Annotated in this window: 44 protein-coding genes and 1 pseudogene (1 of these 45 running past the window's edge); 25 read left to right on the top strand and 20 right to left on the bottom strand. The window is 43.2% G+C overall.

The annotated features are described in order from the left end of the window. On the bottom strand, positions 1 to 46 hold the 5' portion of the coding sequence (locus RMZ42_RS17270; RefSeq protein WP_322672534.1) for a HEAT repeat domain-containing protein. 2411 nt of this gene lie to the left of the window's left edge; 46 of the gene's 2457 nt are visible here — the first part of the coding sequence; the start codon lies at positions 44 to 46; the stop codon falls past the left edge of the window. Positions 47 to 516: 470 nt separating this feature from the next. Here RMZ42_RS17270 and RMZ42_RS17265 point away from each other — a divergent pair, with 470 nt between their 5' ends. Further along, on the top strand, positions 517 to 1287 hold the full coding sequence (locus RMZ42_RS17265; protein ID WP_322672533.1) for a biotin/lipoate A/B protein ligase family protein: 771 nt from the start codon (positions 517 to 519) through the stop codon (positions 1285 to 1287). A 335-nt stretch (positions 1288 to 1622) separates the two neighbouring features. On the opposite strand, the gene RMZ42_RS17260 is transcribed toward RMZ42_RS17265, so the two are convergent. After that, positions 1623 to 3125, bottom strand: a complete 1503-nt coding sequence (locus tag RMZ42_RS17260) for an acyl--CoA ligase (protein WP_322672532.1) — start codon at positions 3123 to 3125, stop codon at positions 1623 to 1625. Positions 3126 to 3465: 340 nt separating this feature from the next. On the opposite strand from RMZ42_RS17260, the gene RMZ42_RS17255 reads away from it, so the two are divergent. The 5 genes from RMZ42_RS17255 (at position 3466) to RMZ42_RS17235 (ending at position 10007) form a co-directional block, all read left to right on the top strand. Beyond that, positions 3466 to 4536 carry a glycosyltransferase family 4 protein gene (locus RMZ42_RS17255; protein ID WP_322672531.1) on the top strand — a complete coding sequence of 357 codons (1071 nt, stop codon included), beginning with the start codon at positions 3466 to 3468 and terminating at the stop codon, positions 4534 to 4536. A gap of 219 nt (positions 4537 to 4755) precedes the next feature. Continuing rightward, positions 4756 to 5526, top strand: coding sequence for a WecB/TagA/CpsF family glycosyltransferase (locus RMZ42_RS17250; RefSeq protein ID WP_322672530.1), 771 nt, complete (start codon positions 4756 to 4758; stop codon positions 5524 to 5526). A 123-nt stretch (positions 5527 to 5649) separates the two neighbouring features. Continuing rightward, positions 5650 to 7494, top strand: coding sequence for a tetratricopeptide repeat protein (locus tag RMZ42_RS17245; protein ID WP_322672529.1), 1845 nt, complete (start codon positions 5650 to 5652; stop codon positions 7492 to 7494). 479 nt (positions 7495 to 7973) lie between these two features. Further along, positions 7974 to 8753 carry a class II aldolase/adducin family protein gene (locus tag RMZ42_RS17240; protein WP_322672528.1) on the top strand — a complete coding sequence of 260 codons (780 nt, stop codon included), beginning with the start codon at positions 7974 to 7976 and terminating at the stop codon, positions 8751 to 8753. Between the two features lie 153 nt (positions 8754 to 8906). Beyond that, positions 8907 to 10007, top strand: coding sequence for an LLM class flavin-dependent oxidoreductase (locus RMZ42_RS17235; RefSeq protein ID WP_322672527.1), 1101 nt, complete (start codon positions 8907 to 8909; stop codon positions 10005 to 10007). 104 nt (positions 10008 to 10111) lie between these two features. Here RMZ42_RS17235 and RMZ42_RS17230 read toward each other — a convergent pair whose 3' ends face one another. Further along, positions 10112 to 11464: an N-acetylmuramoyl-L-alanine amidase gene (locus RMZ42_RS17230; protein WP_322672526.1), complete on the bottom strand. Its 1353-nt coding sequence runs from the start codon at positions 11462 to 11464 to the stop codon at positions 10112 to 10114. A gap of 193 nt (positions 11465 to 11657) precedes the next feature. Between RMZ42_RS17230 and dnaG the strand changes: the two genes are divergently transcribed. After that, entirely contained in the window at positions 11658 to 13613 is a 1956-nt protein-coding gene (dnaG, locus tag RMZ42_RS17225) for a DNA primase (RefSeq protein ID WP_322672525.1), read from the top strand. Between the two features lie 65 nt (positions 13614 to 13678). Here the strand turns inward: dnaG and RMZ42_RS17220 are convergent, their stop codons facing one another. Continuing rightward, positions 13679 to 14410: an MBL fold metallo-hydrolase gene (locus RMZ42_RS17220; RefSeq protein WP_322672524.1), complete on the bottom strand. Its 732-nt coding sequence runs from the start codon at positions 14408 to 14410 to the stop codon at positions 13679 to 13681. Between the two features lie 194 nt (positions 14411 to 14604). Here RMZ42_RS17220 and RMZ42_RS17215 point away from each other — a divergent pair, with 194 nt between their 5' ends. Then, on the top strand, positions 14605 to 16128 hold the full coding sequence (locus RMZ42_RS17215; protein ID WP_322672593.1) for a site-2 protease family protein: 1524 nt from the start codon (positions 14605 to 14607) through the stop codon (positions 16126 to 16128). A 34-nt stretch (positions 16129 to 16162) separates the two neighbouring features. Here RMZ42_RS17215 and RMZ42_RS17210 read toward each other — a convergent pair whose 3' ends face one another. The 3 genes from RMZ42_RS17210 to RMZ42_RS17200 all read right to left on the bottom strand — a co-directional run bounded on the left by RMZ42_RS17210 (position 16163) and on the right by RMZ42_RS17200 (position 19011). Next, positions 16163 to 17419, bottom strand: a complete 1257-nt coding sequence (locus RMZ42_RS17210) for an FAD-dependent hydroxylase (protein ID WP_322672523.1) — start codon at positions 17417 to 17419, stop codon at positions 16163 to 16165. A 354-nt stretch (positions 17420 to 17773) separates the two neighbouring features. Then, on the bottom strand, positions 17774 to 18652 hold the full coding sequence (locus tag RMZ42_RS17205; protein ID WP_322672522.1) for a peptidoglycan recognition family protein: 879 nt from the start codon (positions 18650 to 18652) through the stop codon (positions 17774 to 17776). Between the two features lie 224 nt (positions 18653 to 18876). Further along, positions 18877 to 19011: a hypothetical protein gene (locus tag RMZ42_RS17200; RefSeq protein WP_322672521.1), complete on the bottom strand. Its 135-nt coding sequence runs from the start codon at positions 19009 to 19011 to the stop codon at positions 18877 to 18879. A gap of 210 nt (positions 19012 to 19221) precedes the next feature. On the opposite strand from RMZ42_RS17200, the pseudogene RMZ42_RS34735 reads away from it, so the two are divergent. Continuing rightward, a pseudogene (locus tag RMZ42_RS34735) lies at positions 19222 to 19467 on the top strand (hypothetical protein); the annotation flags it as partial. A gap of 247 nt (positions 19468 to 19714) precedes the next feature. On the opposite strand, the gene RMZ42_RS17195 reads toward RMZ42_RS34735, so the two are convergent. Further along, a complete protein-coding gene (locus tag RMZ42_RS17195; RefSeq protein WP_322672520.1) occupies positions 19715 to 20344 on the bottom strand; it encodes a DUF4126 domain-containing protein in 630 nt (209 codons plus the stop codon). A 604-nt stretch (positions 20345 to 20948) separates the two neighbouring features. On the opposite strand from RMZ42_RS17195, the gene metH reads away from it, so the two are divergent. The 5 genes from metH to RMZ42_RS17170 all read left to right on the top strand — a co-directional run bounded on the left by metH (position 20949) and on the right by RMZ42_RS17170 (position 32521). Beyond that, positions 20949 to 24476 carry a methionine synthase gene (gene metH, locus RMZ42_RS17190; RefSeq protein WP_322672519.1) on the top strand — a complete coding sequence of 1176 codons (3528 nt, stop codon included), beginning with the start codon at positions 20949 to 20951 and terminating at the stop codon, positions 24474 to 24476. Between the two features lie 418 nt (positions 24477 to 24894). Further along, positions 24895 to 25536, top strand: a complete 642-nt coding sequence (locus tag RMZ42_RS17185) for a class I SAM-dependent methyltransferase (RefSeq protein ID WP_322663304.1) — start codon at positions 24895 to 24897, stop codon at positions 25534 to 25536. A gap of 222 nt (positions 25537 to 25758) precedes the next feature. Next, on the top strand, positions 25759 to 27744 hold the full coding sequence (htpG, locus tag RMZ42_RS17180; protein WP_322672518.1) for a molecular chaperone HtpG: 1986 nt from the start codon (positions 25759 to 25761) through the stop codon (positions 27742 to 27744). A 252-nt stretch (positions 27745 to 27996) separates the two neighbouring features. Next, positions 27997 to 28233 carry a 50S ribosomal protein L28 gene (rpmB, locus tag RMZ42_RS17175; protein WP_322672517.1) on the top strand — a complete coding sequence of 79 codons (237 nt, stop codon included), beginning with the start codon at positions 27997 to 27999 and terminating at the stop codon, positions 28231 to 28233. Between the two features lie 1117 nt (positions 28234 to 29350). Continuing rightward, positions 29351 to 32521, top strand: a complete 3171-nt coding sequence (locus tag RMZ42_RS17170; protein ID WP_322672516.1) for a GAF domain-containing protein — start codon at positions 29351 to 29353, stop codon at positions 32519 to 32521. A 195-nt stretch (positions 32522 to 32716) separates the two neighbouring features. Here RMZ42_RS17170 and RMZ42_RS17165 read toward each other — a convergent pair whose 3' ends face one another. Then, positions 32717 to 33397 carry a DsbA family protein gene (locus RMZ42_RS17165; RefSeq protein ID WP_322672515.1) on the bottom strand — a complete coding sequence of 227 codons (681 nt, stop codon included), beginning with the start codon at positions 33395 to 33397 and terminating at the stop codon, positions 32717 to 32719. A gap of 226 nt (positions 33398 to 33623) precedes the next feature. Between RMZ42_RS17165 and ffh the strand changes: the two genes are divergently transcribed. The 5 genes from ffh (at position 33624) to RMZ42_RS17140 (ending at position 38134) form a co-directional block, all read left to right on the top strand. Further along, the gene (gene ffh, locus RMZ42_RS17160) at positions 33624 to 35090 is read left to right on the top strand and encodes a signal recognition particle protein (protein ID WP_322672592.1); all 1467 of its coding nucleotides are present in this window, start codon (positions 33624 to 33626) and stop codon (positions 35088 to 35090) included. 404 nt (positions 35091 to 35494) lie between these two features. Beyond that, positions 35495 to 35755 carry a 30S ribosomal protein S16 gene (gene rpsP, locus RMZ42_RS17155; RefSeq protein ID WP_322672514.1) on the top strand — a complete coding sequence of 87 codons (261 nt, stop codon included), beginning with the start codon at positions 35495 to 35497 and terminating at the stop codon, positions 35753 to 35755. Then, positions 35718 to 36149, top strand: a complete 432-nt coding sequence (locus RMZ42_RS17150; RefSeq protein WP_322672513.1) for a KH domain-containing protein — start codon at positions 35718 to 35720, stop codon at positions 36147 to 36149. Before rpsP ends, RMZ42_RS17150 begins: the two co-directional genes overlap by 38 nt. Before the next feature lie 349 nt (positions 36150 to 36498). After that, positions 36499 to 37452 (top strand): PhoH family protein, encoded by a 954-nt coding sequence (locus RMZ42_RS17145; protein ID WP_322672512.1) that lies wholly within the window; start codon positions 36499 to 36501, stop codon positions 37450 to 37452. 277 nt (positions 37453 to 37729) lie between these two features. After that, complete coding sequence (locus RMZ42_RS17140; RefSeq protein WP_322672511.1) at positions 37730 to 38134, top strand: ChuX/HutX family heme-like substrate-binding protein; 405 nt, start codon at positions 37730 to 37732, stop codon at positions 38132 to 38134. A 5-nt stretch (positions 38135 to 38139) separates the two neighbouring features. Here RMZ42_RS17140 and RMZ42_RS17135 read toward each other — a convergent pair whose 3' ends face one another. After that, positions 38140 to 38478 (bottom strand): carbon dioxide-concentrating mechanism protein CcmK, encoded by a 339-nt coding sequence (locus tag RMZ42_RS17135; RefSeq protein WP_322672510.1) that lies wholly within the window; start codon positions 38476 to 38478, stop codon positions 38140 to 38142. Between the two features lie 116 nt (positions 38479 to 38594). On the opposite strand from RMZ42_RS17135, the gene RMZ42_RS17130 reads away from it, so the two are divergent. Together RMZ42_RS17130 and RMZ42_RS17125 are read left to right on the top strand one after the other, a co-directional pair. Continuing rightward, positions 38595 to 39395 (top strand): DUF6816 family protein, encoded by an 801-nt coding sequence (locus tag RMZ42_RS17130; protein WP_322672509.1) that lies wholly within the window; start codon positions 38595 to 38597, stop codon positions 39393 to 39395. An 88-nt stretch (positions 39396 to 39483) separates the two neighbouring features. Further along, positions 39484 to 41304, top strand: coding sequence for an ABC transporter ATP-binding protein (locus tag RMZ42_RS17125; RefSeq protein WP_322672508.1), 1821 nt, complete (start codon positions 39484 to 39486; stop codon positions 41302 to 41304). Between the two features lie 322 nt (positions 41305 to 41626). Here the strand turns inward: RMZ42_RS17125 and RMZ42_RS17120 are convergent, their stop codons facing one another. Next, on the bottom strand, positions 41627 to 42583 hold the full coding sequence (locus RMZ42_RS17120; RefSeq protein ID WP_322672507.1) for a hypothetical protein: 957 nt from the start codon (positions 42581 to 42583) through the stop codon (positions 41627 to 41629). A 306-nt stretch (positions 42584 to 42889) separates the two neighbouring features. Continuing rightward, entirely contained in the window at positions 42890 to 43564 is a 675-nt protein-coding gene (locus RMZ42_RS17115) for a Uma2 family endonuclease (protein WP_322672506.1), read from the bottom strand. A 500-nt stretch (positions 43565 to 44064) separates the two neighbouring features. Here RMZ42_RS17115 and RMZ42_RS17110 point away from each other — a divergent pair, with 500 nt between their 5' ends. After that, positions 44065 to 46170 carry a M3 family metallopeptidase gene (locus tag RMZ42_RS17110; RefSeq protein ID WP_322672505.1) on the top strand — a complete coding sequence of 702 codons (2106 nt, stop codon included), beginning with the start codon at positions 44065 to 44067 and terminating at the stop codon, positions 46168 to 46170. Between the two features lie 303 nt (positions 46171 to 46473). Here the strand turns inward: RMZ42_RS17110 and RMZ42_RS17105 are convergent, their stop codons facing one another. The 3 genes from RMZ42_RS17105 to RMZ42_RS17095 form a co-directional block, all read right to left on the bottom strand. Next, positions 46474 to 47277 carry a DUF928 domain-containing protein gene (locus tag RMZ42_RS17105; RefSeq protein ID WP_322672504.1) on the bottom strand — a complete coding sequence of 268 codons (804 nt, stop codon included), beginning with the start codon at positions 47275 to 47277 and terminating at the stop codon, positions 46474 to 46476. Between the two features lie 158 nt (positions 47278 to 47435). Continuing rightward, on the bottom strand, positions 47436 to 49778 hold the full coding sequence (locus RMZ42_RS17100; protein WP_322672503.1) for a CHASE2 domain-containing protein: 2343 nt from the start codon (positions 49776 to 49778) through the stop codon (positions 47436 to 47438). A gap of 183 nt (positions 49779 to 49961) precedes the next feature. Further along, positions 49962 to 50930: a DUF1822 family protein gene (locus RMZ42_RS17095; RefSeq protein ID WP_322672502.1), complete on the bottom strand. Its 969-nt coding sequence runs from the start codon at positions 50928 to 50930 to the stop codon at positions 49962 to 49964. A gap of 179 nt (positions 50931 to 51109) precedes the next feature. Here RMZ42_RS17095 and RMZ42_RS17090 point away from each other — a divergent pair, with 179 nt between their 5' ends. Next, complete coding sequence (locus tag RMZ42_RS17090; RefSeq protein WP_322672501.1) at positions 51110 to 51514, top strand: four helix bundle protein; 405 nt, start codon at positions 51110 to 51112, stop codon at positions 51512 to 51514. A gap of 176 nt (positions 51515 to 51690) precedes the next feature. Here the strand turns inward: RMZ42_RS17090 and RMZ42_RS17085 are convergent, their stop codons facing one another. The 3 genes from RMZ42_RS17085 to RMZ42_RS17075 all read right to left on the bottom strand — a co-directional run bounded on the left by RMZ42_RS17085 (position 51691) and on the right by RMZ42_RS17075 (position 55150). Beyond that, positions 51691 to 54414: a CHAT domain-containing protein gene (locus RMZ42_RS17085; protein ID WP_416211819.1), complete on the bottom strand. Its 2724-nt coding sequence runs from the start codon at positions 54412 to 54414 to the stop codon at positions 51691 to 51693. 398 nt (positions 54415 to 54812) lie between these two features. Further along, positions 54813 to 54971, bottom strand: a complete 159-nt coding sequence (locus tag RMZ42_RS17080; RefSeq protein ID WP_322672499.1) for a hypothetical protein — start codon at positions 54969 to 54971, stop codon at positions 54813 to 54815. After that, the gene (locus tag RMZ42_RS17075) at positions 54968 to 55150 is read right to left on the bottom strand and encodes an addiction module protein (protein WP_322672591.1); all 183 of its coding nucleotides are present in this window, start codon (positions 55148 to 55150) and stop codon (positions 54968 to 54970) included. The genes RMZ42_RS17080 and RMZ42_RS17075 overlap by 4 nt, the downstream gene beginning before the upstream one ends. Before the next feature lie 307 nt (positions 55151 to 55457). Between RMZ42_RS17075 and RMZ42_RS17070 the strand changes: the two genes are divergently transcribed. After that, on the top strand, positions 55458 to 55931 hold the full coding sequence (locus RMZ42_RS17070; RefSeq protein WP_322672498.1) for a TspO/MBR family protein: 474 nt from the start codon (positions 55458 to 55460) through the stop codon (positions 55929 to 55931). Positions 55932 to 56021: 90 nt separating this feature from the next. Beyond that, positions 56022 to 56495, top strand: a complete 474-nt coding sequence (locus RMZ42_RS17065) for a TspO/MBR family protein (RefSeq protein WP_322672497.1) — start codon at positions 56022 to 56024, stop codon at positions 56493 to 56495. A 205-nt stretch (positions 56496 to 56700) separates the two neighbouring features. Here RMZ42_RS17065 and RMZ42_RS17060 read toward each other — a convergent pair whose 3' ends face one another. Further along, positions 56701 to 57408 (bottom strand): M15 family metallopeptidase, encoded by a 708-nt coding sequence (locus RMZ42_RS17060; protein ID WP_322672496.1) that lies wholly within the window; start codon positions 57406 to 57408, stop codon positions 56701 to 56703. Then, positions 57409 to 57671: hypothetical protein (locus tag RMZ42_RS17055; RefSeq protein ID WP_322672495.1), on the bottom strand; the 263-nt coding region annotated here is incomplete at its 5' end.

The following is a 57671-nucleotide window of genomic DNA, read 5'->3' as shown; positions in this document are numbered from 1 at the left end:
CCACCTTGAGCGCACTAAGTAATACTTGTCTGGTATGCTTTGTCATTGAATCGGATTGAATCACCCGATGAACAACTCCAGTCAGAGAAACTATACCTAAGATTGTAATCTAACTGTCAATGTGGGTTAGCGATGTCTACGACGGGCTATGACGCTCGCAGACTCGCTATCGGCGTCGCACTGGTTTACCCCCGCTTTCAACCTTTGGCTTCAACGAAAAGTCAGCACGGGAGATTATAAAGCCTTACCAAATCAACCACTCTTGTAATGGTCACAAAATTACTGACTGGGAAAAATTTGAAAAATTTGTCGAGGTTAATGGGGATAAAACTCAAGTAGAGATGGCTATTGTTTGCATAAATCCTGGAAGATTAAAAATCTAAAATTGAATACAGTTTTGCCTTTAATAAACATTTTGATGAAATTCATAAACAGATTTTTCCTGATAATCTGAAACAAAAGTATTATTAAATACTGGTATTAGGATGTCAATATCTTTACCAAAGTCCGAAACCTATGAGAGAATTAGCAACCGAGCCACCATCTACCTGGCGTTTTATCCCAATGCTTCAGACATCAGGAGGAGTACAAATGGCGATCGATGCTTGGTTGTTCAACCAATGTGAAAAGGGACAGCACCCGCCTACCTTGCGTTTTTATACCTGGCATCCCCACGCCCTCTCCTTGGGACATCTGCAAAAACAATGGCCTGCCCAATGGCATAATCTGATTTATCAGGGACAGCCACTCGATCTAGTTCGTCGTCCAACAGGAGGTAGAGCTGTTCTCCACCAAGGAAACTTGACCTACTCTGTGATTACCTCAGCTAGTACTGGAAAAAGCTGGGGTACTTATGAAAAAATCTGTAACTTTTTAATCCAAGGCTGGCAAACCTTGGGTATTGAGTTAAGTTATGGTTCTGCTGGACGGGGTTACATTCATAATCCCAGTTGTTTCAACACAGCAACAGCAGCTGACTTAGTTACTGCCGATGGAAGTAAATTTATTGGTAGTGCCCAACGCAAGGGGAAAAATACCATTCTTCAACACGGCTCGATGATTTTATCTACAGACAAAGGTTTATTTCAGCAAATCTTTGAACAATCGGCTCCGTGGAATACTTCACTTTGCAATACACAGGACGAGGATAACTGGATTGCAAAGATTGTGGAGACATTGACAGAGACGGCAAGACAATACTTTGGTATAGAACTAGTTACCCAACCATTTACCGATCTCGAATGGGAAGATATCCTCAAATTGCGATCGCTGTATGAAGTGCGTTAGCGTAGCTCACCGTAAGTATCGCCTGTTGCAAAACTTGAGATTATGTAATAAATACGTATAATACCAAAGTTTTTTGGAAGTAAAATCGCTGTACAGTGTAGTTTTGCAGTGTAAATAAAAAGTTGACATTTCAATTTACATCATTTGCTGTAAAAGCGATCGTTTCATTCGTTGCCACACCAGAACAGCGTAACTTCAGTATCACTCAGAAGGATCTGACTGTTCAATCTCTGTTTTTGTAGATTGCATAGACGTTTGTGATTTTGACGATCGGTCTATTGAGAGCGTGTTCGCTGTGGGTGTGCCAGATCGTTTAGTAAACTACCGTTATCTCCCTATTCCCCTATATTCAGCAATTTCGCCATCGCTAACCGTTGCAGTTTACCGGTAGCACCACGAGGTAGTTGCTCTAAAATGTGAATTTGCCTGGGAACTTTGAAGTCTGCCAGCATAGTTGCACAGTGAGCTAAAAGTTCTTTTTCGCTAGCTTCTGCTTTTAGAACAACAGCTGCGTGGATATCTTCTCCTAAAGATTTGTGGGGGACGGCAAAGGCTAAGGCTTCGGCGACGGCGGAATGGCGTAGCAAGACATCATCCACTTCTAAAGGAGAAATTTTTTCCCCACCCCGGTTAATCAATTCTTTAATCCGTCCAGTCAAGCGGAGGTAGCCATCTGCATCAACTGTACCTTGATCCCCTGTACGGAACCAACCGTTTACAAAAGCAGTGGCGTTAGCTTCTGGATTGTTTTCGTAGCCATCTATAACGTTGGGTGCTTTTACCACCACCTCGCCCAAGCTTCCCTGAGATAACAGGTTGCCTTCAGAATCCATAATGCCGACTTCTACGCCAAAGCCATAACCTACAGTACCTAGTTTTCTGACTTTTGGCGGTAGGGGATTGGTGGTCATTAAGTGAGATGCTTCAGTCATGCTGTAAGATTCCACCACAGGAGCATTCAGAGTTGCCTCTAACTGTTCAATGATAATCGGCGGCAAAGAAGCGCTACTAGAGCGAATGAAACGAAAACGGTTAGCTTTGACAATTTCTGTATTACGGCTAGCGCGCACCAAAATTGTCTGGTGCATGGTTGGCGCTGCGGAGTACCAGGTGGGTTTGTAAGTATCTACCAGTTTCCAAAACTCCAAGGCATTAAAACCATTGGGACAAACTAATGTACCGCCCGAAGCCAGAGTTGCCAGCAAACAGCCCACCAATCCGTGAACATGGAACAAGGGCATTAGGCAAAGTGTAGTATCAGCTGCTGTGAGTGAGTAAGCACTAATCAGATTGCCGGCTGAAGCAATTAAGTTGCGATGACGAATCGGCACACGCTTGGGACGACTGGTAGTGCCGCTAGTGTGGAGAATCATCGCTATATCATCAGCGTTGGGGGCTGTGGGATTCGCGGATTCTGCTGGTTCTGAACCTGTTTTGACTGATTCAAAGCTTAATGTGCCGTCAGTATTTATCTTGGCATTAATCACCATCATATCAGGTGTGACACTAGCAATGGCTGCTTCTGACCCTTCAGACAACGTAATCAGTGCTTTTGCTTGGGTATCTTGGTAGTAAAAGGCAAATTCTTCTTGTTTGTATTTGGGATTTAAGGGTGCAGCAGTGCCACATAAGGCAGCAGCCAAAAAGGTAATTGCCATTGGTGAACCGTTAGTCATGGCAATGGCAATGCGTTCTCCCCGTTTCAATCCAAAGCTGTTGAGTTGAGATACCAGTGCAATAACATTCTCGCGCAATTGCTTATAGGTTAGCGATCGCCCATCAGGTGTAACTAGGGCTGGATGATTGTCTTCTCCTACTAAAAGCTCAAATAAATTCATTGGTTTTTCCAACCTGTAAATATATGATTTAGCTTAAACAAAAAATTGTTACTTAGCTTTGAGTTATGAGAGAGTGCTAGAATGCTGTTATTAACAACAATGTTTTAAACATCCTCATAACAATTTCTCTGACAGATTTTTGTTATGGAGATCATCCTGTAAAATCATAAAAGTATACATTGAATAAATTTGTGGCTCTGCGCTCAAACAGATAGAGTTATTAGGATTAATTCTCAAAATGCTTTGGGAGTACGCCCTTGGATATAAACTAGAATAAATTCATTCAATAGTTTATATAAATATCTGTGTACTCAATTTTCAAAATATATTAATAGCAATTATGAGTCCCATAAAAATTACTATGTTGGGCGAAAGCTTGGAGCGCCAAGGTGGAATAGTTTCTGTGGAAAAGCTCATTCTTGAAGAAACTACTTCTGATATTCAAATTAAACACATTACAACTTTACCAAATGGTTCTACTGTCTATAAAGTGTTAGTGTTTTTGCAAGCAATAGGTGAGTTATTTTGGAACTTATTAAACCAAAGAGCTGACCTAATTCACATCCATGTTTCAGATAGAGGTAGCGCTTTTCGTCATTCAATCACTACTCTGATTGGTTGGCTATTTCAAAAGCCAGTAATTATTCATACTCATAGTGCTGATTTTCATTTGTTTTACTCAAAACTACCCCAATGGCTTAAGCAGTGGCTAAGTTGGTCGTTTTGTAAATGTACGCGTTTCATCGTTTTATCAGATAGCTGGAAAAAATTCTACATTGAGAATCTTGGCTTGAAATCAGAACAAGTTATTGTTCTGCCTAACCCGGTAAAAATTCCCGCACAAATACCACAGCGAAGAGATTCCAAACAAATATTTTTCTTATTTTTAGGGCGCATTGGTGAGCGCAAAGGCACTTTTGATTTAATTAAAGCATTTGCTTCTATGCCTGTTGCTCAACAAAGCCAAGCTAAGTTAGTTATAGCCGGGGATGGAGATGTAGAACAAGCTCGTAGTTTGCTCCCAACTCTAAATCTTACTGACTACATCACTATTCTTGATTGGGTAGATCGAGAAAAACGCGACGATCTTTTCACTAAAGCTGATGTCTTTGTGTTACCTTCCTACAACGAAGGTTTGCCTATGGCACTATTAGAAGCAATGAGTTGGGGTTTGGCAGTTATCACTACCGCAGTAGGAGGAATACCCGAAATAGTTACTCAAAATCAGAATGGTTTATTAGTTAATCCGGGGGATATTCAACAATTGTCAGAAGCAATGCAATCTTTAATTGCAGACGAAAATCTGAGAATATCTTTGGGAAATAATGCACGAGCCAGAGTTAAACACTTGGACATCAACAAATATCTTACATCTTTAAGAGGTATTTATACAGCACTTATCAATCGATAAGCATCTTAATGAAAGTAGGTTTAACTTACTTACCCTATGTATGAAACACAAAATTCAAAAACGACGTAATTTATTCTGTATGCAAGGATAATAGGTGTTACCAAGATAGGATTTTATTTAAAAGTAGGAAAATTTAAGGCAGCGATAAAGGTATTATTATTTTGTGGTTTTGAGTCTTCTAAACTTGGTATACTGGCTAATAAGTGAAGGAGCGCAGAAATGAAAACTTTTCCGGAAGTTAAATTGTTTGATACAAGATTTCATAAAGTTCAAGTACAAGAATTAGTTGATTATTTAATAGAAGTAGCCAAAAATAAAAAAAAGACAGTTGTAGGACATGTGAATATCAGAGCCATGAATTTTGCTTATGAAAAGTCTTGGTATCGAGATTTTTTGAATAAGGCTGATTTAGTATTTTGTGACGGATTTGGTGTAATGGTAGGAGCTAGATTCAATGGTTATTCAATGCAATCTGCACATCGAATGACAGCACCAGATTACATAGAAGATTTAGTATTAAAGTGCGAGCGAGAAAACCTTTCTTTATTTTTGTTAGCTGGAAAACCTGGCGTAGTAGATAAGGCAATTACTAAGTTAGGATCAATTGCGCCTAATTTACGCGTACAAGGACATCATGGTTATTTTGATAAATCAGGAAAAGAGAATGATTTGGTAATAGAAAAAATTAATAAATTCCAAGCAGATATTTTATATATTGGTTTTGGTATGCCATTACAGGAACGCTGGATTTTAGATAACTTCAATAAAATTGAAACTACTGTATTTTTACCTTTAGGTGCTTGTCTAGATTTTTATACTGACTCTATATATCGCGGCCCGCGTTGGCTGACTGATAATGGTCTGGAGTGGTTAACACGCTTAATTACTGAACCTACTCGTTTAGCAGACCGTTATATTGTAGGCATTCCATTATTTTTTTATCGCGTAGTTAAAAAGCGAATCACTCAAGGAATGATAACAAATCGCTAAATAAATTTTTCTAAATTTTGCATTTGTTATAACCATGACTGCCCAAAAGTGGCTAATTCTTTCCCCTAGCTGTGCAGCCAAGACTAGAATTAGAATTGACGTGACATTCTCCTAGTAGCCAAAGTGCCAGACTCTCTGCCATTAAGCGATCGCTATCTTGCCTTAATCGATGAAATTGTCGAAACCACCCTCAAGGGCAAAATTAGCTCTGTAGAACAGGTGTATCAAATGCTGCTTAAAGGAATCTCTTCCGGTACAGGGGAAGTCTTTGAGCTAGCTTTGAGCGATCGCCTGAATTCCCTCCAAAGTCAAGTAGATAACGAAAAAGACGAACTCAAGAAAGCTAAAGCGACTCGCTCTTTGAGAGCCATTAAGACGATTCAAAGTCAATGGCAACGCTGGCAAGAGCAAAACAAAGCAACAGAAGCGATCGCCTCCGCAGTTACAGAAATCACCACAACCCCTGCTGCCGAGCGTCTAGCGACATTTATCCGAGTTACTGACCCGAATCAGAAGTATCCGCTAAATTTACAACAGTTACAGCAGTTGTCCAAGGCATTGCTGCAATTTGCCCAGGCAGATGCTGATTTACAACAATTTTCCGAAGGGATTACCCGTGGTTTAGCTTCTTGGCAGCGATTGCAAGACAACTTGCTCAGTTGGATGTACGAGCAAAAAGAATCTCTGGGGTTTGGCGGTGTACCGGGAGAACGCGGCCCTTGGGCAAGTTGGGCCAAACAACTCAATAGTGAGTTACCCCAAGCACTGCTTCGCACTTTAGCTAGAGAAGAATCCGCAATTGAGTTTGCCGAACGACAGCGTGGTATTACCCTCAGAGATTGGGTGGAAATGGCATTAATTTTACAGTTCTTGCAACGGGGACTAATTAGCTGGTTTGACCAACAAGCTTACGATATTAAGGCTGGGCCAAAGTTGTCTATTTCCACTTTTTTGACCTTTGCGGTGATTTGGAGTCAATTAGCAAGTGGTTTTAGGAGCATTGGGACAATATACAGCGATGCCTGTTCTCAAATCATGCTCCAGATTTTACGAACCTTTGCCCAGCGTCCGTATTTTCCTTTTTACGGCGGGATTTTTGCCTCTTTTACTGGCACTTATTTACGAGATGCCCTAGATTATTTAGATGAACCACTGCGACGAGGCGAGGGAACCCAGGAAAAAGCGCGGATTTTGACACTTTTAGGCTATTCTCAGCGTGCTTTGGGACAATACCAGCGCTCCATTGATTTTCATCAGCAAGCGCTAGAGATAGCCAGAAATGCAGGCGATCGCACCTGTGAAATTGCCAATCTCAACCACCTCAGCCGCACCTACGTACAACAGCAAAATTATGCTGAAGCAATTAATTACAGTCAACGAGCATTAATACTGAGTCGGCAAGCAGGCGATCGCACAGGAGAAGCAAACGCGCTGGTAAATTTGGGTTACAGCGAAGTCATGCAAGCTCAGGAATTGGAAAACTTAGAACCCGAAACCTATGAAGCCGCAATTAATTATTTGGAACAAGGTTTAAAATTATCAGAAAAATTAGGCGATCTGCAAAGTAAAGCCTTATGTGTCAGCAGCTTAGGAATTGCCTATTTAGTAATCGGAGAACACCAAACTGCAATTAAATATCTGGAAGATGGTTTTAAAACAGCGCAAGTTTCCGGTGATTTGTATCTCCAAGGGCGGAACTTAGCTTATTTAGCAGAAGCTTATTATCATCTGCAAAATTCTGAAAAAACTGTTTATACAGGTTGCTTGGGAATGTATCTTTTAGAGCAAATTGCTTCTAATGAGTGGCGTCAAGCAGCAGGATTACTGACAATTTTACAAGGACAAATCGGGGCAGAAGCTTTCCAAAAGTTCTTACAACAACATCGCCCGAAAATTATTGCGGTTATCGGTGTAGATGGTTACGATCACATTCCGCAATTGTTAGAAGAATATAAAGGAGATATGTGAGAACCGAAAAAACCAGGCGATCGCTCCACAGCTTAACAAATCACAACAGTCTCCTCAAGTATATTTTCTAGTAGAACTCTATATCTAGCTTGCTTATTTAAATGAACTGTGGTAATTTCGTTGTAGTTTAAACTACTGTAATTCGATTGAGTTACAGTAGTTTGCTACACTACTCTAGTTAATAAATTTGTTGTCAATAGGTAGTCGAAAAGTTGATATCAGTAAATTAGTAACGTATTTACGGTTATTAGCCAAAAGTTATTTGTAGCATTGTCCACTAGACATGATTGAACAATACGTCTTTGCAGCGATAAAAACTGCGTAGTTTACCGCCGTAGGCATCGCCCACCGAGCCATAATTCTTTGTTGTTATCGCTAGTTTAATGGTGAAGCGATCTCTATCGACAAACCTTGACGCTTTCAGCAGCAGTGAGGCAACGCTGTAGGTCTACCCAATCCATACGTAGGAGTTGAAAATTATGGTGCAAACTTCTCTCGTCCGCCCCAGCAATCCCTTTCAGCCACCGACCTTCGTTTCCATTGAATCAGAGCGTCGCCATCGCCAAGAACGCTTGGCAGCAGCTTTTCGGGTATTTGCGCGTTTGGGTTTTGCTCAAGGATTGGCAGGACATATCACTGCCCGCGATCCCGAACTTACCGATCATTTTTGGGTAAATCCCTTTGGGATACACTTCAGTCGCATTCGCGTATCAGACCTGATATTGGTGAATAGTGAAGGTCAGGTAGTCCAAGGTGAAGGCAAAGTTAGTCAAGCAGCATTTGCCATTCACTCTCAAATCCACGAAGCCCGCCCTGATGTCATCGCAGCGGCTCATGCTCATTCTTTCTATGGCAAAACTTGGTCATCTTTGGGTCGGTTGCTCGATCCGATTACCCAAGATTCCTGTGCTTTTTACCAAGATCATGCTCTATTTGATGATTTTACAGGCATTGTCTTAGAAACAAGCGAAGGAAAACGCATTGCCCAGGCACTAGGAACGAGCAAAGCGGCGATTTTACGCAACCACGGAATATTGACCGTGGGACACAGTGTGGATGAAGCCGCTTGGTGGTACATCAGGTTAGAGGATACCGCTAAGGCGCAATTGCTAGCAGAAGCTGTAGGAAAACCCATCCTGATTGACCACGACATCGCCTTAAAGATCCAACAACGCGGTGGTACTCACCAAGCAGGCTGGGGTGGATTCCAGTATTTATGGGATGAAATTACCCACGACCAACCAGACTTATTGGATTAGGTATTAGGGAATAGGGATTGGGCATTGGGAAAGACAAGGCAGGAGGCAGAAGTTCTACAATGTTTGAATTTTGAATTTTGAATTTTGAATTTTGAATTTTGAATTTTGAATTGATTTCTCCCCTGCTCCCCAACATTTTTAGGAGAATTAATTATGCCAATTGAATTTATTGGATTGATTCGCACAAAACCGACTTCGGAATTAAATAGTGCATCAGGTGGTCTGGGCGATGACATCATCGATCCAGCTTATGTTCGTGAATTTGCCAAAGCCCATGAAGAAGGAGGCTTTGACAAAGTATTGATTGGCTATAGTTCTAGTAGCCCGGATGGTTTGACTGTTGCTAGTTTCGCAGCTTCAGCAACCGAGCGATTGGGCTTTTTAATTGCTCATCGTCCGGGTTTTGTGGCACCAACTCTGGCAGCTCGCAAGGCAGCTACCCTTGACCATTTTACCAACGGTCGGATCGCAATCCATATTATTACCGGTGGCAGTGATGCCGATCAGCAGAAAGATGGCGATTGGCTAGATCATGACAGCCGTTACCGTCGCACCGATGAATATTTAGAAATTGTTCGTCGTGTCTGGACAAGCGACACTCCCTTTGATTACGAAGGTGAATTCTACCGCATCAAGGATGCTTTCTCTGCGATCAAGCCGCTGCAAAAGCCCTACATCCCGCTTTACTTTGGTGGTGCATCTGGGCCAGCCGTACAGGTAGGAGCCAAACACAGTAATGTCTATGCCTTGTGGGGTGAGCCAATTGCCGCAGTTAAAGAACGAATTGCAGAGGTGCGTGCTGCCTTACCACTCGATCGCTCCATTCGCTTCAGTGTCTCTCTGCGACCGATTCTTGGTGCTACAGAACAACAGGCTTGGGAAAAAGCACATAGTATTTTAGCGCGAATTCAAGAGTTACGAGGAGGCGCAAAATTAGCTACCCCAGCTAGACCACAGGCGGTAGGATCGCAACGTCTGCTAGATTTTGCCGCCAAAAATGAGATTTATGATAAGCGTCTATGGACACCGATCGCCGCAGCTACTGGTGCGGCAGGTAACACTACTGCTCTAGTAGGTACACCAGAACAAGTAGCAGAGGCTTTGGTTGATTATTACGATGCAGGTGTGACTACTTTATTGATTCGGGGCTTCGATCCTTTAGAGGATGCGATCGCTTATGGGCGTGATGTTATACCTTTAGTACGTGCAGAAGTCGCACGACGAGAACGGCAAACAGTTGGAGTCAGCAGTTAATACCCCGGTAAACAAAGATAAACTAGGCTAAAGCCCTCTTGCTTCTTGCTTTATTCCAACTACAAATTTTGACGCAGACCTACTTGGAATAATTTACTCAATACTCAAAGAAGTCCTGCTGATTCATATAATCGTTTAAGCATTGCTGAAATTTTTGTACCATAATCTAAATCTGCTGACCATCGCCCTGATAGCTGATCGATTAATGGCGCAATCCCGCGTGTGACAAAACGAAATCTGGGATCTACTACTTCCTGTACCAAAGGTTCTAAACTAGCGTAAGCTTTCAAATGTTGAACGTGCGCCCTAACTCCAATTCTCGCACTTGGGAAAGACGCAGCCTCCGAACCGCCACCGATCGCACCTAAGCCTGCAAAGTTATTTTGCTCAGGTTTAATATCACCACCAAACCGTAAAAATCCCGTTTCTACACACATTTGGCAAAAGGCAATATCATAGTTCACTCCCTCTATACCTGCTTCTTCCCGATAAAGTTTGGGGATGTCAGGAAACTTTGTTATAGCATTTTCATTATTATTTCTTAAAAATAATTGTAACTGTACTTCGGAAGTATTACCGTTCGACATTACCCGCGAAAATTGACCGGGGCAAACTACTAAATTCGAGCGCAAGCTAACAGTACGCGTCGCCGCATCCCAATTAACTGCAACATTAAAATCTCGCAGCTCGATTGCTTTGACATAAACTACTTTGTGATAGGTAATGCGATTGACATTAGCCGCTTTTGAAAGGTCAATTCGGAGAAGGTCTACTAAATCAATGGGGATGTAAGCATTCCCATTAACTAAAATTCCTTGCTCGGTGTAACTTTGTCCATTAATATTAATATTAATAGGTGGATAATTTACTTCGGCTGGAGTTCCGGGAGTGGGGTCAATTACACGACTCCAAGTTACCAATCCATCGACAATTCCCAAAGCAAAATCGCGGCGACGAGTTTGTAGCAAAGCCCGATCCTCTGGATTGCTGAGAAACCCCACTTGTATTACCAAAGCTGGCAGCGTTGTCTGACGACAGAATGCTAAACTACCCAATCCACTATCTGTATCTGGCTTGACTCCCCGATTCGGTAATTGGGGTACGCGGCGCAACAATCCTACTAGTAACTGTTCAGCATTGCTCTTGCGATCGCTATTATTAGTGATGTAGAAAACGCTAGCCCCACGCACAGAAGGGCTGTTAGCCGCATTAGCTGCAATTTCAAGGGCGACATCACCCCGGCGGCTGCGGGAATTGATCCAAGAGATAGTTTGGGCGGCGCTTAAGTCATCAGGAACCGCTAAAATTTCCAAACTCCGCGCTCTCAGTTCCGTGACAATCAAATCTCGCAGCAAAATCATTTCTTTTGCTTCACTTGTACCACCTGCGATCGCACCTTGGTCTATTCCTCCTGCTTCTTTGCCTCCATGAGCTGCTGATATAAAAATACGCCCCATTTTCAGTATTTCCTCTGATAAAATTAAGTTTAAGCAATTGTATACATCATTCTTGGTCTAGCAACAAGAATATAATAGCGATCAGAAGTCATTTGTCCTTTGTCCTTTGTCCTTTTTTCAAAGTTAATGCCCAATGACCAATGACCAATGACCAATGACCAATGACCAATGACTAATGACTAATGACTAATATATGCAAATCCCCCGCTTGCACCCAGACACAATTGAGGAAGTTAAACTACGGGCTGATATTGTAGATGTCGTCTCGGAATACGTAGTTTTACGCAAACGAGGAAAGGATTTTGTCGGTTTGTGCCCCTTCCATGATGAGAAATCTCCCAGTTTCACCGTTAGTCAAACCAAGCAAATGTATTATTGCTTTGGCTGTCAAGCTGGGGGAAATGCGATTAAGTTTGTCATGGAGTTGGGAAAGCGTTCTTTTGCTGATGTGGTGCTGGATTTAGCACGGCGTTACCAAGTACCTATACAAACTCTCGAACCCGAACAACGCCAAGAATTACAGCGCCAACTATCTTTGCGCGAGCAGTTATATGAAGTTCTGGCTTCCTCAGCACAGTTTTATCAACACGCCTTGAGACAATCCCAAGGACAAAAAGCACTTCAATATTTGCAATCTAACCGCCAACTCAAAGAAGAAACTATACAGCAATTTGGTTTAGGTTATGCTCCCGCAGGATGGGAAACTCTTTATCGTTATTTAGTGGATGATAAACATTACCCAGTGCAAATACTGGAAAAAGCGGGATTGATTAAGCCACGCCGGGAAGGTGGTGGGTATTATGATGTATTTCGCGATCGCTTGATGATTCCCATCCGTGATGTTCAAGGGCGCGTCATTGCCTTTGGTGGGAGAACTTTGACTGATGAACAGCCTAAATATTTGAATTCACCCGAAACCGAACTTTTTAGTAAAGGTAAAACCTTATTTGCCCTCGATCGAGCCAAAGATGGTATTTCTAAACTCGATCGAGCCGTGGTGGTGGAAGGATATTTTGATGCGATCGCTCTCCACGCCGCTGGTATTAATAACGCTGTTGCCTCACTCGGTACAGCTTTAAGCTTAGAACAAGTCCGGTTAATATTACGCTACACCGAATCAAAACAATTAATACTCAACTTTGATGCTGATAAAGCTGGAATCAATGCCGCAGAACGGGCGATTGGTGAAATTGCCGAACTCGCATACAAGGGCGAAGTTCAGCTAAAAATTCTCAATTTACCCGATGGCAAAGATGCTGATGAATACTTGCATAGTCACACTCCAGAAGATTATGGAGAACTGCTAAAAAATGCGCCACTTTGGCTAGACTGGCAGATTCAGCAAATTATTCAAGACCGAGACTTAAAACAGGCTACTGATTTTCAGCAAGTAACTCAGCAAATAGTCAAATTACTTAAAAATATTGCTAACAGCGATACACGCAACTATTACGTTTCTTACTGTGCAGAAATACTCAGTTTAGGAGATACCAGACTTATACCCTTAAGAGTCGAAAATCTGTTAACTCAAATTGCTCCGGCTGCGGCTACATATTCTAGGCCTGTGTCAGCGAAGAAAGCATGGGGAGGTGGCAAATCCTCACTGTCCATTCCCAACTCCTCACTCCCTACAGAACGCAGCCTTTTAGAACACGCAGAGGCATTATTATTGCGAATTTACTTGCATTGTCCCGAACAGCGTCAAATGATTGTTGACGAACTAGAGGAGCGAGATTTGCAATTTAGTCTTTCCCACCACCGATTTTTATGGCAACAGATTTTAGAAATTTCATCCGGTGATGGAGAGACAAAAAACTTTGCGTCTCTACCAAATTTAATTTCCCGCCTCCAAGATCGGTTTTTAGAATTTGACAGCGAAATTGGGTTAATTTCCCATTTATTTCATGTGGATGAAAAAAACCAGAAAGAAATACTGCGGACTGGGCAAGTAGTTCAAGCTGCGATCGCTTGTATGGATTTAGTGATGCTTGAAAAACGCTATCGTCACTTTTTGGAACTATGGCAACAAACCGATCCAGAAGCGGAACCAGAGCGCTATGAATACTATTATCAGGCTTTCTACACTGAAAAAATCAAGCTTCAACAAATAGACCGACAACGCTTGTTTTCCATCACCGAGCTGTTATAGTCTTGCACTCACGCTCAACCTAAATATTGATTAGTAGGGGTGCAAGGCCTTGCGCCCCCCTACTTCTAAAATGGTTGTATCCCCAGCAAAGTTAGTAAATCCAGAGAGGCGAGGTGTTGATAAGCTCGATCTATAACTCGCTTACCTCTAAGAAATCCTGTATTAGCTCCAGGACAAATATACTGGAGAGTTTCTGGTGTAAAACGTTCTAACAATAATCGAAGACTCTGAATTTGCCTTGGCCAGTGAAAGGTTTTAGCTGTCCGTAATGGTACTGCTTGACCGTGCTGGTTAGGGAGTAAATGGCGACCAGAAAATAATATACCCCCAAGTTCGCTGTAGTAGAGACAAGATGAGCCGGGAGAATGCCCTGGTGTCCAAATCACTTGCATAGCTGCATCAAGAGTAAATTCTTGTCTAAAGGTAGTTACGGTTAAGCCTGGTAATAAATACGCTTCTTGCTCTTGAATCAGCACCTCGCAGCCAAAAGCTTGCTGAAATTCAGCAGTCTTGCCAATAGCACCGCGATGGGTGACAAATAACCAACGCACGCCTCCATGCGCTGCTAAAAAATCTTGATTTGTTTTTTCTAGTGCAGGGCAATCTATGAGGATATTGCCTTCATTTCTTACAATAAAATAAGAGGTTCCCCCTAATGTGTCCCGATTGGGTGGAAAGGCAAAAATGCTCTCTTGTGCGAAGTCCGATTGCAGAGAACCTCCGCTGAGAACTTCGTCAGGGAAGACAGCCCGTGGTGGCTTAGTTGTATGACTTGGCTGTTGAGGTAAAGGGCACATAATCAAAGAACCGAAACTGAGGAGTTGTGGACAATTTGATGACAGTGTGGAAATTCTCAAGAATTGCAACTTGAGCGTTAACCAGCACTGTTAACCGTTGTGAAAAAAAATTGGGATTTGAGGTCTGCCTTGTAGTTAATGCTATGGTGCTGAAGCTACTGGTGGGGCGTTTTGTCAAAATTACTGAAGAGAACATGGCATTTTGGTTTCTGTTTATCCTCCTGCTGGGGCTTGCTACTTATCTAATGGTGCAGCGCAGCGTTGCTCGCATCACCCGCACACCAGTATGGTTGTTGTGGCTGGTTTTAATGACACCAGCATTTCTGTTGAGCGGATGGACGCTCATCTACGGAGCGAAACAACCTCCACCGCCAGGGCTGATCCTCTGGTCAGTATTTGTCTGCACAGTCTTGTACTGGGTGTTGTTTCAATGGGGGCGTCAAGTACCAAGAGATACGCAGACAGACGAAGCCCAAACCCCAGCCTCAGAATCACAACCGACTATCCAGCCTATCCCAGAACCAATAGTGCGTCCCATTGAACCAGCCGAAGAAACTCAACTGCGAAATTGTTTTCCTTGGTCTGTATACTACGTTCAAAATATTGAGTATCGTCCACAATCTGTGATTTGCCGGGGTCAGTTGCGAACTAAAGCTAGCAACGCTTACCAGCAGATTAAAACTAATATTGAAGCACAATTTGGCGATCGCTTCTTGCTGATTTTTCAAGAAGGCTTCAATGGCAAACCTTTCTTTGTCCTAGTTCCCAACACTCAAGCTGCGAAACAGACAGATACACCACGACGCAACCAGGAACGATTAACTCGACCAGGATTAGCGCTGATACTGCTAGTAGCTACTTTGATCACTACTACCTTGGTGGGAGTGCAAAATACTGGTGTTACTCTGCCGCCTATCTGGCAAATTGGATCTTTGTTCAAACTTCTATCTAACCCAGATGTCCTATTCAAGGGATTGCCTTATGCTTTAGGACTGATGGCTATTTTGGGCACTCACGAACTTGGGCATTATTTAACAGCTAAATTTTACAAGATTCGCTCGACGTTGCCTTACTTTATTCCCGTGCCTTTCTTCTTGGGAACTTTTGGCGCATTTATTCAGATGCGTAGTCCTATTCCCAACCGCAAAGCTTTATTTGATATTAGTATCGCTGGGCCAATTGCAGGTTTTGTTGTCACCTTGCCACTACTAATATGGGGTTTGGCTCATTCTGATATAGTTTCCCTGACTGAAAAAACCCGACTTTTAAATCCTGATGCTCTCAATCCTAAATATTCAATTTTACTGGCTATACTCTCGAAGTTAGCTTTGGGAAGTCAGTTAACAGCAACATCAGCCCTCGATTTGCATCCAGTTGCAGTAGCAGGTTTTTTAGGACTAGTTGTCACAGCGTTAAATTTAATGCCTGTGGGACAATTAGATGGAGGTCACATTGTCCATGCGATGTTTGGACAACGAACTGCGATCATAATTGGTCAAATCGCTCGTGTGTTGTTGCTGTTACTTTCTTTAGTTCGGGAAGAATTTTTGGTGTGGGCGATTATCTTATTATTTATGCCGTTGATTGATGAACCTGCACTGAATGATGTCACTGAATTAGATAACAAACGTGACGTTTGGGGGTTACTGGCAATGGCTTTGTTGATTGTAATTATTTTGCCATTACCGCAAGCGATCGCAAACTTTTTGCAAATTTAAAAAGTAAACATATCAGCGATCGCATTCTCAAACTTTATCGTTTTGCTAATTCTGGAGTCCGCCCTTTTAAGCCAATCATCAATTTCAGCATAAATACTTTTAATATAGGTACTCGCTGCAAGAACCATAAACCCAAGCGACGAACTACCACCACGGGGAAGAAATTATTAGAGAACATCCGATCTAACAAATCGGTGAAACCTAAAATTGTCAGATTCTCTAGCTTGCGCCAGCGTTCATAACCTTTGAGAATCTGAATATCGCCAATATCTTTACCCGCTTTGTGCGCTGCTTGAATTACTTGCGCCAAAGCTGCGGCATCCCGAATACCCAAATTTAAACCTTGTCCGCCGACGGGATGGCAATTGTGCGCCGCATCACCAATTAATGCCAGTCGCGGGAGAACATAGCGATCGCTTTGCATGAGTTGTACTTGAAAAACAAAGCGATCGCCTAGTAATTCCAATTTTCCCATCCGATCGCCATAGCGGCGGCTTAGTTCTGCCAAAAATTGCTCATCATTTAAAGCACACAAAGCTTTTGCTTCTTCATGGGGGGCTGTCCAGACAATGCGGCAACGGTTCCCCGGTAAAGGTAAAATCGCAAAGGGCCCGCTAGACCAAAATCTTTCGTAAGCGGTGTTATTGTGGGGTTTTTCTGGTTTGACAAAGGCGACGATGCAAGATTGCCAATATTTCCAGCCAGAGGTTTTGATTCCAGCAGCTTGCCGAATTGGCGATCGCGATCCATCTGCTGCTACAACTAATTTGCTGCGAACTGTCTTGAGGCGATCGGCAACTTTTATCTCAATGGCGACTATATTCTGCTGGTATTGCGTATTTACCACTTCCGCCGGACACAAATAAGTCACATTGGGGCAATCTTGGACGAAATCTTGCAACGGCTGCAACAAAGCTTGGTGTTCCGCTACATAACCCAACTCTGCTGTATTTATATCATCTGTGGTAAATTCCACCACATCGGGGTGATCGGCATCTGAAAGACGGACTCGGCAATACTTGGCTATTTGAGGTAACATTTTGTCCCAAACGCCAATTCCTTGATAAATTAGCGACGAAAGTTTGTGAACTGCATAAGCTTGTCCCTTGGCTACCGCCGCAGATGCTACTTTCGCCTCAATTAGCAAGACACTCAAGCCAGAATCTTTTAAAGCAGAGGCTAGAGTTAACCCAATAATCCCACCGCCGACAATTACCAGATCGTATTCATATCCCCGCTCATTTGGCGGTGTTAATTGAGGGGAAATTTGCTCAAGCTGCGTTGTGGTCATTGTTAAGTTAGATTACAGCGTCTTAACTCTTATTTTGACGCGATCGCGCCTTCTTGAGCAAGTTTACAATTCAAAATTAAAGACAGCCCTCATCCCCTAACCCCTTCTCCCAACATGGGAGCTACGGTGTATACACAAGTCAAATTACCCCCCTTAATCCCCCCTTATCAAGGGGGGAAACAGGAAATTTAGTTCCCTCCCCAATACATACGGGGAGGGTTAGGGTGGGGTAAAACTGACACGAAGAACCACGTGAGTAAACTATTTCAGACTTGTGTATACACCGTAGCTCAAACTTGGGAGAGGGGCTGAGGGCAAAATATGGCAAGATCCCAGCCCACAAGATTGAATAATTTATTTGCTGACTCGATAGACTGGTCTAACCTGACGATAAGTATTAAGTAAGCTCAGAAATTTCTGACCATCAAAACTTATCGGGTCAACTTTTTTACCAGAACGGTCTACTAAATGGTGCGTAGTGATGCGATCGTCTGGAACTTGACTTTGAGCAATTAACCAAGCAAGAGAATGATATTGAGCCTCCGTGTAGCCGCTATGGGTTTGTTGGCTGCTACTGTCATAACTATCTGGCGGTGTTTCCAAAGAGACGTGATAAGCAAAATTATTCACAGACGCGGGTAAAGTCGGATTAGTCTGCACAGTTTCCACTCCCTGTGGGGTCTCAAACACAGAGTTAGCTGCACCAAAAGCCCGCTTGTCTGGGGGTACTAGATAAACCACCGTTCCGTCTAACTTGATTAAAGCGTGGTAACTTGCTTGCACACTTTCATCGTTATGGGCTACTTGAAAGAAATTGATGGCGCTAGAAGCTGAATAACCAGTTTCATGGATGACGATAATTGGTTGGTTGCTGAGAGGAATGCCATTAACATCTTGGGCGTAACGTTCACCGTAGTTACTTGGATCGACTGAGACAACTTGATAATTAGGTCTGTACTGTGCAAAAGCTTGAGTGGTTATGTATCTTGCGACAGGCTGGTTAGTCTTGACTGGGGACTTGATAACATTTTGAAATTTCTTCTCTGGCTCTTTCGCTGATTGAAATTGCGCCTGGGGATATTTACTGAAAGCTGTAACCTGTGGATTGGCTGCACGGGAGGTTGTCGGATTGTTGTGTAATTTTGTTGCTCGTCCAATTAGCAGCACTACAATTAGAGTGGCGAACATCAGCCAGATTAGTAGCACTCTAGTCACCCAGTCTGTAAACTTCATTTTTCTAATACCCGTAAAACCGTAGATATTAATTTATAGCTAAACTGGCGTGTCAGTTGTAGAGGCGCACTTCTGTAAACCCCCTACCGCTTATAGTATCCAAATAATAATCGCTATAATACCTTAATTCTAGTCAAATATACCTTGAGAATCCCTGCAATAGTGCTGTTAAAAGCTATTTAATTTCAATGCTGTGGGTAGTGGATTGGTGGGTGTGAAAATCTTCATCGTGTAGCGCTCTTAATGATTTGCCTGATTTGTGGCGGTAGGCTGCTCAATTGATTGCCAGAGAGGGATAGATGCGTTGCCTTTTCCCTGGCAGCTTGTTCAATAATTTGCAACAGTTCTTCGTTTGTCACCTGCAAACCTCACCAACTCTGTAGCGATATTTACCAGCTTAGTGTATCGCAGGTTATGGGGAGTAAGGCTAGATTAATGTGTTCTATCTGCGTAGAAAGGGCTGTAATATTTAAATTTGCAGGGTGCTTAGGATACAATACTTGTCGTAGGCGATCGCTTGGCAATAACATTTACTCCTTAACGGAGTTCAAAGACTCGTTAACGGAGCTAAAAGACTCGTTAACGGAGTTCAAAGACTCGTTAACGGAGCTAAAAGACTCATTCACGGAGCTAAAAGACTCGTTAACGGAGTTCAAAGACTCATTCACGGAGTTCAAAGACTCGTTAACGGAGTTCAAAGACTCATTCACGAGTATAAAAGACTCGTTAACGGAGCTAAAAGACTCATTCACGAGTATAAAAGACTCGTTAACGGAGTTCAAAGACTCATTCACGAAGTTCAAAAGGTGTGCTAGCGCGAAAGCGTAACACATCCTACAACTACGATCGCTTTATAATTGCGATCCTAAATCATTCGTGAAAAATTAGATCCCCGACTTGTTCGAGAAGTCGGGGATGTGGACATCGCGCATTTTCACAACTCATTTAGGATTGATATAATTGCGATGTCTACGATGGTCACTGAGCTTGTCGTTCGCGGAGCGTCTCGTAGAGAAGTGCGGGCTATTCGGCGTCGCAGCTATAAAACAAATCCATAAGTACTTATCCCAATTCTCTTGATGGAGAAACGGTTTCGTTAATTTGAGAAGATGGTTTATTCAAGAAGAAATTCCAAATTCTTTGAATAGCTATTATTAGAAAACCAATCACGATCGTTCCTGCTACCACTGGCAAAGCTAGCGCCAGCACAGACAGTCCGATAGCGATGAGCAACTCAATAGTTGACACAACAGGATTGGTTAATCCACCGGAAACGCCTGTAGAACTTATCCGCAATATATTCGTTAATCCCTGAGTTAATCCTGCGGTTCCACCACCAGCAACTAAAGCTAATGTCCATTGCGCCAGTGGATTCATCTCTGGAGCAACAGATGCTGTGACGATTGTCCCGGTGATAAATGCCGCAGGAGTGGCAACAACATCCAGCAGATGATCCAACCAAGGAATGTAATAACCGATAATTTCTAGCGAACAAGCGACTGCAAAAACAATTACAGCTTGAGGTGTTTCCACCCAATCAAAGTTAGTTGGCAAATCTAAATGTCCAAAAACTGAAGCCACACTCAATGCTAGCAGTGGTACAAATACTCGAAAGCCAGCCGCCGCGCTCAAACTAATCCCCAGTAATAATTCAATAAATGTATTGAGATTGAACAAAGAATTTAAATCCATAGTAAGACTCAAGTTATACTCCTAGTGTTTTTTCCATCTTTGAGCTGAACGGAGTAACAACTCTAAGCTGTGATCCCAAGATAAGAAACTTGGCAGAAATATTTCATCTGACTATATGTAGAATCAGTTAAATCCCACCTGTGTCAATACTGCGTAGGTTTTGCCTAAAAAATAACTCCAATGTAGGTTGCGTTTCGTTCCTCAGTGAATTACCCCCCTTAATCCCCCCGATATATTGGGGGGAAATAAAAAATCCAGTTCCCTCCCCTTTATAAGGGGAGGGTTAGGGTGGGGTAAAAGCTTGGTTAATAAGCTATTTCAGACTTGTATGTAAACCGTAGCCTTAGCAAGGGGAGAGGAGACAAAGCGTATCTTTGGTGGGGTTCTTCGGCTCTAATAAGCAATCAAGCCACATGATATAAGGACGCTTTTGCATAATTCTGTTATCGCCAACCTTGATAAATCAGGTCAAAATGAGCCAATGGTGAGTTTCAGGAAAACAGACTTTATGAAAAGATGCCGAAAATATCACAATCTTGGAAAATAATAAAGTAAGTCGAGTATCACAAGACTCACTTGATATCCTCATTTATTCTAGGAAAATATGACTCATTCTTTCCTTGAACGCCTGCGTAGTCCAGATAGCCCAGTCCTCGTTTTCGACGGGGCGATGGGAACCAACTTACAAACCCAAAACCTGACTGCTGAAGACTTCGGCGGCCCACAGTATGAAGGTTGTAACGAATACTTAGTCCACACGAAACCGGAAGCTGTGGCTAAGGTTCACCGCGACTTTCTCGCTGCTGGTGCAGATGTCATTGAAACCGATACCTTCGGCAGTACATCCCTGGTGCTGGCAGAATATGACTTGGCAGACCAAGCTTATTACCTCAGCAAGACAGCCGCAGAATTGGCGAAGCGTGTGGCTGCGGAATTCTCCACGCCAGAAAAACCCCGGTTTGTGGCAGGTTCCATCGGCCCGACAACGAAACTCCCAACTTTGGGACACATTGACTTTGACACCATGAAAGCTACTTTTGCGGAACAAGCAGAGGCGCTGTGGGATGGCGGTGTCGATTTATTTTTGGTGGAAACTTGCCAAGATGTGCTGCAAATTAAGGCGGCGCTGAATGCCATTGAAGAAGTGTTTGCCAAAAAAGGCGATCGCCGTCCGTTGATGGTGTCTGTGACAATGGAAAGCATGGGCACAATGTTGGTTGGTTCAGAAATCAGTGCTGTGCTAACAATTCTGGAACCTTACCCAATAGATATTCTCGGTCTAAACTGTGCCACTGGCCCAGACTTGATGAAACCACATATCAAGTATTTGTCAGAACATTCACCTTTCATCGTTTCCTGTATTCCCAACGCGGGTTTACCTGAAAACGTTGGCGGTCAAGCGCACTACCGCCTGACACCGTTAGAATTACGGATGTCATTGATGCATTTTGTTGAAGATTTGGGTGTCCAAGTGATCGGGGGTTGCTGTGGGACACGTCCAGAACACATTCAACAATTGGCAGAAGTAGCTAAAGGTCTGAAGCCAAAAGTTAGACAACCAAGTTTAGAACCAGCAGCAGCATCAATTTACACCACTCAGCCCTACGACCAAGATAATTCCTTCTTGATAGTTGGCGAACGTCTCAACGCCAGTGGTTCCAAGAAGTGCCGCGATTTGCTAAACGCCGAAGATTGGGATGGACTCGTTTCAATGGCGAGGGCGCAAGTAAAAGAAGGCGCACACATCCTTGATGTCAACGTCGATTATGTGGGACGCGACGGTGTGCGGGATATGCACGAATTAGTTTCGCGCATTGTTAATAATGTGACATTGCCTTTAATGCTCGACTCCACCGAATGGGAAAAGATGGAGGCAGGTTTAAAGGTTGCCGGTGGTAAGTGTTTGCTGAATTCCACCAACTACGAAGATGGGGAACCGCGCTTTTTGAAGGTGCTGGAGTTAGCGAAAAAATATGGTGCTGGTGTAGTCATTGGTACTATCGATGAAGATGGGATGGCGCGGACAGCAGACAAAAAGTTTGCGATCGCCCAACGTGCATACCGTCAAGCTGTAGAATATGGCATACCACCCACAGAAATATTCTTTGATACCCTAGCGTTACCCATTTCCACCGGGATTGAAGAAGACCGAGAAAACGGTAAAGCCACAATTGAATCTATCCACCGGATTCGTCAAGAATTGCCTGGATGCCATGTGATTTTGGGTGTTTCCAATATTTCCTTTGGTTTAAATCCAGCCTCACGGATGGTGCTAAACTCAGTATTTTTGCACGAAGCGACGACGGCGGGAATGGATGCAGCCATTGTCAGCGCTAACAAAATTTTACCGTTATCGAAGATTGACGCCCGCCATCAAGAAATCTGTCGCCAGTTGATTTATGATGAGCGGAAGTTTGAGGGTAATGTTTGCGTTTACGATCCCTTGGGAGAGCTTACCACAGCGTTTGCCGGGGTGACAACTAAGCGCGATCGCTCCTTAGATGAAAGTCTCCCCATCCCAGAACGTCTCAAACGTCACATCATCGATGGCGAACGCATCGGCTTAGAAGAACATCTGAAAAAAGCCTTAGAAGAATATCCCCCCTTGGAGATTATCAACACCTTCCTGCTAGATGGCATGAAAGTTGTCGGGGAATTATTCGGTTCTGGACAAATGCAGCTACCCTTCGTTTTGCAATCTGCGGAAACCATGAAAGCGGCGGTGGCGTTTCTCGAACCGTTCATGGAAAAATCAGAATCGGGTAACAATGCCAAGGGAACCTTTATCATTGCCACAGTCAAAGGCGATGTCCACGACATTGGTAAAAACTTGGTGGATATCATCTTGTCCAACAACGGCTACAAGGTGATTAACTTGGGGATTAAGCAGCCGGTGGAAAACATCATCAACGCTTACGAACAGCATAAAGCTGATTGTATTGCAATGAGTGGTTTGCTGGTAAAATCCACCGCCTTCATGAAAGAGAATTTGGAGGTATTCAACGAAAAGGGAATTAGTGTCCCTGTGATTTTAGGTGGTGCGGCGTTAACTCCCAAGTTTGTCTATGATGATTGCCAAAATACCTACAAAGGTAAAGTTGTTTATGGCAAAGATGCCTTTTCTGACTTGCACTTCATGGATAAATTAATGCCAGCAAAGGCAACTAATAACTGGGAAGATTTGCAGGGATTTTTGAACGAAGTTGAAACTGCTGAAGTTTCGACTAATGGCCACAAAGAACCAAAAGCGACAACTGCTGAAGAAACATCTGCTGAACCAAAAGTAGTAGATACAAGGCGTTCCGAAGCTGTGGCAATAGATATTGAACGTCCCACACCGCCTTTCTGGGGAACGAAGTTATTGCAGCCTAGTGATATTCCCATCGAAGAAATATTCTGGCACTTGGATTTACAAGCTTTGGTTGCTGGACAGTGGCAATTCCGCAAACCAAAGGAACAATCTAAGGAAGAATATCAGGCTTTCTTAGCGGAGAAAGTGTACCCAGTTTTAGAAAGTTGGAAACAGCGGATTATTGAGGAGAATCTGTTACATCCGCAGGTGATTTACGGATATTTCCCTTGTCAAGCCGAGGGGAATTCTCTACATATATATGACTCAGAAAGTCAATCACAACAGATTGCAACTTTCGAGTTTCCCAGACAAAAGTCTTTAAGGCGGCTGTGCATAGCAGATTTCTTTGCACCGAAGGAGTCGGGAATTATTGATGTCTTCCCAATGCAAGCGGTGACTGTCGGGGAAATTGCCACAGAGTTCGCTCAAAAGTTGTTTGCTGCCAATCAATACACCGATTATCTGTATTTCCACGGTATGGCGGTGCAGGTGGCGGAAGCTGTAGCTGAGTGGACACACGCTAGAATTCGCCGGGAGTTAGGTTTTGCTGCTGAGGAACCCGATAATATTCGGGATATATTAGCACAACGCTATCGTGGCTCGCGGTATAGTTTTGGGTATCCAGCTTGTCCAAATATCCAAGACCAATACAAGCAACTGGAGTTATTGCAGACTGACAGGATTAACTTGTATATGGATGAAAGCGAACAACTTTATCCAGAACAGTCTACCACTGCGATTATTACCTATCACCCGTTAGCCAAATACTTTAGCGCGTAAAATCCTACTCGTTAAAGTAATACGTTTGGTGTTAGTGATATTTTGCCCTGAAAAATCCCCCTTCAAAGCCTCTCTTCTTCTAGGCTACGGTGTGTATACAAGTCCTTCTCACCCCCTCTAACTCCCCCTTGCTAAGGGGGAGAACCGGATATTTCCCTCCTTAGTAAGTAGCAGAACCGGATATTTCTCCCTTGTAAAGGGGGAGAACCGGATATTTCCCCCCAATACATCGGGGGGATTAAGGGGGGTAAATCCAAGGTTTGGGCTTCATTACCAAGATGTGTGTGTACCGTAGCCTTCTAGGAGATGTAGTGTATACAAACGAAACAAGGTACTGTTACTTTGAAGATTGTTCCGGGAATCCTGTAGTTGTATACCCACCAATTTTGTTAATCTCTCAGCTTAGGTAGGCTTATTTATGCAACTCATCAGCTCGTTAGATATTAGAAATTCAGAATATTTATCCAAAAATCGCCTCATCAGTTATCATCACCAGTTGCGTCTAATTTTTTCGCTGGGTAATCAGGTAAAAAACGTTCTGGAAATTGGGATTTTTAATTCTCTATTAACAGATATCTTGAAGAATAATGGATACAACGTTTCCACTGCTGATGTTGACCCCAGCCTCAAACCAGAAATAATTTTGGATTTGACTACAGATTTTTCCTTACCAAAAGATAAATTTGATGCGATTGTCCTGTTTCAAGTTCTGGAACACTTTCCCTACCCTCAGTCAGAAGAAGCATTGAGAAAACTTGCTATTGCAACCAAGAAATTTTTGGTGATTTCGATTCCCTATTGCACTCAATACCTCTCGTTTCAGGTGAAAACCTCTTTCTCAGGCAGACCAAGGCATTTACTATTCAATGTGCCAAAATTCTGGAGTACAACGCCAGTATGTGACGAACACTGCTGGGAAATGGGTTTGAAAGGATATCCGAAAACGCGGATTTTAAACTCTGTTGCCAAAGCTGGGTTAACTGTTAAGCAAGAATTTATCGATCCCAGTTATCCCTACCATTATTTTTTGGTGTTGGAGAAGAATTCTAGTAATACTTAAACGGCAATCTGTGGGGAGTGGGGAGTCGGAAGTAGGGGAATCCGAATCAGAAAATGGCGGCAAACAATGCTCAAAAAACGAGCGATCGCCTAAGCTATGCTTTTAAAATCCTAATTGGTATCATGCCCTTCTGTGTTCTCCGGGTTTATCCTGGAAAACAGAGGGCTAGGTTGTATTACCTACTATCATCGTTTCAGATACTAACATCGAAAATTACCAATTATGCTAGAACAAGGCACTATCAGTATTCATACTGAGAATATTTTCCCGATCATCAAGAAGTCGCTTTACTCAGATCACCAAATATTCTTGCGGGAACTGGTATCCAACGCTGTAGACGCCATCCAAAAGCTAAAAATGGTATCCCGCGCCGGCGATTATGCTGGAGACATCGGCGAACCAGAAATTGAAATTGCCATTGACAAAGATAAGAAAACTCTATCAATTTCCGATAACGGTATCGGGATGACCGCAGATGAAGTTAAGAAATATATCAATCAAGTTGCCTTCTCTAGTGCTGAAGAATTTATTCATAAATATGAAGGCAAATCAGATCAACCGATAATCGGCCACTTCGGTCTTGGTTTCTACTCTTCCTTCATGGTGGCGCAAAAGGTAGAAATTGATACCCTTTCCTATCAAGAAGGGGCGCAGGCGGTTCACTGGACTTGTGATGGTTCCCCAGCTTTCACTCTCGAAGAATCTTCCCGAACAACTCGCGGTACTACTATTATTCTCAGCCTGCAAGGGGAAGAAGAGGAATTTCTCGAATCTGCACGAATTAAGAATCTTGTCAAGACATACTGCGACTTTTTGCCAGTCCCAATTAAACTAGATGGCGAAGTAATAAATAAGCAAAAAGCACCGTGGCGAGAGTCTCCGAGTAATCTGACTCAAGAAGATTATTTAGAGTTTTACCGCTACCTGTATCCTTTTCAAGAAGAACCTTTGTTATGGGTACATCTAAATACAGACTATCCCTTTATCATCAACGGGATTCTGTATTTCCCGAAAATGCGACCGGATGTAGATGTTACCAAAGGGCAGATCAAGCTATTTTGCAATCAAGTTTTTGTTAGTGACAACTGCGAAGAAATTATCCCGCAATTTCTGATGCCGATGCGGGGTGTGATTGATAGTACCGATATTCCCCTAAACGTATCGCGTAGTGCCTTGCAAGGCGATCGCACCGTGCGCAGAATTGGTGATTATATTGCCAAAAAAGTAGGCGATCGCCTCAAAGAACTTTTCCGCGATAATCGTGAACAATACATTAGCGCCTGGAAAGACCTCGGCACTTTCGTAAAATTTGGTGTTCTCAACGACGAGAAATTCAAAAAACAAATCGAAGATATCATCGTCTTCCGCACCACTGCCAAGTTGACAGAAAAAGTTGCGGCTGAAACGCCAGTGGTTGAAGTCCAATCTTCAGACGGGGATGCTTGGCAAGATGTCACTCCTGCACCCAGTTCTGACTCAGCACCCAGCGCTCCCTATACTACGCTGAAAGAGTATCTAGAACGCAACAAAGAACGCAACGAAAATCGGGTTTTCTACAGCACCGATGAAGCAACCCAAGCTACATACATAGAATTGCACAAAAATCAAGGTTTGGAAGTCCTGTTTATGGACTCCTTCATTGATACCCACTTTATCAACTTCCTAGAGCGAGAATATCAGGATGTCAAGTTTACGCGGGTAGACTCAGATTTAGATAACACTCTGCTGGAACAAGATAAAGATAAGGAAATTGTCGATCCCAAGACGAACAAAACTCGGAGCGAGACGATCAAAGAGTTATTTGAGAAATCCCTCAACAAACCCAAACTCAACATCCGTATCGAAGCGTTGAAATCAGACGATCCTCAAGGGACACCACCTGCGATCGTGCTTTTACCAGAGATTCTCCGCCGCCTGCGGGAAATGAACGCCATGATGCAGCAGCAGTCAGCAGAGTTTCCCGAAGATCACATTTTGCTGGTGAATACTGCTCACCCGCTAATTCAAAATCTGGCTAATCTGAACCAAGGTAGTATCATTCAAGGTAACGGTGAATCATCTACAGATCAGTTAGTCAACTTGATTTGTCAACACGTCTACGATTTAGCGCTGATGTCTCAGAAAGGATTTGACGCAGAGGGAATGAAATCCTTCGTCGAGCGATCGAATGAGGTACTCACCAAGCTGACGGAACAAGCGAGTAAATAGTGCTGAGTGCTGAGTGCTGAGTGCTGAGTGCTGAGTAGGAAGTTAAGAGTTAGGAGTTAGGAGTTAGGAGTTATTTTTCCCCTGCTCCCCCGCTCCCCTGCTCCCTTGCTCCCCTGCCCCCTTGCTCCCCTGCTCCCCTGCCCCTATGCCCCTCTGCCCCTCTGCTCCCCCTCCTCATCTCCCCACTTCTGCTGCCTAAGACCTAAAATGGAAAGGCTGTATTAATAAAATAACAATCTGGAGATAGTTGCTATGTCCCGTCGCTGTGAACTAACTGGTAAGAAGGCAAATAACGCTTTTGCTGTTTCCCACTCCCACCGCCGTACTAAACGCCTTCAGCAGGCTAATCTGCAAGACAAGCGTGTTTGGTGGGAAGGCGGAAATCGCTGGGTAAGATTAAAATTGTCTACCAAAGCAATTAAAACCCTACAAATTAATGGGTTAGAAGCAATGGCAAAAGAAGCTGGGATTAACCTGAATCATTACTAAGTAATCCAGATTTCATAGCCCGAAACTTTTGTAGGTTGGAATATATAGCGGTTCTTGCTTGGGTACAGTACAGTTTTGACCTCTCTCCAAACCTCTCTCCTAAAAGGAGAGAGGCTTTGAATCTTACTCGCCAACGCTAGTAGGGAAGGGGCTGGGGGTTAGGTTTGTATTCTATGCAATTGGGAATCGCTATAGGTGATTCTTAGGGGCGCACAGCTAGCTGTGCGCCCCTAATGTTTATTAACGTGAGTTCGACGGATAGAAAAGCGCAAAAAGCTTGCTATGTATGGATTAGCTTAACTGAACGTGAGTTCGACAAGCCCTTTTTTGACCTCTCCCCCAACTCTCCGACACGGAGAGGCAGGGCTGTTTCATTCCCTAAAAGTCCTTAATTTACAAGCGTATCAGTCAAAAAAATCAGGTTGTTAACAATCCAATTCAGACAAAAACCAGGCGATCGCACTTAAATTTATCGGTTGAAGCCGTAATTTTTCGATTACCAACTTACTCAAATTTTTTGCTGATACTGTTGACAAAATCGCGATCTGAACGAATGAAACAGCCCTGCACGGAGAGGGGAGCCAAAACCCTAATTTCTCCTTGCTCCTCCCTTTCCCCGTGGGAGAGGGAGGTTGGGAGGGAGAGGTTCATCGAACTCACGTTGATTTAGCAGGCAAGAGGCAAAATAAAGAAGACTCTTTGAATTATACTGAGCTTTTTGACGCAATCAATATGAGTTATTTATGTAATTTTTACACTACGGGTAAATCGCGGTATCTCTAAATAAAAATACTTACCAGTTTTCTATTTTTCATAATTAAAGTTAGACCCTCTATACCCAAAACTAATGATGAATTGATTTTGTAATTGCTCAACACTATTAACAAGAGGCTGAGATAGAGATTACCTAAATAAATAGAAAAGCTACCCGACCTAAAACGACTATAGAACTAGGCAAAATAAGCCTTGATAGTAAAGCTATGAAATAAAATCCATAAACTAAAAACCGCAGAGGAAACTACAAGTAATCAAGACTCTCCACTAACCAAGACTAGTTGAGCAATTACAAATAAACAAGGGAATACTGAAAGCAGGTAGTCTATTTTATTTATAATTTATGACAGCGAACAGTTATGAAGCATCAAAACACTTAGACCTGCAAGAGTGTCACAAACAGCTACAGCTAACGGTTCAATATCAAAAAATATTGGCGAGGATTCTGGCTAAGATTCGTGCATCTGTAAACATCGAATCTCTATGTTCGACTTCTTGCCAAGATATTTGTCGGCAATTGAAGATTGAGCGAGTTGCAATCTACCGCTTTAATGAAGATTGGAGCGGTAGTTTTATTGATCGCTTGGGCTTTGCAGAACATCCTTGGGATGCATTGACCGCCTTTGGACAGGACTTGGTGTGGCAAGATTCGCATTTGCAAGAAACCCAAGGCGGACGATATCGCAAAAATGAGCCGTTTGCTGTAGCTGACATTTACGATGCAGGGCACGCTCGCTGTCATATTGAAGTATTAGAACAGTTTCAGATTCGGGCGTATGCGATCGCACCGATTTTTATTGGTGCAAAATTGTGGGGAATGCTGGCAGCCTATCAACACTCCGCTCCTCGGCAATGGTGTCCTCACGAAGTTGAATTTTTCGCTCAAGCTGCCAGCCATCTTGGTCTAGCAATGCAGCAGACAGAAACCCTAGAACAAACCAAACAACGCACAGCAGAACTGCAAGATGCGATCGCACGGCAACGTGCTTTGACGGAAGTAGTAGGAAATATTCGCTCCTCTGTGAATACCGAAATTATTCTAGACACTGCCTGTCAAGAACTCTGCAAACTCCTGAAGCTAGAGCGGTCAGCAATTTACCGCTTTAATGAAGACTGGAGCGGCGAATTTGTCAGCCAATTCGGCATGGTAGAGGCGCAGTGGGATAGAATCAATCCCTTTGGCAAAAATCTCGTTTGGCAAGATACCCACCTTCAAGAAACGAAAGGTGGACGCTACCGCAATAACGAAAGTTTTGTTGTCAACGACATCTACCAAGCCGGACACTCGCGTTGTCACATCGATATTCTGGAGCAATTCAAGATTCGGGCATATACCTTAGCGCCCATCTTCATCGGGCCAAAACTGTGGGGACTGATAGCAGCCTATCAACACTCCGGGCCGCGCCAATGGGCAAATTACGAAGTTGAATTCCTGGGACAAGTAGGGGCACAATTGGGAGTCGCGATTCAGCAAGCCGAGAATTTGGCTCAGTCGAAACAACAAGCTTCTGCCCTACAAGATGCGATCGCAAGGCAACGAGCATTAACTGAAGTGGTTGGGAAAATTCGCTCCTCTTTAAATATTGATTTAATTCTAAAAACTACTTGCCAAGAAGTATGTAAACTGCTGCGAGTTGAGCGAGTTGGCGTTTATCGTTTCAATGAAGACTGGAGTGGCGAATTCGTCAGTAATTTCGGCATGGTTGAGGCACAGTGGGACAGTATTAATCCCTTTGGCAAAAATCTCGTTTGGGAAGATACTCACCTTCAAGAAACCAAAGGCGGACGCTACCGCAACAATGAAAATTTTGCTGTAGAGGATATTTATCAAGCTGGACACTCGCGCTGTCACCTCGATATTTTGGAGCAGTTCAAAATTCGCGCTTATGCGTTAACCCCAATTTTTGTGGGACGGAATTTATGGGGATTGCTGGCAGCCTATCAACATTCTGCACCGCGCCAGTGGGATAGTGTGGAAGTGGAATTTTTGGGACAGGTTGCTAGCCAACTAGGAGTGGCACTGCAAAGTTCTCAAATGGTGACTCAAATTCAAACTCGCGCTGATGAACTGCAACAATCGGCTGAACAGCGCCGGATTTTATTTGATTTGGTCGTCAAAATTCGGGAATCTTTGGATTTGGAGACGATCTTTAAGACTACAGTACAGGAAGTGAGGCGATCGCTAAATACAGATCGAGTCGGTATTTTCCGCTTCGATCCTAATGTTGGTTTTTGTAGCGGTGAATTTATTGCTGAAGATGTCTTACCCAAGTTCGATTCTGCCCTCGCTGTGAAGGTGCAAGACTATTGCTTCGGCGATCAATACGCACCCCAATATCGTCAAGGGCAAGTGCAAGTAATATCTGATGTCAACAGCGTTGGCTCGAAAGTACCTCATCTGGATGTGATTGAGCGATTTCAAGTCAAAGCACAGATTATTGTGCCATTGATGGAAGGGGATGAACTGTGGGGGTTGTTGTGCATTCACCAATGCACCCATACACGTCATTGGGAAGAAGCGGAATTGGAATTTGTCACTCAAGTGGCGGCTCAACTCAGTGTAGCGCTGCGTCAAGCCAACTTATTTCAACAATCTAGTTTGCTGGGTCAAACTCGTGAAGAAGCGAATCAACTCGCCCAAGCACTGAATGAACTGCGTACTGCCCAAATGCAAATTATCCACGCTGAAAAAATGGCCAGTTTGGGGCAACTGGTGGCGGGAGTTGCCCATGAAATTAATAACCCGATTAATTTTATCCACGGCAACTTAGAACACGCTCATCAATACACGCAAGAATTGCTTCGCTATGTGCAACTTTATTGGCATCATTATCCTGATGCCGCACCAGAAATCCAAGAGTTCTTCAAAAAAGCCGAAATAGCGTATTTGGTCGAAGATTTACCTCAATTATTCCAGTCCATGCAGGTCGGCACTGAACGCATTCGGGAAATTGTCACATCTTTGCGGAACTTCTCGCGCCTAGACGAAGCTGACTTCAAACCAGCAAATATTCACGAAGGCATCGACAGTACATTAATGATTTTACAAAACCGTTTGAAGCCTTCAGCTGATAGCCTCACCATTCATGTGAGCAAAGATTATGGTACTTTACCTCTAATAGAATGCTATCCCGGTCAATTGAATCAGGTATTTATGAATTTGCTGTCCAATGCCATTGATGCTCTAGAAGAACGAACTACAAAGGAATCTTCTGAAGCACTGGCAAAAAACCCCTGCAAAATCCGAATTTCTACCTCCCTGCTCAATAAAGATTGGATTGTCATTCGCATCGCCGACAACGGACTCGGCATAGATGAAAAAGTCCTTTCTCGACTGTTCGATCCATTTTTTACTACTAAGGTTGTCGGTAAAGGTACAGGTTTGGGACTGTCTATCAGCTATCAGATAGTTACAGAAAAACACAACGGTAAAATATACTGCCAATCTGAGCTTGGCAAAGGTACAGACTTTGTGATTGAGTTGCCGATTCGTCAGGTAACAACTAAAAAATAACTAGCTAATAGCAATTCTTTATGAAGGCGCATAGAAAGAACCCCACCGCCTGCGGCACCTCCCCTTGCTAAGGGGAGGTTGGGAGGGGTCAAAATAATGTGTAGCCTCATGTAAAATTGGTATCAGGTCAAGGAGTTAGACCAGGAATAAACAAAGAAGCAAAGTGATGATTTTTCCAACTCACCTGAAAAATTATCACTCGGCACTCAGTACTGTTTTGGTAACAGCAGTATTACATAATTGTTTTACCTTTTCTGTTACCCAATCAACACGATCCTTTCCCCAAAACCTCTCACCTTCAACTACCCAAGTTGGGACTCCGGGACAGCCAAACTGTTCGTATTCTGCCAAAGCTGCCACTGCTGCAAGTTTTGCTGCTTCCCCGTAGATTAACTCAAGAATGCGATCGCCATTTAACCCAACATCATCTGCAACTTTCTTAATCACAGACTCATCATTGACATCAAGTTGGTCAATGTACGTCGCTCGAAAGAACGCGGCATCAAGCAGATGCTCCTTCCCAGTTCCACAAGCAGCGTAATAGGCTCTCGCGGGAAGTTCTTCGCGGCCAAACTTCATTTTCTCCCAGCGCTTGACCCACCTACCAAATTCTTCAAATTCTTTTAGCCGAATTTCAATGCCGTACTTTTTCGCCCACCGCAGACAATCTTCTTTGTGATAGGACGATAACACGGCGCTTTCACTTCGTCCTTGTAAATCAACTATCTTTATACCTCGCTCCTTTGGTATGTAAATTGGTCGTCGTTCAATATCAACAGGTAAACCCTGCAATGCTTTTTCAGCAAGAGCGATACCAATATATGAATTTGACGAGTGGTAAATCGAGTATGAGTATACTTTGACTCGCTGCGACATCTTGGCTACCGTAGCTACCTAACTGATAATATTACGAACTAGCGATCGCAGCAGTAGGCAATATTCAATCATCAGAGTCCCCAATCCCCAATCCGTATCTGATTGCTACAGTCGCGGTGAAAAATACTAAGCTGGTAGATAGCACGTTAAAACTTTAGTGGAAATTCGCGATCGCATTCATCGGCGGTTTAGAATTCCCCATTGGCGAACTACCTGTAATTACATTATGTTTGATGCATTATCTGACCGTTTAGAATCCGCCTGGAAAAAACTGCGGGGACAGGACAAAATTTCTCAATCCAACATTCAAGATGCATTGCGCGAAGTGCGCCGCGCCCTGTTGGAAGCAGATGTCAATCTCCAGGTAGTAAAAGATTTTATTAGCGAAGTCGAAGCCAAGGCACAGGGAGCCGAGGTGATTACCGGCGTGCGACCTGACCAACAGTTCATCAAAATTGTTCATGATGAACTGGTGCAGGTGATGGGAGAAGAAAATGTTCCCATCGCAGAAGCCCAGGCACAGCCTACTATTATTCTGATGGCTGGGTTGCAAGGTACTGGTAAAACCACAGCTACCGCTAAGTTAGCCTTACATCTGAGAAAATTAGAGCGTAGCTGCTTGTTGGTGGCGACAGACGTATATCGCCCAGCAGCGATCGACCAGTTGGTGACGTTGGGTAAGCAAATTGACGTACCAGTATTTGAACTAGGAAGCGACGCCGATCCCGTAGAAATCGCAAGGCAAGGTGTAGAACGCGCCAGAGCAGAAGGTGTCAACACGGTAATTATTGATACTGCTGGTCGTCTGCAAATTGACGAAGATATGATGGCGGAATTAGCCCGCATCAAAGCAACCGTCCAACCCCATGAAACTCTGCTGGTGGTGGACGCGATGACTGGTCAAGAGGCCGCAAATCTTACCCGCACCTTCCACGAACAGATTGGAATTACTGGGGCAATTCTCACCAAGTTAGATGGTGATAGCCGTGGTGGTGCTGCGCTTTCGGTGCGAAAGATTTCGGGAGCGCCGATTAAATTTGTGGGCGTGGGTGAGAAAGTCGAGGCACTGCAACCGTTTTATCCCGATCGCATGGCATCCCGAATTTTGGGAATGGGCGATGTGCTAACTTTGGTAGAAAAAGCCCAGGAAGAGTTTGACTTAGCTGATGCTGAGAAAATGCAGGAGAAAATTTTGTCAGCAAAGTTTGACTTTACTGACTTTCTCAAGCAGCTGCGGATGCTAAAGAACATGGGTTCTCTGGGAGGCTTGATCAAGATGATTCCAGGGATGAACAAGCTTTCAGACGATCAACTCAAACAGGGAGAAACCCAGTTAAAGCGCTGTGAGGCGATGATTAACTCCATGACTCGCCAAGAACGCCACGACCCCGATTTATTAGCCAGTTCTCCCAGTCGGCGGCGGCGGATTGCTGCTGGCTCAGGCTATAGAGAGTCAGATGTCAGCAAACTGGTGGGTGATTTCCAAAAAATGCGATCGCTCATGCAGCAAATGGGTCAAGGTAGCTTCCCTGGAATGCCGGGAATGTTCGGCGGTGGCGGCGGTATGGGCAACGCCTTCGCCGGTGCTGGTAATCGTCCCGCAGCCCCAGGATGGCGAGGTTATGATGGTGCCTCAGCCACAAAAAAGAAAAAACCCAAAGATAAAAAGAAAAAAGGCTTTGGCAATCTTTAGTCATTAGGCATGGGGCATTGGTAATTTGCTAATGAGCGAATGGCACTAACGAAAAGGCGAAAGGCTTGTGTCACCTCGTTCCCAGTCTGAAGACTGGGAATGTATTCCAAGAGGCTCTGCCTCTGGTCAAGCCACTGGAGGCGGAGCCTCCAGGCTCTTAACCCGTTAGGGTAAAGCTTATAGCTTTACAATCGTGCCATTCGCTAATGACCAATGACAAAGGACAAATCACTAATGACAAATAGCAGCAAATGCTAGGCAGTGCTAAAATTAGCATTTCGACCTCAGAATTTATTAGCAGAGGAAACTAACCCTTAATTTATCGGCAGCAGCCAGATTTAGGTTACTTCCTCACCAATTAGTTGCTAATTAATATCTAACTACAGGAGAATGATTCTTCAACCATGATCAAACTGCGCTTGAAACGATTCGGTAAAAAGCGGGAAGCAAGTTACCGCATTGTCGCCATTAACAACCTCGCTCGCCGCGATGGCCGTCCCTTAGAAGAATTGGGTTATTATAACCCCAGAACTGATGAAGTGCGACTAGACGTTCCCGGTATCGTCAAGCGACTACAACAAGGCGCTCAACCCACTGATACCGTTCGTCGCATTCTAGTAAAAGCTAATGTTTTTGAGCAGGTCAGTGCAACAGCCGCATCATAATTTCGGAACAAAACTCCCAACAGCTAGCCCCAACTATGTTGAGCTGGTTCGGTTTTTGGTACAGCCGTTTTTGGAATCTCCAGAAACATTAAGCGTCGATTGTGAAATTTCTCAGGCCCTCAACCGGGTTTGGGTTCGCATCGCCTTTGAAAGCACAGATAAAGGAAAAGTGTTTGGTCGAGGGGGACGCAATATTCAGGCAATTCGTACAGTAATTGCCGCAGCCGCAGCCGCAGCTGGGCAATCAACATACCTGGATATCTACGGCAGCACCACTCCGGGCCGGGAGGGTATGTCTTTTGATGAAGACACTGAAGATCGATCGCCACCGCCGATTAAGAGAGAACCGCGAAATGATGGGCCTAAACCCATTGTTAAACCGCGCCTCCGTTAGGTTGAAACTAAAGAGTAAATCTGAGCGGTTGTTGTTACCTCCGCTCAGAATTTTTATAAAGATGGAAAGTAACAAAAAGATTTTTAAATCTTTTTTTGAACTCTTCACCAGTAGGGGCTATGCCCTCACCCCCAGCCCCTCTACCATGTTGGGAGAGAGTAAATTCTCCAGTTCCCTTTCTCCCATATTGGGAGAAGGGGTTAGGGGATGAGGGAAAGCTGTACGCCCCTATGGATGATTAATTTGTTGCAAATATTTTTCAAAATGTAGGTAATAAAAGTATAAATTCGCCGTTAGCGAGAAAAATTAACCTTTGTCAAATACAGATCCTCACCAATTAAGAAATACTATGGCAGGTGCCTTAACAATTCAGCTGCCGAATATTACCAGTGCGATCGCTCTAGCTGGAGATGGAGAAGAAAATCTCAAAATCTTATCTCAGCAAACAGGAGCCACTTTAGTGCTACGCGGACAGGAATTAGTGATTTCTGGTACTGAAAAGCAAATTGATTTGGCTTCTCGATTAGTGCGATCGCTTGAAGACCTCTGGATTAAAGGCAATACTATTTCCAGTGCGGATATTTTAACAGCCCGTCAAGCCATAGATAGCGATCGGCAAGGGGAACTACAAGATTTACAGCGAAATGTCCTCGCCAAAAGTCGCCGGGGTGAAGAAGTCCGTGCCAAAACCTTCCGCCAGCGTCAATATATCGACGCACTCCGCAAACGCGATCTTACCTTTGGAATTGGCCCTGCTGGTACTGGCAAGACTTATCTCGCTGTTGTTGTCGCCGTCCAAGCACTCCTTGCCAACCAATTTGAAAAGCTAATTTTAACTCGCCCTGCTGTCGAAGCTGGTGAAAAGCTCGGTTTTTTGCCTGGAGACTTACAGCAGAAAGTTAATCCCTATCTTCGTCCACTTTACGATGCTATTTATGAATTTATCGATCCAGAAAAAGTACCCAGTTTAATGGAACGCGGTGTAATTGAAGTCGCACCACTGGCTTATATGCGGGGACGCACCCTTAATAACGCTTTTGTAATTGTAGATGAAGCGCAAAATACTACACCTGCTCAAATGAAAATGGTTTTGACTCGTTTGGGTTTCCGTTCGCGGATGGTGATTACAGGCGATATGACACAAACTGATTTACCACTTCACCAACAATCGGGTTTAGGAGTAGCTTTACAAATTTTAAAACACGTTGAAGGTATTGCTTTTTGCGAATTTTCTCAAAAAGATGTCGTGCGCCATCCGCTAGTTCAGCGCATTGTTGCGGCTTATGAACAATACGAAAAATAGAGATTGAGAATGGGGCATGGGGCATTGGGCATTAGTTATACCAATTTGAAAAAAGAATGCGACAAATAGACCATTTGTAGAGACGCGATTCATGAGCCAGCGCGTTGCGGGGGTTCCCACGGCAGTCGCTCATGGGGGGAACCCCCAAGACCGCGCTGCCTCCCCGTTGTAGCGACTGGCGTCGCGTCTTTACCCAAGGATATGTTGCAATCATTAATTGAATTGGTATTATGAATCATCGTTTAATCAACGACAAATGACAAAGGACAAATGACAAATGACCACAACATTAAAAGACTTTTTAGAAGCTTGCGAGACTTTGGGAACTTTGCGTTTAATTGTTACTAGCAGCGCAGCTGTATTAGAAGCACGAGGCAAAATAGAAAAGTTATTTTATGCAGAATTGCCTAAAGGTAAGTATGCAAATATGCACACCGAAGGCTTTGAGTTTCACTTGAATATGGACAAAATTATTCAGGTTAAATTTGAAACAGGTGAAGCGAAAAGAGGTAACTTTACAACCTATGCCATTCGGTTTTTAGATGATAAACAGGAGTCTGCTTTAAGCTTATTTTTACAATGGGGTAAACCAGGAGAATATGAACTAGGACAAGTGGAAGCTTGGGAAACTTTAAAAGAGAAGTATGGGGAAGTTTGGCAACCTTTACCAGCAGAAATTTAATACAGCTAAACTGATAGGGGTGGAGGAAATCGGATATCTGCACTGAACTGCTCGATATTAACGCTGCGATGAATCGGTAAAACATATTCTAAATTTTCGTGGGGACGGGGAATAATGTGATTAGAAAGTACCTCGCCACCGTCAACTCGCAGCACCGCCTTTAATCCTGCTGTCACTGCTACATTCACCTCGCCTATAGCTCCTCGAATTAAGACAGTAATTCGTCCCAAATCAGTGTTTTCATAACCAACAAGGGTTACACGGGCAGCTTTACACATGGCATCTCCCACTTCCACTGCTGTGGGAACACCATAAACTTCAATCATACCTAATGCCAATGTCATGCTATCACTATAAATTCGGGATAGGGCTAATTATCTCACTACAAAGTTTTAATTTATTACAGAAAATTACTTAATTTTTAATCGGTAAACAATAACCATTAAATACAAAACTGCTAATGCTTGTAATCAAGGTAATTTTGAGTTTTTGCTTGCTGTTTTTATTCCTTATGTGGGGTGGTGAAGCTTTTGCAGGAGAGTTATCTCAAAGGTTAGCAAATTTTCCCCAATGGGAAAAACTAACTTCAGTGCAATCGGCTTCAGGTGATTTAGTTTACCCTGAATGGATGGCTGGAACTTGGAAAGTTACAAGTACCTTAGTAGATTTAGCTGCGCCTTTAGCACCAGAAATTGTAACACCAGGGTTTGAAGGTAATCATCGGCAATTAAATCAGCCTGTGAGTTTTGTAGTAAGATTTGTGAAACAGCAACCACCTATTTCTGGATTAAAAATACTTACTCAGATAGGTGACAAATCCCCAATTTTAGTAGCGGATAGAGCGTTTAATAGCTTGAATTTGGCAAGAGCTTATTTAGGGGATAAAGCAGTGTTATCAGTCAAAGTAGATCCAGATTCACCTAATCGTCAAATTACGTTCTTGCGTAGCAGTCGCCAACTAGTTTCTATTGTGACTGCACGTGCTACAGAAACTACCCCTGATGGCAAGTTCATCACCACAGAAGTGTTTCAACAACTATTTAAAGGCGGTTCGCGCCCCTATTTAAACTCTGTAGAATCGACTACGGCTTATCATCAAGTTTCAACATCTAATCCGGTGATTGAAGCAGATCAAGTTACTGCTGTCTATCTTTCATCCCAAGATCCAGATTACTTTAAAGCTGGTTTTCGACCAGTTGCTCTCTACCGCTATCGCCTCGAATTTTTCCCTCAAGAGCTACCAACTACTCCCAAAGAGTGATTTGTCATCTAGCTCTTGACTACTTTTGTAATACATTTGTAGTATATAAATTCCAAGTTTACGATCGCGCTCTTGGACGGTGTGCATCATGGCCAAATTTCAAGATATTGTCAATTACTTTCGCTCTGATTGGAAGCTGAGTCTCTTTAGTATTGGAGCATCCAGCGTTTACGAAGTTATTGATTTGGTTGTCCCTTATGCGATCGGACAGATTTTAAACATTTTATCTGCTCAACCCTTGGACAAACCACTTCAAAGTGCGATCGCAACTTTTTCGGACATCACCAATTACCCAGTTAATAAAACTCTATCTTTGGGTGTATTACTGGGTTTAATTTTCGTTGTCACCGTAGTGAGAGCGCCAACACAACCCTGGTTAACCAATTGGTTTCATTGGGATATAGCTTTCAGGTCGCGTCGAGAGAAAAACGAAACAGCGATCGCTAAAGTTCTGACTCTGCCACTAGAATTTTATGATGAAAATAACCCTGGACGCATTGCCGGCAGAGTAGCTAGAGGTGTTGCTAACCACACTTGGGCATATCCCGAAATCGCCGGACAGTTGATTCCTAAACTGGCTCGTGTACTGGGGATTTTTGTGTTTATCTTGTTCATTGAGTGGCGGATTGCAATTTTGTATCTAATTTCCTTTGTAATTATTCTCAGCTTCAGCTTGAAGGGTTTACAACAGCTAATTAGGTACGAAACTCGTCTGGATAAATATGGAGAGAACACCGAAAGCCGCACTTCCGAATTAATCACCAATATCAAAACGGTGAAAGCATTTGCTACAGAAGCTAGAGAACTGAAGCGGCAAAAGCAACGTTTGAATCGCGAACTAATGGTGCTTGATTATCGCATCCACAAAGGTTATACGATATTGGGTACTTGGCAAAGAACCGTAATTCAGTTTTGTGTGTTTGCAATACTGGGTTTAACTTTAGCAGCAACAGTAAATGGGAGAATTTCTCTCGGTCACTTTGTCATGACCTTAACTCTTTCTAGCATGGCTTATGCCGAATTAGAACCTATTGGTAGCTTGGCAGAAGTTTTTGCCCGTCGTTATTCTTCCATGCTGCGGTTTCACGAATTTCTGCAAGAGCCAACTGCATCTGATTCAGCTAGTCTCTTAGAAGAAAGCAACCAGACAGAATCACCTTATAAATTTACTGGAAAAATTGAGTTGTCGCACCTCACTTTTGGATATGATGCCAACCGCCAAGTTTTGCAAGATATCAACTTATTGATTGAGCCATACCAAACAGTGGCATTAGTGGGGCGTTCTGGTTCTGGTAAATCTACTTTAGTAAAATTGCTGTTGCGATATTTTGAACCTCAAGCAGGTCAAATTCTGATTGATGGTCAAGATATTCGCACTTTGGATGTCGGTAAGTATAGACGGAGATTAGCGATCGTTCACCAAGAAGTAGACGTTTTCAACGGTACTATCTTGGATAACCTGACTTATGGCAGAACGAATGCCACTTTCGAGCAGGTTCAAGAAGCCTGTAGAATTGCCAGAGTCGATGAAGTAGTGCAGCACTTACCCAAAGGTTATTACACTGTCGTGGGAGAACGAGGTGTCAGGTTATCTGGAGGACAAAGGCAACGCTTGGGAATTGCTAGAGCATTGTTAGTGGAACCAGACGTGCTGATTTTTGACGAAGCCACCTCTAGTTTAGATTATGAGTCTGAGCGTTCAATTCAGCTAGCGATGCGATCGATTCAGGGCACTTGCACCACCATTGTTATTGCCCATCGTTTAAGCACAGTCCGGGAAGCTGATAAAATTGTCGTTCTAGAACAAGGAAAGATTGTAGAAGTGGGTAGCCACGATGAACTCTTGCGTTACGAGGGTATTTACCGCCGCTTGCATTCCCTGCAAGAAACAGGAGAACTCATAAGTTAGGGGACATACACATTTTGGATTTTGGATTAACCCCATAAATGAATCCACCTGATTAAATCGACTTTATTCACAATAAGGAATAAGGTCGATTTCTTTATAGATATCTTCAAAAATTAAATATGTGTTATCTAAAACCCTTTCGCGTCTGTTCGGTGGTATAACTAATATTATCAAATGGGGAATTTGCTCCTATTCCCCAAGAAAAGCGTTAGCCATTGAAATTAGTTTTACGCGCTTGGATGAAGCGCGATAAGTAAAGTAAACGATCCATTGATCGCTACTGGATACTAATCACTAATCGAAGTCTTCCAATCAGAAAAAACTAAGATTTGCTCTTATCTGCTTCTTTCTGTGCCGCCTCACTGTATTTTTTATAAAGTTGAGTACGAATTTTAGCTTCTTGATAACGGCTGTGGGTTTGTGGTACCGTACTCATTAAATCTGAAGCCCGTTGCCACTTAGCAGCAATCTCTAACCACTGAGTTGAGGTTGTAGCTGTTTTTCCAGATGCAGAAGCTTGGTTGGCAATTCGCACAGATATTTGAAATGGATCGTCAGAAGGCTCAGAAAAGCTATTGTTAGGAGCGCGAGACGGTGTTTGGGCTTTGCTATCGTTAGTGTTTTCTGTAGTTAAAGATTTGGAAGTTTCTGGTTGTATTAGGTTTTTCAATTTATTACCTAGCTGGGCATAAACAACCCAACTAAGCAATAACAGCGAGCATAAACCTGCTGCTGCTAATATCTTTGTTTTAGGTTTATTTTTGTATTTTTCTTTGTTAATGAGTACTAAAGGACGAGAGACTTGAGTTTTAGGATAATTTGGTTTTCCTAGTTCAGCTTGAGCTTCTGTGAAATCTTTAATTAATTGCTTTACAACATTTGGCTGAATTAATGTAATTTCCTGTGACCAAAGCAATTGATTTTCGCGATCGCTATCTATTTCTTTTAACCACAGCAATTGTTGTTCTCGAACAATCCGACTGTTGATCTTGACGCGGCGAATGTGACGTGGGGCGATAGACTCAAGAATTTGCTGGATTTGTTCTACCAGGGGAGATTGCTCAAGTTGCTCTACTTTAGCTGCCTCGCACAGAATTTGTAAGACACCATCAGAAAAAATGGCTCTAGTTCTGACACACGACTGGGCTAGCTTTTCGTTCAATAGCTGAATAATCGCCGCAACGCTGCCTTGGTGAGCTTGCCAAGCTATATCGTTTATCCGGTCTATCACCTGAAATTTAGTGATAGCTCTTCCACCCTGACTGATTAACGTATTCATTAATTTAGGGACTCTTTTCTACTGACCTTGATCTTGTCTTCGATTTTACGAGTAAAAAGATGAGTTGCCAAATAATATCATAAATATGGAAATATAGAGCCTTCCTTTGCGGTTTGTAAGGAAGCTCGCTGATGGTCAGTTGATTTGTACGCTTACACGCCTTGAAAATGTGGAATTCTTCGGTTGAAACTGCGCTTTCAAGTTAACGCCTATGCTGACGGACAATTTACCTGTTTGATATAGTACACGATCGCGTCTTTTTGTGATAGTGCGAAGCACCCGCCACATGCGATCGCAAATCTATAGCTAGATAATATCAGGGTCAACGCCAAGCGATCGCAGTTGTTCTTTCAACCTTTCCACCTGCGACTCTGCTTGTTCTCTCACCAATCTTTCCTGTTTCAGTGCCTTTGCCAACTCTTCTGGAATCAGCAACTTTTCTCCAGTGTCTTCTCGATAAAAACCAATCAGTTGCCCTTCTATTTGCAAGCGCAGCTGCAAAAGTTCACATCGACTATCTGTAATTGGCTCATACACCTCACCTCGCAGTCGATACCCTTGCAATTTCTCCTTAATCCACTCTCCCTTGGGATCAAATAACCAGTACTCTATTACGCCTAATTGTTCATAGAGCGTCTTCTTGAAACCCGTGTCCTGGTTTTTAGTACCCTCGGAGGTCATTTCAAGGATTACTACAGGCACTTGTCCCTCTTCCCATATCTTGTAATTATCCCGTCCTCCAGGAGCGACATTAAAAATCACCATTACATCAGCAGCTACCCGTAACCTTGGAAAACCCTGAGCATAATAGAGAAACTGGTTACTCAAAACCGTTGCTTGCCGATCCAGCAAATATTGCCTCAATACTTCTAAAGTTGCCAGTAAAGCACATAAATGAGCATAACTTTCTGCTAAAGGTTCACCATCCGAGCTTGGATAAAAAACTTCTGTTGATTGAGAACTGGGTAAGAGGCTAGTCACGTCGCTTCTCTTCGAGACGCCAAGGGCGAACGCTCCGAATTCAAAATTCAAAATTAACAATTTCCATAAATAAATTTAGTTGCCTGTATCCTTTTCTGTTTCGGTCATCATTAGCCACCTGTTGAGAAGATGCCTGGATGATTATATTATCTCAGGCACTTTCCTTGAAATTTCTAGAACTGCCGAGTAAATGAAGAAGACAAAGGTGATGAGAGAGAATAACCATGTCCAATGTCCCTCAAGAGTGCTGTTAGCGGAAAGCTAAGGTTTAGCCCGTGCTGTTAGCGGCTAGCTAAGGTTTTGCCCAATGCCCAATCCCCAACAATGTTGTTCAAATACCAAACAAAATAGTTATATCGGGATACTTTTGTGAGGAATTATCGTTTTTTTTAGCTTTTTGCCACAATGGCAATACTAAATAGCACAGCGATCGTTACATTAGAAGATATATAAATAAAAATCAACAATGATTTTTTTTCGTTCGCAGTTCACACAAAATCATGAGTGCAAGTACCATTATTTCCGATAATCCCTTACTCCAAGGCACTGGTTTACCTCCATTTACAGAGATTAAACCAGAACGAGTAGTACCCGCCTTCAATCAGTTGCTAGCAGAACTTGACCAGCAACTTGCCACCTTAGAGGCTAATGTACAGCCGACTTGGAGTGGTTTAGTAGAACCCTTAGAAAAGCTGACAGAACGGCTTACCTGGAGTTGGGGGGCGGTAAATCATTTAATGGGTGTTAAAAATAGCCCGGAACTGCGCGAAGCTCATGAAATCGTACAGCCACTAGTCGTACAATTTATCAACAAACTCGGTCAAAGCCAACCCATCTACAATGCTTTTAAGGCACTTCGTAGCAGTGATAGTTGGGCAACTTTAGAATTAGCCCAACAGCGCATTGTAGAAGCCGCCATTCGAGATGCAGAACTTTCTGGGGTAGGCTTAAAAGGAGAAGCAAGAGACCGTTTCAACGCCATTCAGATGGAGTTGGCAGAACTTTCTACTAAATTCTCTAACCATGTACTTGATGCCACAAAAGCCTTTAGCTTAACCCTGACAACAAAAGCGGAAATTGACGGTTTACCACCAAGTTTGGTGAGTTTAGCCGCTCAAGCTGCACGAGCCGCAAAAGAAGAGAATGCCACACCAGAAAATGGCCCTTGGCGCATTACTTTAGACTTCCCCAGCTACGGCCCTTTCATGCAGCACAGCACCCGTCGAGATTTGCGTGAAAAGCTCTACAAAGCTCATATCACTCGTGCTTCTAGTGGCGATTTAGATAATAACCCGTTAATTGTGCGTATTTTGGAGTTACGGCAAGAACTCGCAGATATACTTGGCTTTAAGAGTTTTGCCGAATTGAGCCTTGCAAGTAAAATGGCTCCTAACGTTGAGGCAGTTGAAGCACTATTAGAAGAACTACGCCAGGCCAGTTATGATGCTGCTGTCAAAGACTTAAAAGAACTCCAAGCTTTTGCTGCATCTTATGGAGAAGAATATCAAGATTTAAAACATTGGGACATCAGCTTTTGGGCAGAACGCCAACGAGAAGCAAAATTTGCCTTTACCGCTGAAGAATTACGTCCCTATTTTCCCCTTCCCCAAGTGCTAGATGGCTTGTTTGGACTTGTTAAGCGGCTATTTGGTGTTACAGTAACCCCTGCTGATGGCCAAGCCCCAGTATGGCATGAAGATGTCCGTTATTTTCAAATAGCCGATGAAACTGGTTCTCCCATCGCTTACTTCTACTTAGATCCCTATAGCCGTCCAGCAGAAAAACGTGGTGGTGCTTGGATGGATGTATGCATCAATCGTGCCAAAAATGAAAATGATGCAACTGCCATCCGTTTGCCTGTGGCTTATTTGATATGTAACCAAACTCCCCCAGTAGATAGTAAGCCGAGTTTGATGACTTTCTATGAAGTAGAGACTTTGTTCCACGAGTTTGGTCATGGATTGCACCACATGCTCACCAAGGTTGACTATGCGGGAGCCGCAGGTATCAATAATGTGGAATGGGATGCAGTGGAACTACCCAGTCAGTTTATGGAAAACTGGTGTTATGAGCGACCCACTTTGTTTGGTATGGCTAAACACTACGCAACTGGAGAAGCTCTACCAGAGCATTATTATCAAAAGCTGCTAGCGGCGCGTAATTATATGAGTGGTACTGGTATGTTACGGCAAATTCACCTTAGCAGTGTTGATTTAGAACTACATTACCGCTATCGTTCTGGCAGCAATGAAACTCCAGCAGATGTGCGTCATCGCATAGCTAAGACTACTACTGTTTTACCACCACTTCCAGAAGATTCAATACTGTGTTCTTTTGGGCACATTTTTGAGGGTGGTTATGCAGCAGGTTACTACAGTTACAAATGGGCTGAGGTACTAAGTGCTGACGCTTTTGCCGCTTTTGAAGAAGCTGGGCTAGAAAATGAAGAAGCTATAAAAGTGACAGGTCGGCGTTATCGGGATACAGTACTAGCACTCGGTGGTAGCAAGCATCCAATGGAGGTGTTTAAAACTTTCCGGGGTCGTGAACCAAGTACGATCGCTTTGCTCAGGCACAATGGTTTAGTAAGTGTTGCTGCAAACTAAACAACACAACTGTAGAGATGTTGTATTGCAACGTCTCTACATCAAATCTTTGCTTATACAAATTCAATCGATGAATCGGTGTAAAGTCAAGACGCGATGAATCGCGTCTCTACAAATGGTCTATTTTTTCCATTCTTTTTTCAAATTGGTATAGCAACAGTCAAGGTGGTTAGGACATCAACAGACGATAAAACTTAGACACAAAAAGGCTTTTCACCCAGTCCCCAGTCCCCATTACCCCTTATCCCCAGAGGGGACCCCACCATCCCCAGTCCCTTGCTATATTAAAAATTTTTTCCTAGTTTAAGGTGTTCCTGGAAGAATGGGTTCTCCGGCAACATCATCTAAACGGATGCTGCTTAACAAATTTCGCCACTCTGCTTTTAGGGCTGCATCTTGAGGATTTTTTTGACGCAGTTCAGCCAACGTTGTCAGTGCCTCGTACCATATCGCATTTTGGGCATAGATAGCATAGCGCTTTAGAGGTTCTGCCGTTTCTAGTTGTTTGACTGTTGGTTGACTGAGGTTAACTCGTTTTATTACCCCTTCAACAAAACTTGGGGGAGCATTCTGTTGCTTGTCACAGTTAATTGTGAAAAACCAGCGGTATTGTTGGCCTACTGCTAAACCGGGAGCAGTGCTAGGTAAAGAAACGGGGATGACTCCTGGCTTATCTGGTAGAGCGATCGCTTTTTTGTATACCTCGTTAGCATCTGGATCTTGCAACACAAATTCAACTGTATAGGGCAAATCTTTGGTATATGGCACATAGAAGAACCAACTTGGATGTTCTACTGTTGTTTGTCCCCAGACATTAATCACTGAGTTAGCTTCCTGAGTAAAGGGGACTAAAGCAGTCAGGTCAGGTTTAGTAAGTGGACATCCCTCCGGCCCGGTGCGCTTCGCTCCACCACGAACGCGACCTCCAGGAGGGGAGCCAGCTGGAATTGGAGGTTGATTAAAGGTTTTAGCTTGAGCAAGGATTGTTTTAGCATCAGAGCGGTTAGGGGTTGGTTTCGCCAGTACTGGAGTCAGACTAACTGATAAACTTGTACAGCTAAAAGCTACTACTAAAAACAGCTTTATCGGTTGTGAATTTGAATTCATAGACACCTGACCTCATAGGATTTTAGATTTTAGATTTTAGATTTTAGATTGGGCACTGGGCGTTAGGAGTGCTGAGTGCTGAGTTAGGAGTTAGGAGTTTTGTTTATCTCCTTGTCCCCTTGTCCCCTCATCTCCTCTGCTCCTCTGCTCCCCTGCTCCTATTCCCCATTCCCCGCCCGCACTTTTGTTTTTGAATTACTATAAATTGACATTAAAACTCCCATAGCTAACAACGATAAAGCCGACGGTACGAAAGGCACCCAAGCACCTGAAATTAACAGACCAAAGCAAACTACATACAAAACGCTAGAAGCAACACCCATTGCCAACGCCAACCAGGGTAAAGAAAACCTGCGCCAAGCTAGGACTCCCCCAATCAAAGACCAGCCCCAAATCCAGATTACCTCTGCCCACCATGACCAAGCCCGCAGCAACGGCCGCCCATCTTGGACTGCACCAAGGATCTGGCTGACCATGTGAGCTTGTACCAGTACTCCTGGCATTTGCTCGTCTAAAGGAATACCATAAGGTGTAGGCCAGGTGTCTGGAGAATCACCCTTTGCAGTCACACCAATGAGAACAATCCGGTTTTTGATGGCGTTAGGGTTAATTGGACTAGATAAAAATTGCCTTAGGTTTACCTGTTCGGCTATTTCTTTTGAAGAACGATAGTTGAGTAAGATTTGACCGCCATTCGCATCAATATTTTGATAGCCACCAGTACGAGACTTCAAATTCTCAAAAATAGTCTTACCCAACTGCAAATTTCCTTCAGGGGTGAACTTTGTTTGAATTCCTAAAGGGTGCAGATAAAGGGATGCTAGTTGTAAACTGAAGGAATATTCAGCAGTACACAATGATGTCGCCTCTTGCTTCATGAACAGAAGATGCCGACGAATAACTCCATCGCGATCGTGAATAAAGTCACTGAATCCCAGATTTGCTGGAGGGATTTCTGGTGGCGGCTTAATGCCTTTGATATTTCCTGTGCGATCGCTCCCCTTGCATACGCCAACCAAGTTCTGAGTTTGCTGGAGACGAGTAATTAAATCTGGCTCTTTGGCCTGAAAATCACGGTAGACATCTAAGCCGATCGCGCTGGGTTGGTATTGATTCAGTTTTGCTAAGAGTTTATTCAGAGATTTTTCAGAAATAGAAGCTCCAATTAAGGACTCGCCATTTTGTCTTTGAATTGCTAAATCCTCATCGTCAATTGTGATAATCAACAGTCGGGGATCGAGTCCTTCTGTGGGGCGCGATCGCATCATTAAATCAAAGGCTTGAATCTCTGGATTTTCTAGCAATCCCACCAATCTCACGCCACAAACCAAGGCTGTAACTGCCAAGCTGGATAACACAGTTCTCTTAAATCTGCGTTTGTTAGACAAAGGTAAACTTGCTGGCTCTTCATCTTCAGATTTTGTAGACCTTAATTCATCCCAAGTCGGTGGTATCTGCGCCGGATTTTGGCAAATTACTGGTAGCCAAGTTGCACAAGGAAATCTATCCTCAAGTCCTTGCAAGCGTTCCCGTGCTTGGCGTACCGCTTGATATAAAGACTCGCCACCGGCAAAGCCTTCGAGAAAATATTTTAAAAACTCCTTCGCAACCTGGTCTGGGACGGGTTCGCGCATGACAATTATTTGAGGAATTTGCAAATCAGCTAATTCTCGCGCCAATCCCAAGCCATCACAGGAGTTAAATATAGCTAATTGCAAACCATTTTCAATGGCTTTTTTGAGAGCGTACTTTAACTCGCCAATGGTAAGACTATCAGTTCTATTCAGATAAATTCGTCCGCTTTCGCCATTTCCTTGACTGGAACTGTGTCCGGCAAAGAAGAGAATATCCCAGTTTTTTCCCCAGAGATGCTCAGTCAAGTCCTTACGTTGTGGTTCTACCAAAAAGCTCACCTGTGCGTTACTACACTGTTGCAGTAAAGCTCGATCGGCTTGGGTATCAATCCCTTTACTATTGCCGACAATTGCCAAAATATTGACTAATTGATTGAGAGTGCGTGGCTTGTGAATGCGATCGTAAGATGGTGAAGAAAGGGCAATTTCAGCTTTGGGATAGCGTTCTAATAACTCCCACAGATGCCAGGGTAATAGCTGCAATTGGCTATTTTCTGTTTGCAAAATTACCCGTACTTCGTCGCTGGATGATAATCTTTCTAACCATTTTTCCCTCAAAGGGCGAAATTCCTCTGCTCGCAGCCAGGTATTAAAGCGTGCCCGCAAAATATGAGAAGCGTTTTCGCAGTCTTGCACCATCGATACATTCGTCACTTGCATTTTGTCAGCATGGAGGCGATAACGATTACCTATCTGCCGATAACTAGACTGCCAATGACTATAATAGAGCGGCATTTCCGGGAATGAAGGGAGCCTCCCAGTGATTTCGGTTGTAGCACGCTCGTGTTCTTCACCAATTTGGAGGGTGACAGCAAACCCCTGCTCAAAACTACCCTCTCCAAATTTGATCGCCACTAATTTACCCATAACCGTCGCTATTTCCCCATGCAAGATCGTGCCCTGTTCTAATGTCCGATCGCAAGCTTCACAAGTATCTACAGATTTTTTTCAAAATCCCCAAAAACTAGCTTGGATTTTTAATTTTTAATTTTCAATTAATGAATTATCACTTAATAAATTACTGACAAACAAGGAAGATAGTTACATATTTCAAATTCGGAAATATTCGGTAATACTGGTATTATCCAAGGCGACCCTAACACTAAATTGCTCTGTAGGTTCACCACGAAACTGCAACTGAATGTAGTTGTCTGATTTTCTCGATTGAGCGTCAAGAAATATTGCTCCTGAACTATCTATAACAGTGAGATGAACTCCTGGTGGCAAGTAAATTTGATTTCCAGTGGCGTGCAATTGGAGATGAATACTAGTTTGTCGATCTTTTTCGGGGTTGATTTCCACAATCAACATCACAGGTTGGTTGTGGATTTGGATACCTAAATCAATCACTTTTGCCCGTTTAGTAATTGATTCTGGTTGTTTGAGGGTATCTAATTCCAAAGTTTCAACACTGCGAAAGGCATAAGTTGGCATGAGTTCCGGCACGTTCCACAGCGATTCAATAGTTTCCCAACCAGTCTCAAATATACCAGCAAACCATTGGCTCAAATTCACTAATGAATTAGCTGGGGATTGACGCAGTTCCCAGATGCGATCGATAAACGCTTCCAATGGTTGCAGTTGCGCTAAAGGAACTGTTTGGGTTGCTACACTAGGGATAAAACCAAGCAGCCTTGCTTCTTCGAGCGATTCATCAAATTGAACTATTAAATAACCCACCCGTTCTTCCCAAGTTTCTGGAGGAATAAAACATATCTCCTGATGCAGATGGACAGGGCGACACTCCAGACGGCCAATTGAGGGCAGTTCTAAATCAGCGACATCCCCACAAAGGCGCACAATTGGGTTCCAACTGTCACTAGCTTGAAGATCGGTAGGAATATCCATCATCTGCAAGTAGTCATTCACCACCCATACAGCTAAAGTATTCAGCCGGACTTGCTCTGCTTTTTCAAGATTTGGTTGCTGGTTAGCAAATTGCTGGGCAGTTATGCGAGCTGTTTGGGAAATCGGCAATGTTAAAGCGAAATCATCTAGCTGATAGGTGGAGTTATTCATAAGTCAATTTCTAGGGTTCAATGCTGCTATGTATATATCACCCGCATTCAATAAATTTATGCCACAAAACTGAATACTGGAAAAAGATAATTGGGATTGGGGACTGGGGACTGGGGACTGGGGATTAGGTAAAAATATCCCATAAAATTGAGGGATTGTTTGTATATTATTAAGATGATATGGGAGATAGAGGTTTTGAGTCTTTAGACTTCTATCAAGATAGCGTCAAGCTACTAAAAGCAGCTTATCGACTAGCAGATAGGTTGCCAACTTTTGAGCGTTACAATTTGAGCGATCAATTACGAAGATCGGCTTGTAGTGTTTTACTGAACATAGCTGAGGGCTACGGACGTTATCATTATCTAGATAGATTGCGTTTTATGTACATTGCTTGTGGTTCATTAACTGAGACTAAAAGTGCTTTCATTATTGCTGAAAGCCTGGGGTACTGCAATACAGAACAATTACACTGGGTTAGTCAACTTAAAGACCAGATTGAAAAAGGTCTTAAGGGTTACTGTCGTTTCATTCGTTCCCAACAACAAGGTAAAGAAGAGTATGGCACTAGATTAGGTAATTGGTGATTAGTGATTGGGAGATTTGAGGTTTTGAGCTAGATGAACGAGTCCCCAATTCCCAATCCTCAGTCCCCAGTCCCCAGTCCCCAGTCCCCAATTCCCAATCCCCAGTCCCCAGTCCCCAGTCCCCAATTCCCAATCCCCAGTCCCCAATCCCCAGTCCCCAGTCCCCAATCCCCAAATCACAACCAATTACCAATCAATACATAAGCAGACCAAAAGCTTGGCGCTCTGTAATTGGGGTGTTTCAGCAGTTGTAGTTGGGCACGATGGACTGCTTCGGCTTTGGTGATTTTGCCACTCTTGAGTTCTCGATAGAAGGCACTAACAAACATCGCTGTTGATTCATCATCAATTTGCCACAAAGAAGCGATGGTACTACGTGCCCCAGCTCGGACAGCTGCTCCTGCTAGACCCAGTGCTGCCCGGCTGTCTCCTGTTGCTGTCTGGCAAGCACTCAAGACTAATAATTCTACTACGGTTTTACCCTGGCTGTGGAAGAGAGTATCAAAATCTTTGACATTTATCTGACCATCGAAATCTAAAATAAAAGTGTCTTCGAGGCGGGAGCTAAACTGACCGTGGGTTGCCAAATGCACTATGTTGAATGAAGCAGCATCAATTTCACTTTCCAAATTCTTTTTCTTAAAATCCCCATCCAATAGGCTAGTTGTCGAAACTCCTGCTTTCGTAATACCGTCAAATTCAGATTTGATCGCTAGCAATGGTGCAAACTTGGGAAATCCTGGCGGTGGCTGAGTCAGTCCTGCGGTTAGCGCTCTGAGTTGCTGTTTAATTAGCGGTTTCGGGTCGAGGAGTTGTAGACCGACGCTCAGGGCGATCGCATATTTCTCTACTAAATATTGTTTACCATCGTAGAGAGCCGCCATTGGTAAATTGCGTAATGGCCCATCTAGGACGAACACTAACGTATCGACACCACTTTGCTGCAATTGTGACTCAATGGGTTTAAGCAGCCAACTGTAAACTTGTTGCGATTGGGTTTGGACGATCTTAGTAGCAGTTGGATCGACAAGATTTCTTCGCAGTTTTATTAGGAGTTGCTCTACTTCCCCTTGGGAAATCTTGGTACTATAGCTTTGCAGAGATTGTTTGGGAATTTTGACAATTACCTGGAGTTCGTCACGAAGAATAATTGGATAAAGGATGGCAGCCTTGGTATTGTCTTTGTCTACTACTCGATCGAGGGCTACTTTCTGGCCTTGCAGACAAGCTTCTTGAAAGAAGTCGTCTAATTCTGCTAGTTGGAGTGCTTCAATCCGTTGGCGTGCTTTATCCAATATTTTTTCATTTGGTTTTCCTTTTTGAGATTGCAGCAGTAACTCTACTGACTGGCGGTAGACGGGTTCTACACTGTCCCGGAAATCAAATTGCACATCTTGGTTTACTACATCTTTATTGACTACTAAATCTCTGCGGAGAGATTCAAGAGTGTCTACAGCAGCATCATAAGCGGCGATCGCACCATTAATATCTTTTTGTGCCCAAAGCAATCTACCTAACTGCCACTCCAAGCTATAGGTAATTTCTGGTGCATTGCTACTCTGTGCCAAAGCTAATCCTTGCCGGGTCAAGTCTTGCGCTTCTGACCACTGTCTGGTTTCTTCGTACAAGCCGCCTAAACTCTTTAGAGCATAAGCCTCTGCCCGCTTGTCTTCTAAGCTGCGGGATTGCTGGATGGCACTAGCGAGTAATTTTGCTGAATCTTTTGTACTTAATCCTGAGTAAAAACTATGACTCGATGCTTGTAATACACCACTCTTGACTTTTGCCAAACTTTGTGAAAAGTTAACATGAGCGTAAATACTCGCACGGCTGAGAGGGAGTTGCCTGAGTTGGGACTCAATCGACGGCAAAAGAGTTTGCACCTTTGCCCATTCTTTATCTTCGATCAGTAGTCCCAGGTGATTGAGTTGTGCTTGAACTTTTGTGAGGGGTGAGGGAGATAGTGCGACTGTTTTTTGATAATAGGCGATCGCCTGTTCCTTTTGATTTTGTTTACGGGCATTATTCCCCAAGCTGAACAGACTAGCCCCAATATCAGCGCTTGATTGGAGATTTTGAGCAATTATCAGACTTTCTTCTAATGCTTGACGTGACTTTTTCAAATCGCCCAATACCAAAAGAGCATCACCGAGCGATCGCAAACTCACTGTCTTTTCTAGAGAATCTGGTTGAGATTTTAACGTCTGACTTATTCGATCGAGGGTTTTGATCGCCCGCGGGTAAAATCCTTGAGTGCGCCAAGCTTGTGCTTGATTGATTAGCGATCGCACCACACCACTTTGATTATCTGCTTGTTTGTAAATTTCTTCTGTTTGCTGCCAAGTTGCCAAAGCCGCTTCCGACTTTCCCATTGCCAATTGCAGACGACCTTGAATATCTAGTGATTGGGCAAATATTTGCAGATTTTGGTTTTTATCCGGTTCTTGGAGTACATTTAAGCTTTCTGTAATTGCCTGCTGCGCCTGATTCCATGCACCGAGTTGCTGGTAAGCTAGGGAAAGATTACCCAATGTGACTGCTAGTGCAAGGCTCTCCCCTTGCTGCTTATATATTTGGACAGCCTGTTGTAAAACTTCTACAGCTTTGGCAAAGTTGCCATTACTGTATAAAACTTTGCCCTGCTGTAAGAGTGAGGCGGCATCAGTGGGCACAGCCAGCGATACTATACTATTTATTGGCAGTTGGGATAAAGAATTGATTGAGCCAGGAACTTTTGCTAGCACTGGTGAACCGAGAATGCATAGCAAAGCGACCAGGAAGTACAAAGGCAAACGTAAAAAGTGAGTTAGGGGGGTGAGCCAGCGCGTCCTTGCCGTTTCTCGACCCCTGCTTTTAAACTTTAGAGAATTTGCGCCAAAAATCCTAGTTGTTTTAGCCATAAGCATGACGAGAGGTAGGTGATAACCAGAAACACATAGGATGAACTATTAGGCTAACAGGCTAATGTTACCATCTCTATTCCCGATCAATCTTTGAGCTTCTACAATTTTCTTATTTATGGCGATCGCTGTGAAACTTGATTAGCAAAGTAAATGAAATACACGGGTAGAGGCACAACATGTTGTGCCCCTACGATTATCTCTACCTCATCATGCAATTTGTTGTAGTTAAAAAGCGATCGCTAACCTTAATCAAAAACTCACTGAAATCGCCTTCTCCAATAATCCGGTCTGCGCTTGCTATGTGCTATTGCAACAATCCAGATAAACTCTTCAATTTCTGCATAGAAGATGAGATCAGGAAAATCCTGAATCACATAACGACGCAGCCCTACAATTTAATACGGCGCTCCTATGTTCGAGTTTTGCTGAATCTTGCTAATAGACTGTTCCACTTCAGATAAAAAATCTAGCCCTAGACCTGCTTTTTGCTTCTCGTAGTAGCCGAAATTATCTAACTCTTCTCGTGCTTTGGTGTGGATAATAATCGGCTTCACGAATACTTGTCTCGCAGTTCGGTGAATACCTTATCTGACTGTTCACCAGAAACTATTCCACTACTAATATCTTCCAACCTTTGTGTTAACTGAATATCCCAAGCAAGGTCTATATCTTTATCCACTTCTTTGTCTAAAGAATGGCTCAAAAAGTAAGCAAGCTCTGCACGCTCTTCTATGGATAGCTGAGAAAGTTCAAGCCTAAGTTTCTCTACCGTTTCTTCCCAATGCCTATAGGACTCATATTTGATTTTTGAAAAAAACTCAGTACAGCTTTATTCCTTCTTCCCAGTCCCCAGTCCCCAGTCCCTAGTCCCTACGATTAATTCAGAAATCAAATCAGATTGCTATATAATTTAAAATCCAGCCAAACGATGTGAAGGTTTCAAACTCAGGGATGATGAGTAATTAGCAATTAAATTGACAAAATCAGACTATAAAGAGTGGTATTAAGCGATAAATAGCGCTTGTAAAGGACTAACGGGCATGATTAAATCTTGGATGGTGATTGGGGGCGTGGCTTTCTTGGTTGCTTTAGCAGCGAACGTGATTACGCCTAGCGATCGCCAATGGTTCAAGCGTTTACAACGACCGAGATGGCTAACTTTTGAGGGTGCAATTCCGATTATTTGGACTGTAATATTTATTTGCGGTGCTTGGTCAGCTTATATTGTCTGGGAAAAAGACCCAGGAAGCACCTCAACCTGGTTAATCATGGGTTTATATCTGCTATTAGAAATTGTTACGATTGCCTATACGCCTGTAATGTTTAAGCTTCGCAGTCTGAAAGTGGGTACAATTCTCGGTGGCACAGGTTTGATTATTGATATTTTATTGATACTTGCAGTCTTAGGTTTTTCTGGTTGGGCAGCCCTATTACTAGTTCCTTATTTACTCTGGAGTCCCATTGGTACTTATACCACTTGGCAGATGATGAGTCTCAATCCTCAAGATGCCTAAGAATCGCACCAGAGAATGATTAAACATCTAGTCTAAATTGTCAAACTTGCAGTGTATGAATTGACAAAATACACAAAGCAAGAGTGCATTATGATTCCATCTTGGATAATAATTGGGGCTGTAACTTTCTTCGTCGCCCTTGGTAGTTTCTTCATCACGCCACGTGATGTTAAATGGTTTGCAAACTTAAGTCGCCCTCGTTGGCTAGTTTTTGAGCCGCTGATTCCAATTATCTGGACTGTGATTTTTATTTGCGGTGCAGCTTCAGCTTATTTTGTCTGGGAAAAAAATCCCGGAGGCATAATTACTTGGCTACTAATGGCTTTGTACCTCTTGGTGGAAATTATCACCGTTGCCTACATACCTACAATGTTGAGGTTTCGCAGCCTCAAAGTTGGGGAAGTTCTTGGGCTAATCGGTTTGATTTCAGGCGTTGTCTTGGCAATCTGCGTTTTACCGATTTCTCTAATAGCGGCGTTGTTACTCGTTCCCTATCTAGTTTGGACTCCCATTGGTACTTACACCACCGACGAGTTAAAAGAACTGAATCCTCAAGATGCTTGAAGAAGTATTCAGTAGTCTGAATTCAGTAGTCAGAAGAAGAAAGTGTAGGATGAACGCTTATTTATTCCTTATGGATTCCGTAAGAAAGATTTCGCATTTAGTATCACCATTTATTCAGCATTAGATTGAGCAAGTCTGCCAGTTAGACTCCAATTCAATTCTGAATTCTGAATTCTGACTCCTGAATTTTTTTGTAATAACGCATCTATACAAGCCGCCCATAACGTGCTGTGGTAGGATTGGCTGGATTAGATTGATTATTTAGCCAAGCCCACATTTGATCGCCAACAGAAAAATGCCACCATTCTCTAGGATTGCGTTGAAAGCCGGCTTTTAACATTACATCTTGCAATAGTTGACGATGAGTATGATACTTTTGCGTTTCTGAGCGATCGCTATTGGCATAATAATCGGGATGCGATCGCTCTGACATTTCATCAATCGGCGAACCCATATCCACTATTTCGCCAGTATCATCTACCAGCGTCACATCCACCGCCCCACCAGTACTGTGAGGAGGCGGAGTTTTTGCATCCAAACTCGGTGCAGCCCAAATTCCATAAACCGCTTCCCAAATCTCTTGGCGTTGGTTTGGGGATAACTCCACCTCAGTCAGTCCTCTATCCCGCACTGCTTGGGCGAAGCTGTAATCTACCATAAACTGCTGGACTGCTACTGGGCGATAGGCATCAAAAATTTGAATCCGCCACTTCTGACGCAACAATTCTAGGTAATTTTGCGCTTGGAGCAAGTTTTCAATAACACTTTGACGAAGATAATAGGGAGAGCGATCGCCATAAGGCGCACCTAACTTTTCATAAGGATGGGGAGATTCCACCGCAAACAATTCTAAAGGAATCGCTACTAGCGGTTCACCACACTCAAAAATCGGGATTTGATGATAAGGTCTCATCTAGTCAGATACACAGGACTTACGCATTTTAACGCAAGCATAGCATTGTGCATAACGATTCTCTTCTTCCTCTGTATCCTTTGCGGCTCTGCGTGCAATACCAATTTTTCTCAACCCTGAACAATTTGTTATTTCGGAGTACTCATTTGTTATTTTGGAGTACTCATTTGTTATTTCGGGGTACTCATTTGTTATTTTGGAGTACTCATTTGTTATTTTGGAGTACTCATTTGTTATTTCGGAGTACTCATTTGTTATTTCGG

Source organism: Nostoc sp. DedQUE05 (genome assembly GCF_034530955.1).
GTDB lineage: Bacteria > Cyanobacteriota > Cyanobacteriia > Cyanobacteriales > Nostocaceae > Nostoc.
Note: the sequence above shows the minus strand (reverse complement) of the source record. Positions and strands in the feature narration are given on the sequence as shown.

What these genes read in the sequence shown, in the direction of transcription:
- RMZ42_RS17085 (WP_416211819.1), bottom strand. Translation starts at nt 54,414, where the DNA reads ATGGCTAAAACAACTAGGATTTTTGGCGCAAATTCTCTAAAGTTTAAA.
- RMZ42_RS17220 (WP_322672524.1), bottom strand. Translation starts at nt 14,410, where the DNA reads ATGTGCCCTTTACCTCAACAGCCAAGTCATACAACTAAGCCACCACGG.
- RMZ42_RS17215 (WP_322672593.1), top strand. Translation starts at nt 14,605, where the DNA reads ATGGCATTTTGGTTTCTGTTTATCCTCCTGCTGGGGCTTGCTACTTAT.
- RMZ42_RS17205 (WP_322672522.1), bottom strand. Translation starts at nt 18,652, where the DNA reads ATGAAGTTTACAGACTGGGTGACTAGAGTGCTACTAATCTGGCTGATG.
- RMZ42_RS17100 (WP_322672503.1), bottom strand. Translation starts at nt 49,778, where the DNA reads ATGGGTAAATTAGTGGCGATCAAATTTGGAGAGGGTAGTTTTGAGCAG.
- RMZ42_RS17070 (WP_322672498.1), top strand. Translation starts at nt 55,458, where the DNA reads ATGATTAAATCTTGGATGGTGATTGGGGGCGTGGCTTTCTTGGTTGCT.
- metH (WP_322672519.1), top strand. Translation starts at nt 20,949, where the DNA reads ATGACTCATTCTTTCCTTGAACGCCTGCGTAGTCCAGATAGCCCAGTC.
- RMZ42_RS17250 (WP_322672530.1), top strand. Translation starts at nt 4,756, where the DNA reads ATGAAAACTTTTCCGGAAGTTAAATTGTTTGATACAAGATTTCATAAA.
- RMZ42_RS17150 (WP_322672513.1), top strand. Translation starts at nt 35,718, where the DNA reads ATGTTTTTGAGCAGGTCAGTGCAACAGCCGCATCATAATTTCGGAACA.
- RMZ42_RS17230 (WP_322672526.1), bottom strand. Translation starts at nt 11,464, where the DNA reads ATGGGGCGTATTTTTATATCAGCAGCTCATGGAGGCAAAGAAGCAGGA.
- RMZ42_RS17185 (WP_322663304.1), top strand. Translation starts at nt 24,895, where the DNA reads ATGCAACTCATCAGCTCGTTAGATATTAGAAATTCAGAATATTTATCC.
- RMZ42_RS17140 (WP_322672511.1), top strand. Translation starts at nt 37,730, where the DNA reads ATGACCACAACATTAAAAGACTTTTTAGAAGCTTGCGAGACTTTGGGA.
- RMZ42_RS17090 (WP_322672501.1), top strand. Translation starts at nt 51,110, where the DNA reads ATGGGAGATAGAGGTTTTGAGTCTTTAGACTTCTATCAAGATAGCGTC.
- RMZ42_RS17210 (WP_322672523.1), bottom strand. Translation starts at nt 17,419, where the DNA reads ATGACCACAACGCAGCTTGAGCAAATTTCCCCTCAATTAACACCGCCA.
- RMZ42_RS17065 (WP_322672497.1), top strand. Translation starts at nt 56,022, where the DNA reads ATGATTCCATCTTGGATAATAATTGGGGCTGTAACTTTCTTCGTCGCC.
- RMZ42_RS17095 (WP_322672502.1), bottom strand. Translation starts at nt 50,930, where the DNA reads ATGAATAACTCCACCTATCAGCTAGATGATTTCGCTTTAACATTGCCG.
- RMZ42_RS17260 (WP_322672532.1), bottom strand. Translation starts at nt 3,125, where the DNA reads ATGAATTTATTTGAGCTTTTAGTAGGAGAAGACAATCATCCAGCCCTA.
- RMZ42_RS17265 (WP_322672533.1), top strand. Translation starts at nt 517, where the DNA reads ATGAGAGAATTAGCAACCGAGCCACCATCTACCTGGCGTTTTATCCCA.
- RMZ42_RS17135 (WP_322672510.1), bottom strand. Translation starts at nt 38,478, where the DNA reads ATGACATTGGCATTAGGTATGATTGAAGTTTATGGTGTTCCCACAGCA.
- RMZ42_RS17170 (WP_322672516.1), top strand. Translation starts at nt 29,351, where the DNA reads ATGACAGCGAACAGTTATGAAGCATCAAAACACTTAGACCTGCAAGAG.
- rpsP (WP_322672514.1), top strand. Translation starts at nt 35,495, where the DNA reads ATGATCAAACTGCGCTTGAAACGATTCGGTAAAAAGCGGGAAGCAAGT.
- rpmB (WP_322672517.1), top strand. Translation starts at nt 27,997, where the DNA reads ATGTCCCGTCGCTGTGAACTAACTGGTAAGAAGGCAAATAACGCTTTT.
- RMZ42_RS17105 (WP_322672504.1), bottom strand. Translation starts at nt 47,277, where the DNA reads ATGAATTCAAATTCACAACCGATAAAGCTGTTTTTAGTAGTAGCTTTT.
- RMZ42_RS17125 (WP_322672508.1), top strand. Translation starts at nt 39,484, where the DNA reads ATGGCCAAATTTCAAGATATTGTCAATTACTTTCGCTCTGATTGGAAG.
- RMZ42_RS17165 (WP_322672515.1), bottom strand. Translation starts at nt 33,397, where the DNA reads ATGTCGCAGCGAGTCAAAGTATACTCATACTCGATTTACCACTCGTCA.
- RMZ42_RS17110 (WP_322672505.1), top strand. Translation starts at nt 44,065, where the DNA reads ATGAGTGCAAGTACCATTATTTCCGATAATCCCTTACTCCAAGGCACT.
- RMZ42_RS17240 (WP_322672528.1), top strand. Translation starts at nt 7,974, where the DNA reads ATGGTGCAAACTTCTCTCGTCCGCCCCAGCAATCCCTTTCAGCCACCG.
- RMZ42_RS17195 (WP_322672520.1), bottom strand. Translation starts at nt 20,344, where the DNA reads ATGGATTTAAATTCTTTGTTCAATCTCAATACATTTATTGAATTATTA.
- ffh (WP_322672592.1), top strand. Translation starts at nt 33,624, where the DNA reads ATGTTTGATGCATTATCTGACCGTTTAGAATCCGCCTGGAAAAAACTG.
- RMZ42_RS17145 (WP_322672512.1), top strand. Translation starts at nt 36,499, where the DNA reads ATGGCAGGTGCCTTAACAATTCAGCTGCCGAATATTACCAGTGCGATC.
- htpG (WP_322672518.1), top strand. Translation starts at nt 25,759, where the DNA reads ATGCTAGAACAAGGCACTATCAGTATTCATACTGAGAATATTTTCCCG.
- RMZ42_RS17255 (WP_322672531.1), top strand. Translation starts at nt 3,466, where the DNA reads ATGAGTCCCATAAAAATTACTATGTTGGGCGAAAGCTTGGAGCGCCAA.
- RMZ42_RS17060 (WP_322672496.1), bottom strand. Translation starts at nt 57,408, where the DNA reads ATGAGACCTTATCATCAAATCCCGATTTTTGAGTGTGGTGAACCGCTA.
- dnaG (WP_322672525.1), top strand. Translation starts at nt 11,658, where the DNA reads ATGCAAATCCCCCGCTTGCACCCAGACACAATTGAGGAAGTTAAACTA.
- RMZ42_RS17120 (WP_322672507.1), bottom strand. Translation starts at nt 42,583, where the DNA reads ATGAATACGTTAATCAGTCAGGGTGGAAGAGCTATCACTAAATTTCAG.
- RMZ42_RS17130 (WP_322672509.1), top strand. Translation starts at nt 38,595, where the DNA reads ATGCTTGTAATCAAGGTAATTTTGAGTTTTTGCTTGCTGTTTTTATTC.
- RMZ42_RS17235 (WP_322672527.1), top strand. Translation starts at nt 8,907, where the DNA reads ATGCCAATTGAATTTATTGGATTGATTCGCACAAAACCGACTTCGGAA.